Origin of the sequence: Streptomyces sp. NRRL S-920 (genome assembly GCF_000717945.1) — a bacterium.
GTDB lineage: Bacteria > Actinomycetota > Actinomycetes > Streptomycetales > Streptomycetaceae > Streptomyces > Streptomyces alboniger.
Window position 1 is genome coordinate 1 of the sequence record NZ_JODF01000082.1, and the last position, 48,165, is coordinate 48,165.

44 protein-coding genes are annotated in these 48,165 nt (G+C 71.1%); 20 read left to right on the plus strand and 24 right to left on the minus strand.

What is annotated here, in order from left to right:
- Nucleotides 1-438: 438 nt before the first annotated feature.
- The 3 genes from IG54_RS0134000 (at nt 439) to IG54_RS0134010 (ending at nt 5,298) form a co-directional block, all read left to right on the plus strand.
- The gene (locus tag IG54_RS0134000; RefSeq protein WP_420712311.1) at nt 439-1,572 is read left to right on the plus strand and encodes an LCP family protein; all 1,134 of its coding nucleotides are present in this window, start codon (nt 439-441) and stop codon (nt 1,570-1,572) included.
- Between the two features lie 225 nt (nt 1,573-1,797).
- Entirely contained in the window at nt 1,798-3,552 is a 1,755-nt protein-coding gene (locus tag IG54_RS0134005; protein WP_078594837.1) for an LCP family protein, read from the plus strand.
- Nucleotides 3,553-3,651: 99 nt separating this feature from the next.
- A complete protein-coding gene (locus tag IG54_RS0134010; RefSeq protein ID WP_030793858.1) occupies nt 3,652-5,298 on the plus strand; it encodes an LCP family protein in 1,647 nt (548 codons plus the stop codon).
- Between the two features lie 59 nt (nt 5,299-5,357).
- Here IG54_RS0134010 and IG54_RS0134015 read toward each other — a convergent pair whose 3' ends face one another.
- On the minus strand, nt 5,358-6,395 hold the full coding sequence (locus IG54_RS0134015; RefSeq protein WP_030793862.1) for a glycosyltransferase family 2 protein: 1,038 nt from the start codon (nt 6,393-6,395) through the stop codon (nt 5,358-5,360).
- 265 nt (nt 6,396-6,660) lie between these two features.
- Here IG54_RS0134015 and IG54_RS0134020 point away from each other — a divergent pair, with 265 nt between their 5' ends.
- Nucleotides 6,661-8,031: an LCP family protein gene (locus IG54_RS0134020; RefSeq protein WP_030793865.1), complete on the plus strand. Its 1,371-nt coding sequence runs from the start codon at nt 6,661-6,663 to the stop codon at nt 8,029-8,031.
- A gap of 125 nt (nt 8,032-8,156) precedes the next feature.
- Here the strand turns inward: IG54_RS0134020 and IG54_RS0134025 are convergent, their stop codons facing one another.
- Complete coding sequence (locus tag IG54_RS0134025) at nt 8,157-8,699, minus strand: acyl-CoA thioesterase (RefSeq protein ID WP_030793868.1); 543 nt, start codon at nt 8,697-8,699, stop codon at nt 8,157-8,159.
- Nucleotides 8,700-8,828: 129 nt separating this feature from the next.
- On the opposite strand from IG54_RS0134025, the gene IG54_RS0134030 reads away from it, so the two are divergent.
- Together IG54_RS0134030 and IG54_RS0134035 are read left to right on the plus strand one after the other, a co-directional pair.
- Nucleotides 8,829-10,172, plus strand: coding sequence for an LCP family protein (locus IG54_RS0134030; RefSeq protein ID WP_078594841.1), 1,344 nt, complete (start codon nt 8,829-8,831; stop codon nt 10,170-10,172).
- 125 nt (nt 10,173-10,297) lie between these two features.
- Nucleotides 10,298-11,509: a dipeptidase gene (locus IG54_RS0134035; RefSeq protein WP_030793874.1), complete on the plus strand. Its 1,212-nt coding sequence runs from the start codon at nt 10,298-10,300 to the stop codon at nt 11,507-11,509.
- A 17-nt stretch (nt 11,510-11,526) separates the two neighbouring features.
- Here IG54_RS0134035 and IG54_RS0134040 read toward each other — a convergent pair whose 3' ends face one another.
- Nucleotides 11,527-11,958 carry a VOC family protein gene (locus IG54_RS0134040; RefSeq protein WP_051820319.1) on the minus strand — a complete coding sequence of 144 codons (432 nt, stop codon included), beginning with the start codon at nt 11,956-11,958 and terminating at the stop codon, nt 11,527-11,529.
- A 78-nt stretch (nt 11,959-12,036) separates the two neighbouring features.
- The gene (locus tag IG54_RS0134045; protein ID WP_030793878.1) at nt 12,037-12,399 is read right to left on the minus strand and encodes a VOC family protein; all 363 of its coding nucleotides are present in this window, start codon (nt 12,397-12,399) and stop codon (nt 12,037-12,039) included.
- A gap of 91 nt (nt 12,400-12,490) precedes the next feature.
- Between IG54_RS0134045 and IG54_RS0134050 the strand changes: the two genes are divergently transcribed.
- From IG54_RS0134050 to IG54_RS0134060, 3 genes are all read left to right on the plus strand, one after another.
- The gene (locus IG54_RS0134050) at nt 12,491-13,045 is read left to right on the plus strand and encodes a CGNR zinc finger domain-containing protein (protein WP_037898266.1); all 555 of its coding nucleotides are present in this window, start codon (nt 12,491-12,493) and stop codon (nt 13,043-13,045) included.
- Nucleotides 13,046-13,177: 132 nt separating this feature from the next.
- Nucleotides 13,178-14,383 (plus strand): NAD(P)/FAD-dependent oxidoreductase, encoded by a 1,206-nt coding sequence (locus IG54_RS0134055; protein ID WP_030793883.1) that lies wholly within the window; start codon nt 13,178-13,180, stop codon nt 14,381-14,383.
- Between the two features lie 77 nt (nt 14,384-14,460).
- Entirely contained in the window at nt 14,461-15,357 is an 897-nt protein-coding gene (locus IG54_RS0134060) for an RNA polymerase sigma-70 factor (RefSeq protein ID WP_030793885.1), read from the plus strand.
- A 104-nt stretch (nt 15,358-15,461) separates the two neighbouring features.
- Here IG54_RS0134060 and IG54_RS0134065 read toward each other — a convergent pair whose 3' ends face one another.
- Nucleotides 15,462-16,805, minus strand: coding sequence for a UDP-glucose dehydrogenase family protein (locus IG54_RS0134065; protein ID WP_030793888.1), 1,344 nt, complete (start codon nt 16,803-16,805; stop codon nt 15,462-15,464).
- 187 nt (nt 16,806-16,992) lie between these two features.
- Between IG54_RS0134065 and IG54_RS0134070 the strand changes: the two genes are divergently transcribed.
- A complete protein-coding gene (locus tag IG54_RS0134070; protein WP_030793891.1) occupies nt 16,993-18,150 on the plus strand; it encodes an acyl-CoA dehydrogenase in 1,158 nt (385 codons plus the stop codon).
- A gap of 8 nt (nt 18,151-18,158) precedes the next feature.
- On the opposite strand, the gene IG54_RS0134075 is transcribed toward IG54_RS0134070, so the two are convergent.
- Nucleotides 18,159-18,689, minus strand: a complete 531-nt coding sequence (locus IG54_RS0134075; protein ID WP_234336451.1) for a hypothetical protein — start codon at nt 18,687-18,689, stop codon at nt 18,159-18,161.
- A gap of 93 nt (nt 18,690-18,782) precedes the next feature.
- On the minus strand, nt 18,783-19,019 hold the full coding sequence (locus IG54_RS0134080) for a hypothetical protein (RefSeq protein ID WP_030793897.1): 237 nt from the start codon (nt 19,017-19,019) through the stop codon (nt 18,783-18,785).
- A gap of 312 nt (nt 19,020-19,331) precedes the next feature.
- Here IG54_RS0134080 and IG54_RS0134085 point away from each other — a divergent pair, with 312 nt between their 5' ends.
- Genes IG54_RS0134085 through IG54_RS0134095 form a run of 3 tightly spaced genes read left to right on the plus strand, consistent with a single transcriptional unit; the run spans nt 19,332 to nt 20,936 of the window.
- The gene (locus IG54_RS0134085; RefSeq protein WP_030793900.1) at nt 19,332-19,586 is read left to right on the plus strand and encodes a hypothetical protein; all 255 of its coding nucleotides are present in this window, start codon (nt 19,332-19,334) and stop codon (nt 19,584-19,586) included.
- On the plus strand, nt 19,558-20,073 hold the full coding sequence (locus IG54_RS0134090; RefSeq protein ID WP_030793902.1) for a DUF6879 family protein: 516 nt from the start codon (nt 19,558-19,560) through the stop codon (nt 20,071-20,073). The genes IG54_RS0134085 and IG54_RS0134090 overlap by 29 nt, the downstream gene beginning before the upstream one ends.
- A 14-nt stretch (nt 20,074-20,087) precedes the next feature.
- Entirely contained in the window at nt 20,088-20,936 is an 849-nt protein-coding gene (locus IG54_RS0134095; protein ID WP_030793904.1) for a helix-turn-helix domain-containing protein, read from the plus strand.
- Between the two features lie 67 nt (nt 20,937-21,003).
- Here IG54_RS0134095 and IG54_RS0134100 read toward each other — a convergent pair whose 3' ends face one another.
- From IG54_RS0134100 to IG54_RS0134110, 3 genes are read right to left on the minus strand one after another with little or no spacing between them, the layout of a single operon-like run.
- On the minus strand, nt 21,004-22,188 hold the full coding sequence (locus IG54_RS0134100; RefSeq protein ID WP_030793906.1) for a dipeptidase: 1,185 nt from the start codon (nt 22,186-22,188) through the stop codon (nt 21,004-21,006).
- Nucleotides 22,189-22,192: 4 nt separating this feature from the next.
- Nucleotides 22,193-22,726: a 5-(carboxyamino)imidazole ribonucleotide mutase gene (purE, locus tag IG54_RS0134105; protein WP_030793907.1), complete on the minus strand. Its 534-nt coding sequence runs from the start codon at nt 22,724-22,726 to the stop codon at nt 22,193-22,195.
- Nucleotides 22,723-23,841 carry a 5-(carboxyamino)imidazole ribonucleotide synthase gene (locus IG54_RS0134110; protein WP_106977160.1) on the minus strand — a complete coding sequence of 373 codons (1,119 nt, stop codon included), beginning with the start codon at nt 23,839-23,841 and terminating at the stop codon, nt 22,723-22,725. The genes purE and IG54_RS0134110 overlap by 4 nt, the downstream gene beginning before the upstream one ends.
- A 245-nt stretch (nt 23,842-24,086) precedes the next feature.
- Here IG54_RS0134110 and IG54_RS0134115 point away from each other — a divergent pair, with 245 nt between their 5' ends.
- Nucleotides 24,087-24,644, plus strand: coding sequence for a GtrA family protein (locus IG54_RS0134115; RefSeq protein WP_030793912.1), 558 nt, complete (start codon nt 24,087-24,089; stop codon nt 24,642-24,644).
- 27 nt (nt 24,645-24,671) lie between these two features.
- Here IG54_RS0134115 and IG54_RS0134120 read toward each other — a convergent pair whose 3' ends face one another.
- Both IG54_RS0134120 and IG54_RS0134125 read right to left on the minus strand, forming a co-directional pair.
- Nucleotides 24,672-25,943 (minus strand): ATP-binding protein, encoded by a 1,272-nt coding sequence (locus IG54_RS0134120; protein WP_030793915.1) that lies wholly within the window; start codon nt 25,941-25,943, stop codon nt 24,672-24,674.
- Nucleotides 25,944-26,168: 225 nt separating this feature from the next.
- Entirely contained in the window at nt 26,169-26,822 is a 654-nt protein-coding gene (locus tag IG54_RS0134125) for a response regulator transcription factor (protein ID WP_051820321.1), read from the minus strand.
- Between the two features lie 471 nt (nt 26,823-27,293).
- Between IG54_RS0134125 and IG54_RS0134130 the strand changes: the two genes are divergently transcribed.
- Nucleotides 27,294-28,781, plus strand: a complete 1,488-nt coding sequence (locus IG54_RS0134130) for a peptide MFS transporter (RefSeq protein ID WP_030793917.1) — start codon at nt 27,294-27,296, stop codon at nt 28,779-28,781.
- Between the two features lie 113 nt (nt 28,782-28,894).
- Nucleotides 28,895-29,734: an alpha/beta hydrolase family protein gene (locus tag IG54_RS0134135; protein WP_030793918.1), complete on the plus strand. Its 840-nt coding sequence runs from the start codon at nt 28,895-28,897 to the stop codon at nt 29,732-29,734.
- Between the two features lie 296 nt (nt 29,735-30,030).
- Here the strand turns inward: IG54_RS0134135 and IG54_RS0134140 are convergent, their stop codons facing one another.
- The 5 genes from IG54_RS0134140 to IG54_RS0134160 all read right to left on the minus strand — a co-directional run bounded on the left by IG54_RS0134140 (nt 30,031) and on the right by IG54_RS0134160 (nt 34,123).
- Nucleotides 30,031-31,005: a hypothetical protein gene (locus tag IG54_RS0134140; protein ID WP_030793919.1), complete on the minus strand. Its 975-nt coding sequence runs from the start codon at nt 31,003-31,005 to the stop codon at nt 30,031-30,033.
- The gene (locus IG54_RS0134145; RefSeq protein WP_158708980.1) at nt 31,002-31,958 is read right to left on the minus strand and encodes a hypothetical protein; all 957 of its coding nucleotides are present in this window, start codon (nt 31,956-31,958) and stop codon (nt 31,002-31,004) included. Before IG54_RS0134145 ends, IG54_RS0134140 begins: the two co-directional genes overlap by 4 nt.
- A gap of 48 nt (nt 31,959-32,006) precedes the next feature.
- Nucleotides 32,007-32,765 (minus strand): LPXTG cell wall anchor domain-containing protein, encoded by a 759-nt coding sequence (locus IG54_RS0134150; protein WP_030793925.1) that lies wholly within the window; start codon nt 32,763-32,765, stop codon nt 32,007-32,009.
- Between the two features lie 226 nt (nt 32,766-32,991).
- A complete protein-coding gene (locus tag IG54_RS0134155) occupies nt 32,992-33,501 on the minus strand; it encodes an ATP-binding protein (protein WP_030793928.1) in 510 nt (169 codons plus the stop codon).
- A gap of 250 nt (nt 33,502-33,751) precedes the next feature.
- Nucleotides 33,752-34,123, minus strand: a complete 372-nt coding sequence (locus IG54_RS0134160) for an STAS domain-containing protein (RefSeq protein ID WP_030793930.1) — start codon at nt 34,121-34,123, stop codon at nt 33,752-33,754.
- Between the two features lie 239 nt (nt 34,124-34,362).
- On the opposite strand from IG54_RS0134160, the gene IG54_RS0134165 reads away from it, so the two are divergent.
- Nucleotides 34,363-35,328 (plus strand): RNA polymerase sigma factor SigF, encoded by a 966-nt coding sequence (locus IG54_RS0134165; RefSeq protein WP_078594845.1) that lies wholly within the window; start codon nt 34,363-34,365, stop codon nt 35,326-35,328.
- Nucleotides 35,329-35,421: 93 nt separating this feature from the next.
- Here the strand turns inward: IG54_RS0134165 and IG54_RS0134170 are convergent, their stop codons facing one another.
- From IG54_RS0134170 to hutU, 5 genes are all read right to left on the minus strand, one after another.
- Nucleotides 35,422-35,646, minus strand: coding sequence for a hypothetical protein (locus IG54_RS0134170; RefSeq protein WP_158708981.1), 225 nt, complete (start codon nt 35,644-35,646; stop codon nt 35,422-35,424).
- Between the two features lie 93 nt (nt 35,647-35,739).
- Nucleotides 35,740-36,924 (minus strand): imidazolonepropionase, encoded by a 1,185-nt coding sequence (hutI, locus tag IG54_RS0134175; RefSeq protein ID WP_030793936.1) that lies wholly within the window; start codon nt 36,922-36,924, stop codon nt 35,740-35,742.
- A 121-nt stretch (nt 36,925-37,045) separates the two neighbouring features.
- Nucleotides 37,046-38,410 carry a formimidoylglutamate deiminase gene (locus IG54_RS0134180; RefSeq protein ID WP_030793947.1) on the minus strand — a complete coding sequence of 455 codons (1,365 nt, stop codon included), beginning with the start codon at nt 38,408-38,410 and terminating at the stop codon, nt 37,046-37,048.
- The gene (locus IG54_RS0134185) at nt 38,407-39,609 is read right to left on the minus strand and encodes an allantoate amidohydrolase (RefSeq protein WP_078594847.1); all 1,203 of its coding nucleotides are present in this window, start codon (nt 39,607-39,609) and stop codon (nt 38,407-38,409) included. Before IG54_RS0134185 ends, IG54_RS0134180 begins: the two co-directional genes overlap by 4 nt.
- A gap of 65 nt (nt 39,610-39,674) precedes the next feature.
- A complete protein-coding gene (gene hutU, locus IG54_RS0134190) occupies nt 39,675-41,333 on the minus strand; it encodes a urocanate hydratase (RefSeq protein ID WP_030793953.1) in 1,659 nt (552 codons plus the stop codon).
- A 135-nt stretch (nt 41,334-41,468) separates the two neighbouring features.
- Between hutU and IG54_RS0134195 the strand changes: the two genes are divergently transcribed.
- The 3 genes from IG54_RS0134195 (at nt 41,469) to IG54_RS0134205 (ending at nt 45,207) form a co-directional block, all read left to right on the plus strand.
- Nucleotides 41,469-42,869 carry a diaminopimelate decarboxylase gene (locus tag IG54_RS0134195; protein ID WP_030793956.1) on the plus strand — a complete coding sequence of 467 codons (1,401 nt, stop codon included), beginning with the start codon at nt 41,469-41,471 and terminating at the stop codon, nt 42,867-42,869.
- A gap of 104 nt (nt 42,870-42,973) precedes the next feature.
- Nucleotides 42,974-44,341, plus strand: coding sequence for an APC family permease (locus IG54_RS0134200; RefSeq protein WP_030793959.1), 1,368 nt, complete (start codon nt 42,974-42,976; stop codon nt 44,339-44,341).
- Nucleotides 44,342-44,424: 83 nt separating this feature from the next.
- A complete protein-coding gene (locus tag IG54_RS0134205) occupies nt 44,425-45,207 on the plus strand; it encodes a dienelactone hydrolase family protein (protein WP_051820327.1) in 783 nt (260 codons plus the stop codon).
- 229 nt (nt 45,208-45,436) lie between these two features.
- Here IG54_RS0134205 and IG54_RS0134210 read toward each other — a convergent pair whose 3' ends face one another.
- Nucleotides 45,437-46,024, minus strand: coding sequence for a hypothetical protein (locus IG54_RS0134210; RefSeq protein WP_030793965.1), 588 nt, complete (start codon nt 46,022-46,024; stop codon nt 45,437-45,439).
- Between the two features lie 83 nt (nt 46,025-46,107).
- The coding region (locus tag IG54_RS0134215) for an ATP-binding protein (protein WP_051820329.1) at nt 46,108-48,165 on the minus strand (2,058 nt) is incomplete at its 5' end.

Consider the following 48,165-nt stretch of genomic DNA (forward strand, 5'->3'; position numbering starts at 1 on the left):
TGGGGGGGGGCGGGGTCGTTTGTGGCTTGTTCCCTCGCGGTCGCGCGTCGCGTGCGGGTGCGTTGTGGCTTGGCGCGCAGTTCCCCGCGCCCCTGCGGGGCGCTTCCCGCGGCCGTACATCGCGTGCGGCTCCGTCGTGGCTTGGCGCGCAGTTCCCCGCGCCCCTTGCGGCGCGCTTCCCCGGCCGCACGTCGCGTGCGGGTCCGTCCCCTAGGGATACGTCGCCCGTTTGGCCTACGTGTGGCGCTGGTCCAGAGGCCCCTCGTGGCGGGGCGGGCCATGGTCGTAAGGGACGTAGGAAACGCACCGACGCAGCCATGAGGGGTGGACGCTCACGTGACCGAGACCGCTGGGGCGCCTTCCGGGCCGGATGAGGATCCGGGGCCGAAGGGTGCGTACGGGCCCGGGGTGGGCGCGAGCCCCAGTGGGGTGGGTGCCGTGCGTCGCAGGCGGCGGTGGTTGCGCGGGCTGGCGATCGGGATCGCCGTGGTGGTGCTCGCCGCGGGCGGCGCGGGATGGGCCGCGTACCAGAAGCTCAGCGGCAACATCACCAAGGACACCGACGCCGCCGCCGAACTCGCGCGCTACGAGAAGGAGCGGCCCACCCCGCTGGTGCACGACGCGCAGAACATCCTGCTCATCGGCTCCGACACCCGCGCGGGACCGGCCAACCGCAAGTACGGCAGGGACCCCGGCACCCAACGCTCGGACACCACGATCCTGCTGCACCTGGCCGCCGACCGGCAGAGCGCGACCGCCGTGTCGATCCCCCGTGACCTGATGGTGGACATTCCCGGCTGCCGCAGGCCGGACGGCTCGCGGACGCGGGCCCAATTCGCACAGTTCAACTGGGCGTTCGAATTCGGCGGGACGGCCTGCACGATCCGTACCGTCGAGAAACTCACCGGAATCCGCGTCGACCACCACATGGTCGTGGACTTCGCGGGGTTCAAGGACATGGTCGACGCGGTCGACGGGGTGGAGGTGTGCCTCAAGGCCCCGATCGACGACGACGACGCCCACGTACGGCTCGCCCCCGGGCTGCGGACCCTCGACGGCGAACAGGCACTCGGTTACGTACGCGCCCGCAAGAGCCTCGGCAACGGCAGCGATACCGAGCGGATGGACCGCCAGCAGGAGTTCCTCGGCGCGCTCGTCAACAAGGTGCAGAGCAATGACGTCCTGCTGAATCCGGCGAAGCTCTACCCCGTACTGGACGCGGCGACGTCCTCACTGACGACCGACCCCGCCATCGCGAGCCTGCGCGGGCTGTACGAACTGGTGCGCGGCATGCGCAATATCCCCACGGAACGGGTGCAGTTCCTCACCGTCCCCCGGCAGTCGTACACCTACGACGCCAACCGCGACGAGCTGGTCGAACCGGCGGCGGAGCAGCTCTTCACGCGCCTTCGCACCGACAGCCCCGTCGCGGTGGTCCCGGAGAAGCCCCAAAAACCGGCGCCGAGCCAGGAACAGGCGAGCAGCGACGAGAAACCGGACGACCCCTCGCATACGCCGTCACCCGCGCCGACATTCCGGGGCAACACGGCGGCGGAGACCGCCTGCGAGTAAAACGATCTTCAAGGCAAGGCCGCTCTCGACTAAGAAATAGGGCGGATTGCCCAGTTGTAGGGGAGTGGAATTTGTCACCGGCGTCGTCCGGCGCTGAACTGGGCGGATAGTGTGAGCGATCCGGTGCGCCGGGCCCTCTCGGCCACGCACCGCTGGAACGACTGACCGAGCGCCTTCTTGAGGGGGTAAGGCGCCGCGTGGCCCCGACGGAGGACGCAAACAACCGTGGACGCGCAAGGCCGTGGGCGGGCGGAGAACATCGATCCCGCAGACCAGTGGGTGCTCAACCCGGACACCGGTGACTACGAACTGCGACTGAGCCCCTCCGCAGGGCAAGGACAGTCGACCGTGCCGGGACCCCGTAGGGCAGCTCCCCGTCAGGGCGGGCGAGGCCGCCCCGCGCCGGGCCGCGACCGCGAACGCCCGCGCCAGGGCGAGCGCGACGAGCGCCGCGAGGTGCCCGGGCAGCGCAGGCGCCGCGTCAAGGAGCCGGAGCCTGCCGCCGGCGGTGGCAGGCGCAAGCAGCGGCCGAAGAAGTCCAAGGGCAAGAAGATCCTGGTGTGGACCGGCGGCTCGCTGGCGTTCCTGCTGGTCACGGGCTGCGTCGGTGGCTATCTCTACTACCAGCACCTCAACGACAACATCACGTCGATCAACGACGACGGCGCGGGCACCGGCGGCTTCAGCAAGGACCGGGCCATCAACATCCTGGTGGTCGGCACCGACAAGCGCAGCGGCAGCGGCAACAAGGGGTACGGCGACGAGGGCAGCCTCGGCCACGCGGACACCACGATCCTGCTGCACGTCTCCAAGGACCGTACGAACGCGACGGCGTTGAGCATCCCGCGCGACATGATCACGGACATTCCGGACTGCCCCACCACCATGAAGGACGGCAACAAGAAGACCATCCCGGGCTCGACGAACGTCCGCTTCAACGAAAGCCTCGGCCAGAACGAGCGGACGCCGAGCTGCACGATGCGCACGGTCACGAAGATCACCGGGATAAAGCTCGACCACTTCATGGTGGCCGACTTCAACGCGGTCAAGACGCTGTCCAGCGCGGTCGGCGGGGTGGAGGTCTGCCTCGCCAAGGACATCGACGACCCCAAGTCCCATCTGAAGCTGTCCAAGGGCACGCACACGATCGAGGGCGAGAAGGCGCTCGCGTTCGTCCGCACCCGGCACACGGTGGGCAACGGCGGCGACTTGAGCCGCATCGCGCTCCAGCAGCAGTTCCTCAGCGCGCTGATGCGCAAGCTGAAGTCGAGCGACACCCTCACCAACCCGACGAAGATGTTCTCCCTGGCGGAGGCCGGCACCAAGGCGCTCACCGTCGACAGCACGATCGGGAACATCATGAAGCTCCGTGACCTCGGCATGGAGCTGGGCAAGCTCGACATGAAGAACCTGAGCTTCGCCACGCTGCCGGTCAAGGACAACCCCGCCGAGAAGACCCCCGTCACGGTCGTGCCCGACCCGCCCAAGGCGGACCCGCTCTTCGCGATGCTGCGCGCCGATCAGTCGCTGACCGAGGTGAAGAAGAAGCAGAAGCGGGAGAAGGCCGCGGTGGCCGCCCGCCTCAAGGGACCCAAGGCCGACGCCTCCGAGGTGCGGGTCGACATCTACAACGGCAGTGGCAAGACCGGCGCCGCTCAGGCAACTCTCACGTGGCTACAGAACAATGAGGGCGTGCTCAAGTCCACCCAGCTGGGGAACGCGCCCTCGGTCATCAAGAAGACGACGCTGGAGTACGGACCGGCCCAGGCGGACCAGGCCCGTCGGCTCGCCGACATCATGGGGCTGCCCGCCTCCGCCCTGAAACCGGGCAAGAGCGAGAAGAACGCACAGGGACTCCCTGCCATGAAGCTGACGCTCGGCGGCGACTTCGAGGGCGCGGGGGTGCCCATCGCCCCGCCGAAGAAGGCGCCGGAGGGGATCCAGAAGGTCGAAGCCGACAAGACTGTGTGTGCCAAGTGACCTGAAGCGGTCGTTCTGCGTCTAACAATGCGCCAAGGGCAGGACTCCAAGGCGTCGCGGAGCGGCCGCGGTTCGGGAATGGGCGGGGAGGGGCTGGGGATGAGGCAGAACAGCGTGCGTAAGGAGGGGGCGCGACAACGCGCCCCGCACGCAAGTGATCGCGGCTGGGACGACGGCTCGCACGACGACGGCCCGCGCCAGGGCAGACGGCCCCCCGGCCACCGGCGCAAGCGCGGCTCGGGCGGCGGTGGCGGACGGCCGCCGCGCCGCAAGCGCCGCGTCCTGCGCTGGTCGGCGACGATCCTGTCCGTACTGATACTTGGCACGGCCGGCGCCGGATACCTGTACTACCAGCACCTCAACGGCAATCTGGAGACGGACGACCTGAACCTCGGCGAGCACCGGGCCCCCGAGCCCACGCCCAACGCCGCGGGACAGACGCCGCTGAACATCCTGCTCATCGGGTCGGACGCGCGGGACTCCAAGGAGAACCAGAAGCTCGGCGGCGCCAAGAACACCTTCGGCTCGCCGCCGCTCGCGGACGTCCAGATGCTCTTGCACCTCTCGGCCGACCGCTCCAACATGTCGGTCGTCAGCATGCCGCGCGACACGCTGCTCCAGATCCCCAAGTGCACCGATCCGGACGACGGCAAGGTCTACCCCGAGACCGGCCCGCGGTTCATGACGAACGAGTCCCTGGGCCGCGGCGGCCCCGGCTGCACGGTCGCGACCTGGGAGAAGCTCACCAACATCCACATCAACCACTTCATGATGGTCGACTTCTCGGGTGTGGTCTCCATGGCGGACGCCATCGGCGGCGTACCGGTCTGCGTGGACAAGAACATCCACTCGCGCGACAGCCAGGGCCACGGCTCGGGCCTGAAGCTGAAGAAGGGCACCACGGAGGTCAAGGGCGAGCAGGCCCTCCAGTGGCTGCGCACCCGCTACGGCTTCGAGGGCGGCACCGACATCAGCCGCGCCAAGGCGCAGCACATGTATATGAACGCGCTGGTCCGCAAGCTCCGCGAGAACACCGGCCTGACCAGCCCCAACCAGCTGCGCAAGCTCGCCGAGGAGGCGACGGAGGCGCTGAAGGTCGACGACGGCCTCGGCACCATCAAGAAGCTGTACGACCTGGGCAACGAGCTGAAGAAGGTCCCGCCGAGCCGTACGACGATGACGACCATGCCGTTCGAGTACGTGGGCGCCCGCGTCGTCCCCAAGCCCGGCGACGCCGAGCAGCTCTTCCGCCTCGTACGCGACGACATCCCGCTGGACGGAAAGGGCAGGAAGAAGCCCGCCAAGGAGAAGCTCTCCGACGATCCGGCGGCCGCCGACGACCAGATCGCTGTCCAGGTCCAGAACGGCACGCGGACCGCCACGGAACCCCCGACCTCCGGCCGGGCCAACACGGTGGCGCAGCTCCTCACCGGCAAGGGCTTCGCGAAGGCGACGGCGGACACGACGACGGTGCTCACCGAGGGCAAGACCGTCATCCGCTATCCGAGCGCCGAGCTTGAGGGCGATGCCCAGCGGATCGCCAAGGCGCTGAAGCTGCCGCTCAGTTCCGTGAAGAAGTCCACGGACGTCTCCGGGGTGACGCTCGTCGTCGGCGCCGACTGGCGCGAGGGCGACGCCCCGCCGAAGCCGTCGAAGAAGGACGACAGGACGCCGGACTCGGCGGACGCGCTCAGCGGCTCCGACAAGAAGGCCTGCATGAAGGTGGACCCGGACTTCACCTGGTAGCCCCGCCGGCCCCCCGAGGGCGGCCCCCCGCACGCGCGAGGGGGCCGTTCGGGCGTGCTTCAGGCCTGCTGGGTCTCCCCGAGGACCGCCGGGCGGCGCGAGGCGATGACCTTCCTGGCCAGCGAGCGCGGGCTGGTGAGGAAGCCCCAGCCCCACGACATGTGCATGGTCGCCAGCGCCACCGGGATCTGGAGGCGTGCCTTCAGCGGCAGGCCCTTGCCCGCGGGGACGGACCCGGCCGCGATGGCCGCGAGATAGCCGCCGGGGATCACGAAGCCCCACGGCGTGAGCGCCGCGCCGACCACGACGCCGGCCGCGATCGCGCAGAGCGCGGTCGGCGGCGCGAGGTAGCGGAGGTTGATGGAGCCCGCGTGGTAGCGGGCGACGACGTGGCGCCAGCGGCCGTAGTCCTTGTACTGCTTGGCGAGCGCCTTCACGCTCGGCCGCGGGCGGTAGGAGACCAGCAGATCGGGCGAGAACCAGATCAGGCCGCCGGCCTCACGGATGCGGAAGTTCAGCTCCCAGTCCTGGGCGCGGATGAACTCTTCGTTGTAGCCGCCCTGCTGCTCCAGGGCCTCGCGGCGGAAGACGCCGAGATAGACCGTCTCGGCCTGCTGGGCCTCGCCGCCGGTGTGGAAGGCGGCGTTGCCGACGCCGATCTTCGACGTCATGGCGGCGGCGACCGCGTGCTCCCAGTCGTTCTGGCCCTCGGCGTGCATGATGCCGCCCACGTTCATCGCGCCGGTCTCCTCCAGGAGGCGGACCGCGGTGGTGATGTAGCCCGGGGAGAGCGCGGCGTGGCCGTCCACGCGGACCACGATCGGGTGACGGGAGGCCTTGATCGCGGCGTTCAGCGCCGCCGGCGTGCGTCCCGTCGGGTTCGGGACCGTGTGCACCCTCGGGTCTTCCCTGACCAGCTCCGCGGCGATCTCGTCCGTGCGGTCGGTGGAGGGGCCGAGTGCGACGACGACCTCCATCTCACCCGCGTACTCCTGACGCAGGATCGCGTGGACGGCCTCGCGCAGATGCCGCTCCTCGTTGAGGACGGGCATGATCACGGATACGGCGGGCGGCTGCGCCTCAGACTTCGCGTTCATCACGCGTCACGTTACCGCGAATGGGGGACACGGGCGCGCGCCGTCCGGGTCGCTACCCCGGGCCGCATTTCGTATGGGCTTACGTTTCTCGGGTCCCCCAGGCCGCCGCCCACCCCCAGCCACAGCCCGTCTCCGCGGAGGTGTCCCCCACGTGCCCACACCGCCCCGCTACCCCGCGCCCCCGCCGCGCCGCCCGCACCCGCAGGGCCGCAGGCCGCCCGCACGCCGGTCCGCAGGGCGGGGCAAGCGGCGGCCGCGCTGGGCGATGCGGTTGGCGATCACGTGCTCCGTGACGGTGCTCGCGGCGGCCGGGATCGGGCACACCGTGGTGACCAGCCTCGACACCGGTATCAAGCGGGTCGACGCCTTCAAGGACATGAAGAACCGGCCGGCGTCGGGCAACGGCATGAACGTCCTGCTCGTCGGCACCGACGGCCGCGACAAGATCACCCCCGAGGACAAGCAGAAGTACCGCCTCGGCGGCGCGCCCTGCCACTGCACGGACACGATCATGATCGTGCACATCTCGGAGGACAGGGACCGCGCCAGCGTCGTGAGCCTGCCGCGGGACTCGTACGCCGATCTGCCCGCGCACACCGACCAGACCAGCGGCAAGCAGCACCGGGCGCACCCCAACAAGATCAACGCGGCGTACGCGGAGGGCGGGCCGAACCTCACGGTCCGGACCGTCGAGCACATGACGAAGGTCAAGATCGACCACTATCTGGAGGTCGACTTCACCAGCTTCATCAAGACCGTCGACGTGCTCGGCGGCGTCGAGATCTGCACGGCCAAGCCGCTGAGGGACTCGCACACGGGCCTCAACCTGGCGGTCGGCACGCACGCCATGAACGGCGGCGAGGCGCTTCAGTACGTACGTTCGCGGTACGTCGACGGGGCGTCCGACCTCGGCCGGATGCAGCGCCAGCAGCGGTTCCTCGCGGCGCTCATCGCGAAGGCGACCAGCAGTGGAGTCCTGCTGAACCCGGTCAAGTTCCGCGATGTGACGCTGACGCTGCTCGGCTCGGTCCGGGCGGACAAGGGTTTCGGGACGAGCGACATGCTGGACCTCGGGCGGGCGATGCGGGGCTTCTCGCCGTCGTCGTCGGAGTTCACGACCGTGCCGCTGAGCGAGACGGGCCAGGTCCTGCCGGGCATCGGCTCGACGTTGAAGTGGCATCCGGAGAAGTCCGCGAAGCTCTTCAAGGCCCTGCGCGAGGACCGGCCGCTGGCGTCGCACCGCGTCAAGTCCAAGTACACGCTGGTGGACGTGTCGCCGCAGCAGATCCGGGTGCAGGTGGAGAACGGCACGGGGGCGCCGGGGCTCGGCAAGCGCGTGGACGCGGAGCTGCGGGCCACCGGGTTCCGCACGACGGGGCTGCCGACGGACGTGCCGAACGCCCAGCGGGCCCCGGCGCCCCGGACCGTCGTCGCCTACGACCCGCGCTGGGACCGCTCCGCGACCTCCCTCGCGACGGCCCTGCCGGGCTGCGAGATGCGCAAGGTCGACCGGCTCGGGCCGACGCTGAAGGTCGTCGCGGGGGCAGACTTCAAGGCGGTGCGGCCGGTGCGGGCGGAGGACGAGCTGCAAGGGGAGTTCGGAGCGGTTACGGGGGACCAGGTGGTCTGTCCGTAGCGGCCGGACTCCGGCCGCGATCCCGATCAGGCGCCCGCACGGATGCGGGCGCCTGTTCGCCCGTGCTCGACAGACCCGCCGCGTCAGCCCTCAGCCGCCAGCCCTCAGCCCTCAGCTCTGAGCCCTCAGTCCTCGCTCGGCTGCTGCGCCCGCAGCTCCTTGATGGCTCGGCGCCGGGCCAGTCGATGCGTACGGCGGATCTGCGCTTCCTTGAACCGCCGCTCGTTCCGTTCCGAGTCCGGGATGACCGGCGGGACCGTGCGCGGCTTGCCGTCCGCGTCGACGGCCGCGAAGACGAGGTAGGCCGAGCCGACCTGCTGGGCGGGCGTCGACTCGTTCCAGCGCTCGGCCATCACGCGGACGCCGATCTCCATGGACGTACGGCCCGTCCAGTTGCACTGCGCGTGCACGTGCACGAGATCGCCGACGCGGACCGGCTCCAGGAACACCATCTCGTCCATGGACGCCGTGACCGCAGGACCGCCCGAGTGCCGCCCCGCCACGGCCCCGGCCGCGTCGTCCACCAGCTTCATGACCACACCGCCGTGCACCGTCCCGAGAAGGTTGGTGTCACCCGCGGTCATGATGGTGCTCAACGTGGTGCGCGAGGCCGCGGTCGGCTTGCCGGGAAGCTCGTTCCCGGTCCCTATGGGGGCGTGATCTGTCATGCCCTCCACCTTATGTCGGACCTTTGAGCGAGCCCTCCCCGGCCGTTTTGCATCAGCTCTGCAACAGCCCTGGCCCGAATTCCCGACCGCCCTGTATGCCGCCCCGTCCGGCATAGCACACTGGGCCACATGAGCGATTGGCCAGACGATCAGGCGGGCGGCCGTGGTTACGGCCGCGGCAGCGGGGACTCCCAGCCCGACGGCGCCCGCGTGATGCGGCACGTCCAGCGCGGGGGGCCCGCCCGCCCCGCGGGACCGCCGCCGGGCAACGTCCCGCAGCAGCCTTCGTACGACGACGGGTACGACGAGGGCTACGGGAACGGGCAGCCGTACGGCGACGCCCGCGACGAGGTCTTCGAGCCGCGCACCCCGCGCCGGGACGCGTACGGCCAGAGCTACGACAGCGGCTACAACACCGGCCAGGTCTACGGCCAGCCCGCCGGCGGTGGCGGCCAGGGCGGCGCGGGCCGGCCGCCGCGCGCCGGACGCCCCGCGCCGGACTGGCGGCGCCGCATCAAGATCGGCTCGATCACCCTGGTGAGCGTGCTGCTCGTGACGACGGTGGCGACGTACTTCTGGGCGGACGGCAAGCTCAAGCGCGAGGTCGACCTTTCCAAGGTCATCGAGCGGCCCGAGGGCGGCGCGGGCACGAACTACCTGATCGTCGGCTCGGACAGCCGCGAGGGCATGTCCGACGAGGAGAAGAAGAAGCTCCACACGGGCTCCGCCGAGGGCAAGCGCACCGACTCGATGATGATCCTGCACGTCGCGGACGACGGCGGGAACACGATGATCTCGCTGCCCCGCGACTCGAACGTGACGATCCCGTCCTTCAAGGGCGCCGAGTCCGGCAAGCTCTACCCGAACCAGGGCCGCCAGGTGAAGCTGAACGCCGCGTACGCGGAGGACGGCCCCGAGCTGCTCGTGCGGACCGTCGAGTACAACACCGGCCTGCGCATCGACCACTACGCCGAGATCGGCTTCGGCGGCTTCGCGAAGATCGTGGACGCGGTCGGCGGCGTGGAGATGGACATCCCCAAGGCCTTCAAGGACAAGTACTCGGGCGCCGACTTCAAGGCCGGCAAGCAGACGCTCGACGGGCAGGACGCCCTCGCCTTCGTCCGCACCCGGCACGCGTTCAGCAGCGACCTGGACCGCACGAAGAACCAGCAGAAGTTCCTCGCGTCCCTCGCCAACCAGGCGGCGACGCCCGGCACGGTCATGAACCCGTTCAAGCTCTACCCGACGATGGGCGCGGGCCTGGACACCCTGGTCGTCGACAAGGACATGGGCCTGACGGACGTGGCGTCCATGTTCTGGGCGATGAAGGGCGTCACGGGCGGCGACGGCAAGTCCATGAACGTCCCGATCGCCGGTATGGCGGGCGGCAACGTCCTGTGGGACAAGGCCAAGGTCAAGCAGCTCGTCAAGCAGCTCAACAGCGACGAGAAGGTGACGGTCGAGGGCGGCTGAGCGGGCCCCTGGGAGGGCGTGCGGCGCATCGCCGTACCCCGAACGGCCCGCCTGACGCGAACCCACGGCTCCGGCATGCCACGGTGGTGCGAACTGCCGCCACCGCCGATGTCCGGAGCCCTGCCATGGCAGACCTACAGGACGAGATCAACGCCACCGCCGAAGCGGGGAAGCTCGATCAGCCCCCCGCCCCGCCCGATCCGCATGCCGAGCCGGTCAATGAACGGGGGGTCGGGCTCGCCCCCGACGCCCAGTCCGATCCCGCGTCGGAGCTTGAGTCGGGTCCCGACTCGGAGCTTGAGTCGGGTCCCGCCTCGGTACTGGCCGACGACGACCCGCTCGCGCGGGCCCGTGCCGTGCTCGCCGCGCATCCCGTCGCCGACGGGTACAGCGGTCTGCCGGGAGCGCTGCGCGACCTGCCCTGGTACGACTTCGAGACGGGCGACAGCGGCCTGGAGAGCGACCTGCCGAGGCTGCGCGCGGGGCGGGTCGGGGCGCAGTTCTGGTCCGTACACGTGCCCGAGTGGCTCAGCGCCGACCGGGTCGTACGGGCGACCCTGGAACAGATCGACCTCGTCAAGCACGTCGTCGGCGCCCACTCCGAGGGGCTGCGGCTGGCCCGTGACGCCTCGGAGGCCACCGACGCCCGCAACTGCGGCCGCATCGCCACCCTGATCGGCCCCGCCCGCGGCGCCGCGCTCGGCGACTCGCTCGGCACGCTGCGCGCGCTGCACAGCCTGGGCGTGTGCGCGGTCACCCTCTGCGGCACGTCCTGGGCGGGTTCGGCCGGGCTGAGCGCGTTCGGCGAGGAGGTCGTGCGGGAGATGAACCGGCTCGGCATCCTCGCGGACCTGTCCGGCGCCTCCGAGGCGACGGTGCGACGAGTGCTCGCCATCTCCAAGGCGCCGGTGATCTTCACCCGCTCCGGGGCGCGCGCCGTGCACGACCACCCGGACAACCTCTCGGACGAGGTGCTCGGCGAGGTGGGTGCCGCCAAGGGCCTGTGCATGGTGCCGCTGGCCGCGGAGCGGACCGGTCCGTCGGTGCGCGATGTGGCGGACCACGTCGAGCATGTGCGCCGCGTCGCGGGGCCGGAGTGCGTCGGCCTCTCGGGGACGTACGACACCCCTGACGTGCACCCGGAAGGGCTCGTCGACACGTCCTGCTATCCGCGGCTGATCGCCGAACTCATCGAACGCGACTGGTCCGAGGCCGACTTGGCGCTGCTCACCTGGGGCAACGTCCAACGCGCCCTGCGCGGCGCCGACTTCACGGCACGGGCCGCGCGGGAGCGCAGGACGGCGTCGACGGCGACCATAGAGCACCTGGACGGCTGACCCTCGGCCGCCTTCGGTCAGGGGATCTTGCAGAGGCAGAACGGGTGCCCGACCGGGTCGGCGTACACGCGGAAGTCGCGCTTGCCCCCGTCGTCGTCCAGGTCGAGGGGGCGCGCGCCGAGTGCGAGCACCTTCTCCTGGGCGGCGTCGATCTCCTCGTCGGTGCGGCCGGCGTCGAGGTCCAGGTGGACCTGCTGGGCGTTGAGGTCGCCGCGCGGCCACTCGGGCGGACGCAGGTCGGGCACCCGCTGGAAGGAGACCTTGACGCGGCCGGGGGCCACCAGGTCGACCCAGTCGCCGTCGCCCTCGATGGTGCCGCCGATGACCGCGGCGTAGAACTCCGCGAGTGCGCGGGGGTCCGGGCAGTCGAAGACGACGTTGTGCAGGTGTGCGATGGGGGCGGTGGGAGTGGTGGGGGCGGTGGGAGCGGCGTCGTTGCGGTCGGTCATGACTCCTCCTTCTCGTCCTTCTCAGCAGTGCGGCCCTGGCTCAGCAGCGCTGATCCTGCTCAGCAGTGCGGATCCGTCTCAGCAGGCACAGAGGCAGAACGGGTGCCCCGCCGGATCGGCGTAAACCCGCCAGTTGCGGTCGCGGTCCGTGGCGTCCAGGACCGTGGCGCCGAGCGCCAGGGCCTGCTTCTCCGCGGCGTCCATGTCTTCCACTGTGAGATCCAGGTGGAACTGTTGCGACCCGTCGGGCGCGGGCCACTTCGGCGGTACGAACCCGGGGGCCTCCTGGAAGGCCAGCGGCGGGCCGCCGTGGCCCGCGAGGTCGACCCAGCCCTCGTCGGCGGGGGTGGGGGTGCCGCCGATGATCGCGGCGTAGAACTCCGCGAGGGCAAGCGGGTCGGGGCAGTCCAGGACGACGGCACCGAGCTTGGCGAAGGCCATGTTTCCTCCAGGTCCGCTACGGATTACCGCATGAAGACTTCAGACGGTAACGGTTACTTCATACTCCCCCAGAAGGGGTAACGTCGCAACCATGAACGACAGAGCACCCGCGCCGGGAGGGCTCGCGCTGATCCAGGAGCTGGTGAACTCACTGGATCTGGAGTCGGGCGCCGACCGCCTGGACACCGAGGAGGGGCGAAGCGCCTTCGGTCTCGCCCCGGGCGACGTGGCCGCGGCGCGTGAGCTGCGGGAGTCCCTGCGGGCGGCCTGCCTCGCGCACGCCGGGCACCCGGCACACGCCCCGGTGCGGGAGCTGAGCGAACTCCTCGCGGCGGGGCCGCTGTTGGTGAAGGTGGACGGCGCGTCCGGCGCGGCGTCGCTCGCCCCCGCGGACGGTTCGGCGCTCACCGCGCGGGTGGCCTCGGCGATCGCCGAGGCGCTCGTCTCCGGTACGTGGCTGCGACTCAAGGCGTGCGAGGCGGTGACCTGCCGCTGGGCCTACTACGACCGCAGCCCGGCCGGGCGCGGCCGGTGGTGCGACATGGGGGTGTGCGGGGCCCGCGCCAAGATGCGGGCGTACCGCGCGCGGAAGTCGGCGTCGCCTCCGCCGGACAGGCCCGCCCAGGGATCCGCCCGCCCCGACTAGGGATCCGCCCGCCCCAAAAGTGACCTGCGCCACAAACTGTCACAGCGGTGAGGCGCCCGGTGTCTTGATGCCGAATCCCCTTCGAGGGGGCTTCGGACGGACTTCAAGCGGACTCCAAGCGGAGGAGACACCATGGCTGAGAACACCGATGTGGTCGTGATCGGCGGCGGTTACGCCGGCGTGATGGCGGCCAATCGTCTGACGCTGCGCGACGACGTGACCGTGACGCTGATCAACGCGCGCCCCGACTTCGTCCACCGGATCCGCCTGCACCAGCTGGTGGGCGGGACCGGCGACGCGGTCGTCGGCTTCCGCGAGGTCCTGAGCGAGCGTGTCCGGCTGACCGTCGACTCCGTGGCGCGGATCGACCCGGCGGGCCGCAGCGTGGAGCTGGCCTCGGGCGGCACGGTCGGCTACGACTACCTGATCTACGCGGTGGGCAGCGGCAGCGCGGACCCCGGCGTGCCCGGAGCCGCCGAGTTCGCCCACCCCCTCGCGGACCTGGAGGAGGCGGAGCGGCTGCGGCCGGTGCTCGACAACGCGCCCGCGACGGCCCCGGTGACGGTCGTAGGAGCCGGTCCGACCGGCATCGAGACCGCCGCCGAGCTGGCGGAGGCGGGCCGCGCCGTGACCCTGGTCTGCGGCGGCGTACTCGGCCCGTACCTGCACACCAAGGGCCGCCGGTCGGTGGCCACGCGGCTGGCGCGGCTCGGGGTGACCGTGCTCGACGGTTCCGGTACGAAGGTGACGGCGGTGACCCGCGACGCCGTACGGCTCGCCGACGGCCGCGAGCTGCCGAGCCGCGTCACCGTCTGGACCGTCGGTTTCGGCGTGCCGGACCTGGCCGCCCGCAGCGGGCTGAGCACCGACGCCCTGGGCCGCCTGCTGACGGACGAGACGCTGACCAGCGTGGACGACGAGCGCGTCGTAGCGGCCGGGGATTCGGCGGCGCCCTCGGGCCTGCCGCTGCGGATGAGCTGCCAGGCCGCGATGCCGCTGGGCGCGCGGGCCGCCGACACGGTGCTCAGCCGGATCGCGGGTGAGCGGCCCGCGGACCTCAAGCAGTCGCTCGTCGCCCAGTGCATCAGCCTGGGCCGCAACGACGGCATCTTCCAGTTCGCCAACAGGTCCGACGTGGCGGTGGGGTTCCACATCGACGGCGGCCTCGGCGCGAAGGTCAAGGAGGCCGTGTGCAAGGGCGTCCTCAAGCACCTGGCCGACGAGGCGGGCAAGCCCGGTAACTACCGCCTGCACCGCGTCCCGGGAGACACCAGGCGCCGCCAGCTGCTCCGGGCCGGACACCGCGAGGCATCGAAGCCCGCTGAGCGGACGGCCTGACCGGACACCGACAGGTGGGGCAAGATCAGACGGCTGCCGAAGAATCAGACGGCTGCCGAAGAAAAGGACGTCGAGACATGAGCGACCGCCCCGCCGACCCCGCGACCGAGACATTCGTCGCCCACCGCAACCTCCTCTTCACCGTCGCCTACGAGATGCTCGGCTCGGCGGCCGACGCGGAGGACGTCCTCCAGGAGACCTGGCTGCGGTGGGTCGGGGTCGATCAGCAGCAGGTGGACGACGAGCGCGCCTACCTGGTCCGGATCACGACCCGACAGGCGCTCAACCGGCTGCGCACCATGAAGCGCCGCAAGGAGGCGTACGTCGGGCAGTGGCTGCCCGAGCCGCTGCTCACCGCGCCGGACGTGGCCGAGGACGTCCTGCTGGCGGAGAGCGTGTCGATGGCGATGATGCTCGTCCTCGAAACGCTGTCGCCGACCGAGCGCGCCGTCTTCGTGCTGCGCGAGGCGTTCGACATCGGCTACGAGGAGATCGCGGCGGCCGTCGACAAGAGCCCGGCCGCGGTCCGCCAGATCGCGCACCGCGCCCGCCGGCACGTCGACGCCCGCCGCCCGCGCCAGAAGGTTTCCCCGCGCCGGGCCCAGGCGGCCCTCGAGGCGTTCCAGCGTGCGCTGGACACCAGGGACATGCAGGGCCTCCTCGACGTACTGGCACCGGAGGTCGTCCTCGTGAGCGACGGCGGCGGCATCAAGCGGGCCGCGCTGCGGCCTATCGCGGGCGCCGACAAGGTGGCGCGCTTCTACCTCGGCGGTAGCGCCCGGGTCGGGGCCGTGGTCACCACCGAGCCCACCCTGGTCAACGGCGCTCCGGCGCTCCTCGTACGCCTGGACGGCGAACTCGACGGCGTCCTGGCGGTGCGCGTGGAGGACGCGCGCATCACTGGCCTCTACTACGTACGCAACCCGGAGAAACTGTCGCGGGTGGCGTCGCAGACGCGGCTGACGCGGGGATAACGCGGGGCAAACGGGCGGGTGGGTGGGAAGCACCCGCCGCGAAGCGGGCGGACCAGGGGGTAGCGCAGGTCGACCGCTCAAGGCAGGCGGAACAGAACCCCCTGCTAGGCCGCAGGCCTGCCCATCGCCCGGTAGGTCCAGCCCGCCGCCCGCCACACCTCGGGGTCGAGCGCGTTGCGGCCGTCCAGGATGACCGGCGCCGCCGCCACGGAGGCGAGCCGCGCCGGGTCCAGCTCGCGGAATTCGCGCCACTCCGTGAGGTGCAGTACGACGTCCGCGCCGCGTACCGCGTCCTGTGCCGTGTCCGCGTACGCCAGCGTGGGGAAGAGCCGGCGCGCGTTCACCATGCCCTTGGGGTCGTAGACCGTCACCTGCCCGCCCTGGAGGTGGATCTGCCCGGCGACGTTGAGGGCGGGGGAATCACGGACGTCGTCGGAGTCCGGCTTGAACGTGGCGCCGAGCACCGCGACCCGCTTGCCGAGGAAGGACCCGCCGCCCAGCGCCTCGCGCGCCATCTCGACCATCTGGCCGCGCCGCCGCATGTTGATGGAGTCGATCTCGCGCAGGAAGGTCAGCGCCTGGTCCGCGCCGAGTTCACCGGCCCGCGCCATGAAGGCGCGGATGTCCTTCGGCAGACAGCCGCCGCCGAAGCCGATCCCGGCCCGCAGGAACTTCTTGCCGATCCGGTCGTCGTGCCCGAGCGCCTCCGCCAGCTTCACGACGTCACCGCCCGCGGCTTCGCACACCTCCGCCATGGCGTTGATGAAGGAGATCTTCGTGGCGAGGAAGGAGTTGGCGGAGGTCTTGACCAGTTCCGCCGTGGGGAAGTCCGTGACGACGAAGGGCGAGCCCTCCGCGACCGGCGTCGCGTACACCTCGCGCAGCAGCTTCTCGGCGCGCTCGCCGCGTACGCCGACCACGATCCGGTCGGGGTGCAGCGTGTCCTGGACGGCGAAGCCCTCCCGGAGGAACTCCGGGTTCCACGCCAGTTCGACCTCGCCGCCCGCGGGGGCCAGCTCCAGGATGCGGGCGGCGAGCCGGTCCGCGCTGCCGACCGGCACGGTGGACTTGCCGACGACGAGGGCGGCCTTGTTCAGGTGCTTGGCCAGCGACTCCACGGCCGCGTCGACGTACGACATGTCGCACGCGTACTCACCGTGCTTCTGCGGGGTGTTCACGCAGACGAAGTGGACGTCGCCGAATTCGGCGACCTCCGCCCAGTCCATGGTGAAGCGCAGCCGCCCGCTGGAGCCCTCGATGCCCGCGACGTGCTTGCGGAGCAGCTCCTCAAGGCCGGGCTCGTACATGGGGACCTCGCCCCGCTGAAGCATGTCGATCTTCTCGGGGACGACGTCGAGACCGAGGACCTCGAAGCCGAGTTCGGCCATGGCCGCGGCGTGCGTGGCGCCGAGATAGCCGGTGCCGATCACGGTGATCTTGAGGGCCATGCGGTGCTCCAGAGGGTCTGCGAGGGCTTGTCGCTACGGTGCGCTGACCGAGCATAGTCGGGCGTGTCGGGGCCTCTCACCGGGCACGATTGCCGCTGTCGCCAAGCTCACGTATCCCCCGCACCGGGGGCGGCACTAAAATTTGGGTTACTTAACGGTAATTAGCATCCTTGGAGCGTGAGAGACCTTGGCCGGATCGGCTGATTTCGACCTGTACCGCCCGTCCGAGGAGCACGACATGCTCCGGGACGCGATCCGCTCGCTGGCCGAGGCCAAGATCGGACCGTTCGCCGCCGAGGTGGACGAGGAGGCCCGCTTCCCGCAGGAGGCCCACGACGCGCTCGTCGCGAACGACCTGCACGCCGTGCACGTTCCGGAGAGCTACGGCGGCGCGGGCGCCGACGCCCTGGCGACCGTCATCGTGATCGAGGAGGTGGCGCGCGTCTGCGCCAGCTCCTCCCTCATCCCCGCCGTGAACAAGCTCGGCTCGCTGCCCGTCATCCTCTCCGGCTCCGAGGAGCTGAAGAAGAAGTACATGACGCCGCTCGCCCAGGGCGAGGGCATGTTCTCGTACTGCCTGAGCGAGCCGGACGCGGGCTCGGACGCGGCCGGCATGAAGACGAAGGCCGTCCGCGACGGCGACTTCTGGGTCCTCAACGGCGTGAAGCGCTGGATCACCAACGCGGGCGTCTCCGAGTACTACACGGTCATGGCCGTCACCGACCCGACCAAGCGGTCGAAGGGCATCAGCGCCTTCGTCGTCGAGAAGTCCGACGAGGGCGTCTCCTTCGGCGCCCCCGAGAAGAAGCTCGGCATCAAGGGCTCCCCCACCCGCGAGGTCTACCTCGACAACGTCCGCATCCCCGCCGACCGCATGATCGGCGAGGAGGGCACGGGCTTCGCGACCGCCATGAAGACCCTGGACCACACCCGCATCACCATCGCGGCCCAGGCCCTCGGCATCGCGCAGGGCGCCCTCGACTACGCCAAGGGCTACGTCCAGGAGCGCAAGCAGTTCGGCAAGCCGATCGCCGACTTCCAGGGCGTGCAGTTCATGCTCGCCGACATGGCGATGAAGATCGAGGCCGCCCGCCAGCTGACGTACGCGGCGGCGGCGAAGTCGGAGCGCGGCGACAAGGACCTGACCTTCCAGGGCGCGGCGGCGAAGTGCTTCGCGTCGGACGTCGCGATGGAGGTCACCACGGACGCCGTCCAGCTCCTCGGCGGCTATGGCTACACCCGTGACTACCCGGTCGAGCGCATGATGCGCGACGCGAAGATCACGCAGATCTACGAGGGCACGAACCAGGTCCAGCGGATCGTCATGGCGCGGAACCTCCCCTAGCAGGGTTTTCACGGCCCGCCTCTCACCTGCATAGACGTAACGGCCCCCGGCACTCTGCCGGGGGCCGTTCGCAAACAGACAGTCGGACAGACAAGGTCCGGTGCGGCACGGTTCGGGGAGCACGTCACCAGGGCTACAGACAGAAACGCGGGCCTCTCCAGGTAGAAGCCGTGGGACACGTCTCCACCCCAACCCAGCCGATCAGCTGCGGAGTTGACCAGGAGCGCCAGCCGCGTACTGTCGCGGTCCGACTCGGAGGCGAACCGGGGCGCGTACTCGGCGAGCCGTTCCCCGAGCCATTCCGCCGCTTCCTTCGGCTCCTCCCAGGTGCCTTGGACCAGCCTCTCCGGCTTGATCAGCCAGTGCGCCGTTTCCAGCGGCGGCAGGTCCGCGGTCGGGAACTCCGCCTTCACTTCCTTGTATCGCTGCAACAGCTCCGGCTTGTCGTCCGGAGGGGGATCAGGATGCGGAGGCCGCCTCAGCGCCTCGTCATCGAACCGTTGCTTGGAGCCGGTCCACAGATAGCCGTGGTGGTGCAACTGTCGTCCCGTCCAGTGCAGGAAGAGGAGGAGCCCCCGACCGGCCCTGCCCCTCGGGGGTGAGCCCGGGCCGGGGGCTCTCAGGGATGGCCGTCAGGCGGACAGGCCGAAGCGGGCCGGATCGATACCGGCCGCGTCCAGTTCCTCGGTGGTGAAGCGCAACGGCTCCGCGCTGGCGCGCTTGCTGTCGCCGAGCGCCCACGCGTCGGGGCCGATCTTCGCCAGCGTGGCGCAGGCCTCACCATCGGGATGCGTGTTGCCCCCGCACGCCTTGTAGAACGTGGTGCCGTCGAGGGGGAGGCTGTACAGGTCGGTTCCGTTTTCGGGCATGGTGTGCCTTCCTGTGTGGTCGGTGCAAGGGCGGACGGAGAGCCGGTACTGATCCGTTTTCGACACGTACAAGTCACCCGGGCCCCAGCAGACCGCCCGAAGCGGTTGGCAGTTGACGGATGGACCCGAGCCCCGCGCCCGGCGTATCAGCACGTACTCATCGTTCTCGGCGGGCGAGACCCTATCCACAAACTTGCATGAGCTTGCACAGCAATAAGCGTGGCCAGCAGCTGTATTGACGGTGTCTCTGCTGGTCGGCGATGCTCGTGCAAATCCGAGCAAGCCCCCGCCCCCTAGACCAGGGAGCCAACCATGGCTGCGAAGTTCGTCGGCATCGACCCTGACACTGACCGGGACCACTGCCCCACTGTGTGGGCGGACGAGGAAGCGCAGGAAATCTTGTTGCAGGGGTGGAAGCCGACCCCGGAGACGCAGGCGGAATGCCAGGGCACCAGTCCCGCGAATGGTCCGGTGCCCGACAGCGAGGCCATCGTCAGGATTCCGGCCCGGATGATTCCGATGATCAGGGAGGCATGTGATGTCGTCGAGCGTGCCCAGCTTCGCTGAGCTGCTTGGCCAGTGCGAGCGGTCCGCCGTTCATCTGGAGCTGCGCGACTCGTACGCCATCACGGACCGGTTTGAGGCGTGGAAGCGTGGTGAGCGGATCCGTTGGGAGGATCGCGAGTCCTGGTGGCACCCCTATGACCAGATGATCGCTGACGCTGTGACCAGAGGCGTCGTGATCCGAAGGGCGCGGGTGATCTCCGAGCCGGTATCGGAGTACATCCGCTGGGAGCACTACGTCACCCACGCCAACGTCACCGCAGGTGAGCAAGTGCGATGGCTGCCACGGCGACGGGCCACGACCATCGCCCTGCCGGGGAATGACTTCTGGCTGTTCGATGACACCCTGCTCCGGGTGCACCACTTCTCGGGGGATGGCGCGGTGGTGGAGGACGAGATCACGGGCGACCCGGAAGCCGTGAAACTGTGCTCCGCCGCGTTCGAAGCGGTCTGGGAGCGAGCGATCCCGCATCACCAGTACAAGGTCTGACGAAAGCCGGCTCCATGCCCTCGCACCCCTCTTCACGCGTTCAGAAGGCCCGCGAAGCCTTGGCCGGCCGACTGCGTGAGATCCGGAAGGACGCGGGGATCAGCGGGCGTGAGCTGGCTGTCAGGTGCGGCTGGTCGGAGTCGAAGTCGTCCCGGATCGAGAACGCCAAGACGCCTCCGTCCGACGCCGACATCCGAGCGTGGTGCCGAGCCTGCGCCGCTGAGGAACAAGCCCCCGACCTGATCGCGGCCAACAGGCAGTCTGCTGAAGCACATGTGGAATGGAAGCGGCTCCAGCGAACGGGGCTCCGGAGACTCCAAGAGAGCACCGGCGACCTGTACCAGCAAACCAAGGTCTTCCGCGTCTACGTATCCGACGTGATTCCCGGATTCCTTCAGACTCCGGGATACGCCTCTGTGTTGCTTTCCTCCATCGCGGATTTCCGTGCGACACCGGATGACGTGAGCGACGCCGTGGCAGCTCGGATACGGCGTAACGAGGTGTTGCGCAAGGGCGGACGCCGGTTCTCCTTCGTGTTGGAGGAGTCAGTGTTGCGATACCGGTTGTGCGGTGCCGACACCATGGCGGCGCAGCTTGGCCACCTGCTCGGGGTCATGGAACTTCAGAATGTCGCAGTGGGCATCGTCCCGTTCTCGGAACAGCGGGTCATCTGGCCCATGCCGACCTTCACGATCTTCGACGACCAGAGGGTGCACGCTGACACGCTGGATGCCGCCTCCACCCTCACACAGCCAAGTCAGGTCGAGATGTACGCCCGCGCCTTTGAACGTCTCTCTCAGCAGACAGCACGAGGAGCGGCGGCTCGCTCCCTCATCGCGGGCGCGGTGGCATCCCTGGGCTGAGCAGTGAGGGCGCCGCCCAGGTCGGGCGGCGCCCCATCGGCGTATCCGCGAGCGAGCGCCCGCCGCCTCAGCCGTCCAGTTGGGCCAGCGTCGCGATGGACGGGCCCCTGCGGGACTGCACGTCCCTTGCCACGGCCTCGGCCGCGCCCAGTACCCGTACCGCGTTCTGCCACGTGAGCTTGGCCAGGTCGGGCTTCGACCAGCCGCGGTCGAGCAGTTCCGCGATGAGGTTCGGGTAGCCCGCCACGTCTTCCAGGCCGTCCGGGGTGAACGCCGTGCCGTCGTAGTCGCCGCCGATGCCGATGTGGTCGATGCCCGCCACCTCGCGCATGTGGTCGAGGTGGTCGGCGACCGTGGCCGCCGTCGCGTGGGGGCGGGGCGTCGACTCCTCGAAGGCCGCGTGGACCCGCATCGCCTCGGGCGTCGTGTCGAGGTGGTGGAAGCCGTGCGCGCGCATGTTCTCGTCGGCGGCCACCGTCCAGTCGACCGCCGCCTGGAGCACGAACTTCGGTACGAACGTCACCATCGCCACGCCGCCGTTGGCGGGCAGCTTCGCCAGGACGTCGTCGGGGATGTTGCGCGGGTGGTCGCACACCGCCCGCGCCGACGAGTGCGAGAAGATTACCGGGGCCACCGAGGTGGCCAGTGCCGCCCGCATCGTCGTCGCCGCCACGTGGGAGAGGTCGACCAGCATGCCGGTGCGGTTCATCTCGCGTACGACCTCGTGGCCGAAGGGCGACAGACCGCCGACGCCCGGCTCGTCCGTCGCCGAGTCCGCCCACGCGATGTTGTCGTTGTGCGTGAGCGTCATATAGCGCACGCCCAGCGCGTGCAACGCCCGCAGCGTGGCGAGGGAGTTGTTGATCGAATGACCGCCCTCAGCGCCCATCAGGGACGCAATACGGCCCTCGGAGCGCGCCTTCTCCATGTCCGCCGCGGTCAGCGCGCGAGCCAGGTCCGCCGGGTGGCGCGCCAGCAACCGCTCGACGCAGTCGATCTGTTCGAGCGTCGCGCTGACCGCCGCGTCGCCCGCCAGATCCGTGCGCACGTACACCGACCAGAACTGCGCGCCGACACCGCCCGCCCGGAGCCGGGCGATGTCCGTGTGCAGGCTGCCCGTCCGGTCCGCCGCGATGTCGAGGCGGTCGAGGTCGTAGTCCGCCTTCTCCCGCAGGGCCCACGGCAGGTCGTTGTGGCCGTCGACGACGGGGAAGTCGGCGAGCAGAGCACGTGCTTCGTCGAGGGAAGTCATGCGATCACTTTCCCGAACCGAAGCCGAATCCGGAACCCGCTCCCTCGACCTTGGTGCGCAGCCGCTTGCCCTTCTCCGTCGCCTGGTCGTTCAGATCCTGCTGGAACTCCCGCATACGGGACAGGAGTTCGGCGTCGTGCGAGGCCAGGATCCGCGCCGCCAGCAGACCCGCGTTGCGCGCGCCGCCGACCGAGACGGTCGCCACCGGGACGCCCGCGGGCATCTGCACGATGGACAGCAGGGAGTCCATGCCGTCCAGGTACTTCAGCGGTACGGGGACACCGATCACCGGCAGCGGGGTCACCGAGGCCAGCATGCCCGGCAGGTGGGCCGCGCCGCCCGCGCCCGCGATGATCGCCTTCAGGCCGCGGTCCGCCGCCTGCTCGCCGTACGCGATCATCTCGTGCGGCATGCGGTGCGCGGAGACGACGTCGACCTCGTAGGGGATCTCGAACTCGTCGAGGGCCTTCGCGGCGGCCTCCATGACGGGCCAGTCCGAGTCGGAGCCCATGACGATGCCAATAACGGGGGAGGTCATTCGGTGATCGTTCCTCTGAGGTAGCCGGCTGCGTGGCGGGCGCGGTCGAGGACCTCGTCCAGGTCGTCGCCGTAGGTGTTGACGTGCCCGACCTTGCGGCCCGGCTTCACGTCCTTGCCGTACATATGGATCTTGAGCTGCGGGTCACGCGCCATGCAGTGCAGATACGCGGCGTACATGTCGGGGTAGTCACCGCCCAGCACGTTGGCCATCACGGTCCACTTGGCGCGCGGGCGGGGGTCGCCGAGCGGCAGGTCGAGCACGGCCCGCACGTGATTGGCGAACTGCGAGGTGATCGCGCCGTCCTGCGTCCAGTGGCCCGAGTTGTGCGGGCGCATCGCCAGTTCGTTGACGAGGATGCGGCCGTCGGGCGTCTCGAAGAGTTCGACGGCGAGGTGGCCGACCACGCCCAGCTCCTTGGCGACGCGCAGCGCCAGCTCCTGCGCCTCGCCCGCGAGGGCCTCGTCCAGGCCGGGCGCCGGGGCGATCACCGTGTCGCACACGCCGTCGACCTGCTGGGATTCGACGACGGGGTAGGCGACGGCCTGGCCGTGCGGCGAGCGGACGACGTTCGCCGCCAGTTCGCGTACGAAGTCGACCTTCTCCTCGGCGAGCACCGGGACACCGGCCCGGAAGGGATCCTCGGCGTCCTCGACGGAACGTACGAACCACACCCCCTTCCCGTCATAGCCGCCACGCACCGTCTTCAGAATGACCGGAAACCCGTCGCCCTCGGCCGCGAAGGCGGCCACGTCGGCCGGGTCCCTCACGATCCGGTGGCGCGGGCACGGCACGCCGATCGCCGTGAGCTTCTCGCGCATCACGCCCTTGTCCTGGGCGTGCACCAACGCGTCGGGCCCCGGACGGACGGGGATGCCGTCCGCCTCCAGGGCCCTGAGGTGCTCGGTGGGTACGTGTTCGTGATCGAAGGTGATCACATCGCAGCCCCGCGCGAAGTCACGCAGCGTGTCCAGGTCGCGGTAGTCGCCGATGACGACATCGCCGACGACCTGCGCCGCGGAATCCTGCGGGGTGTCACTGAGGAGCTTGAATTTCAGGCCGAGGGGGATACCCGCCTCGTGGGTCATGCGGGCGAGCTGACCGCCGCCGACCATGCCGACTACCGGGAACGTCACGCCTCCAGGGTATCGGCCGCTCCCGGCCACCCGGGCACGGCCGGATCCCGTCGCCCCCGTTCCCCTTCCGTCACTGCGGCGCCGCGGTGTCCGGACGCCCGCGAGCGCCCGAACGGACCGCTGGTTAGCATGGCTGGGTCGACACGACCGAAACACCAATCCGTCGGCACGTACACGACCGGCCGCGCGGCCGGTGCGAATCGACGGGGGCTGGGGCGACCACCATGACGGAACGGGGTGCGCTGCGGGCGCGTCTGGATCGGCTCGCGCGCGAGGTCGCCAAGTTCGGGGCCGTCGGAGCGGTCGGGACGCTGGTGAACTTCGGCGTCTTCAACCTCGTACGCCACTTCACGGATCTGCACGTCGTGCGCGCGAGCGTGATCGCCACGCTGGTCGCGATCGTCTTCAACTACGTGGGGTTCCGCTACTTCACGTACAAGGACCGTGACAAGACCAGGCGCACCCGGGAACTCACCCTGTTCCTGCTGTTCAGCGCGGTCGGCCTGGTGATCGAGAACGGCGTGCTCTACGCGGCGACGTACTGGTTCGGCTGGGACGGCAGGCTCCAGGCCAACTTCTTCAAGTTCCTCGGCATGGGCATCGCCACGCTCTTCCGCTTCTGGTCGTACCGCACCTGGGTGTTCAAGGCGCTGCCCGCGGGTGAGGGCGTGGGCGTGGCCCCTGCGGAATCGTTCCTGGCGAAGCCCTCGCTCGACGAGTCGCTCGATGAGTCACTGGGTGAGTCGGACGAGCGCCGGCCCGCGGTGCGCCGCGCGAGCTGACGCTTACGGGCTTACGGGCTCGCCGGCTCATCGGACCGTTTTCTCCGCGGCCGTCTCGTTCTTCGAGAGCGGGGTGCGGGACAGGAAGAGGCCGAAGATCGGCGGCTTCGTCTGGAGCATCTCCAGGCGCCCGCCGTCGGCCTCGGCCAGGTCCCGGGCGACCGCGAGGCCGATACCCGTCGAGTTGCGGCCGCTGATGGTCCGCTCGAAGATGCGCGCCCCGAGGTCGGGCGGAACGCCGGGGCCCTCGTCCGTGACCTCGATGACCGCCTGGTTGCCGGTGACGCGGGTACGCAGCGCGACCGTGCCGCCACCGTGCATCAGCGAGTTCTCGATCAGCGCCGCGAGGACCTGCGCCACCGCGCCCGGCGTGCCCACCGCCTCCAGGTGCCGCTTGCCGGAGCTGACGATGGCGCGGCCCGCGCTGCGGTAGGCGGGGCGCCACTCCTCCAGCTGCTGCTTGATGACCTCGTCCAGGTCGAAGGCGACGGCGGATCCGGTGCGCGGGTCGCGCGAGTTGGTGAGCAGCCGCTCCACGACATCGGTGAGCCGCTCCACCTGCGCCAGCGCGATGGTCGCCTCCTCCTTCACCGTGTCCAGGTCGTCGGTGACGGTGATCTCCTCCAGTCGCATGGACAGGGCGGTCAGCGGGGTGCGCAGCTGGTGGGAGGCGTCGGCGGCCAGGCGCCGCTCGGCGGTCAGCATGCGGCCGATGCGGTCGGCGGAGGCGTCCAGGACGTCGGCGACGCGGTCCAGCTCCGGTACGCCGTAGCGCTTGTGGCGGGGCCGGGAGTCGCCGGAGCCGAGGCGTTCCGCGGTCTCGGCGAGGTCGGTGAGGGGCGAGGCGAGGCGGTTGGCCTGGCGCACCGCGAGGAGCACCGCGGCGACGATGGCGAGCAGGGCCACGGCGGCGATGATCAGCAGGGTCCGCCCGACTTCCCTGGTGACGGCGGCGCGCGGCTCCTGGACGGTGACCCGCTCGCCCTGCTCGCCGGGGCTGGTGGCGCTGATCACGTCGCCGGTGGGGCGCTTGCCGATCTCGATGGGCGCGCGGCCGGGGATGTCGATACGGGCGTAGCGCGCGGTGGCGACCTGGTCGCGCAGGATGGCGCCGCTGATGTGCTCCTGGCTGATCAGGCGGCTGTCGACGATGCTGGCGAGGCGCATGGCCTCGGAGTCGACGCGTTCCTGGGCGCTGCTGCTGATGGTCCTCGTCTCTACGATGACGAGGCTCACCCCGAAGACGGCGATCACTACGAGGACGACGGCGAGGGTGCTGTTGATCAGGCGGCGGCGCATCTACTCAGTGTCGCGGATGAAAGCGCCCCGAAGGGGCGCGGGGAACGGCGCGCGCAACCAAAGAACTACCCGCAGACGCGTCTGCCCACGGCGGTTCAACGGCGGGTGCGGCCCCGTCGTGGCTGATCGCGCAGTTCCCCGCGCCCCTTACGGGGCGCCCCTCACGCCGCTCAGAACAGCGCGGCCAGCCGGCCACGACCCGCAGACGCGTCTGCCCACGGCGGTTCAACGGCGGGTGCGGCCCCGTCGTGGCTGATCGCGCAGTTCCCCGCGCCCCTTACGGGGCAGCCAGGAGATGTGCATGTCCAGCGTCTTGGTGGACGACCACCACGTCGTGTCCCAGACCTCCCGCATCAGCTGGTCGCGCGTGACGACCCGGCCCGCGTCGCGCACGAGGACCCGTAGAAGGTCGAACTCCTTCGCGGTGAGCTGGAGTTCGTCGTCGCCCATCCAGGCGCGGTGCGACTCGACGTCGATCCGCACGCCGTGCGTGGACGGCGCCTCCTTGTGCTCGGTGGCGCCGCGCCGCAGCAGGGCCCGGACCCGGGCGAGCAGTTCGGCGAGGCGGAAGGGCTTGGTCACGTAGTCGTCCGCGCCCGCGTCCAGGCCGACGACCGTGTCCACCTCGTCGGCCCGCGCGGTCAGGATGAGGATCGGCACCGTGAGCCCGTCGGCGCGCAGCCGGCGGGCGACCTCCAGGCCGTCCATGCCGGGGAGCCCCAGGTCGAGTACGACCAGATCGACACCGCCCTGGAGTCCGGCGTCGAGAGCGGTCGGGCCGTCCTCACGCACTTCGACCTCGTAACCCTCCCTGCGCAGGGCGCGGGCCAGCGGCTCCGAGATGGACGCGTCGTCCTCGGCGAGCAGTACACGGGTCATGGAGTGATGGTAGTCCGCAGTGGACAACAGTCGTGCGGTGCTCGCACAGTGGGGGGCGAGACCTTCGGCTATGGGATTCGATCTTCATAAACACCTTTGTTTATGCGTCGTTGGTTGCATGGAAACCTGTGATCCATCTCTCAAGTCCTTCCATATGCATCCCTGCCGTGTCGTATGGTGACCCAACGCCTGATGCACTATTCAAGGACCTTTGGCCCGCTGTGCGCGCCTTAGGTCTCTTTTATGTGCAGGCCGGCTTCGGCCAGCCTTGAATCGAATGACCTGTGGTCGGGCCCTGCGCGCGAGGATGCGCCCAGGGTGTGGATCCCGGAGTTCGCCTTCCCTCTCCCCCTCACCGGGGGTGGACCTCCCCCGGGCGTGGGGCAGGGGCGGGCGGGACCGGTGCCGACCGCCCCCCACCGGGCGCGCTCACGCTCCTGCCGCGCGTCCCGAACCCACGAGGATCGACCCATGGCGTCCAGCCTGACGAAGGACTCCGCCAGTACCCCTGGCTCCGAGAAGACCTTCTTCGGCCACCCCCGCGGACTGGCCACACTGTTCATGACCGAGATGTGGGAGCGGTTCTCCTACTACGGCATGCGCGCCCTTCTCCCGCTCTACCTGGTGGCCCCCGGCGGGCTGAACCTGGACGCGGGCACGGCGATCGCCATCTACTCCGTCTACATGTCGACGGTGTACCTGCTCGCCCTGCCGGGCGGCTGGTTCGGCGACCGGGTCTGGGGCCCGCGCAAGACGACGGCCATCGCGGCCTGCGTGATCGTGCTCGGCCACCTGATCCTGGCGCTGCCCGCGGACGCGACCTTCTATCTCGGTCTGCTGTTCGTCGCCATCGGGTCCGGCCTGCTGAAGGCCAACATCTCGACGATGGTCGGCCACCTCTACAACGGCCCCGCCGACCCGCGCCGTGACGGCGGCTTCACGCTGTTCTACATCGGCATCAACATCGGCGCCTTCGTCGCCCCGCTGACCATCGGCACCGTCGGCCAGAAGGTCGACTGGCACCTCGGCTTCGCGCTCGCCGCGCTCGGCATGGCGTTCGGTCTGATCCAGTTCCTGGTCGGCAGCCGCCACCTCGCGGAGAAGTCCAGCTTCGTCCCGAAGCCGCTGAGCGCCGCGGAGCGTGCCTCCACGCTGAAGAAGTCCATGCTGTGGCTGCTCGTCGCCGTGGTCTTCTACGCGATCGTCGTGGGCACCGGCACGTACACGCTGACCTGGGCGACCGTGCCGCTGCTGCTCATCGGTCTGGCCGTGCCGATCATCGTGCTCGCCCGCATCAAGCGGGACAAGGAGCTGACGGCCACCGAGCAGTCCAAGGTCTCCGGCTACATCTGGTTCTTCGTCGCCGCCGCCGTCTTCTGGATGATCTACGACCAGGGCGCGTCGACCGTGGCCCTCTTCGCGGAGAAGCACGCGGACACCAGCGTCTTCGGCTGGGAGTTCCCGGTCTCCTGGTTCCAGTCGGTCAACCCGGTCCTCGTCATGGCGCTGGCCCCGGTCGCCGCCTGGCTGTGGCTCTACCTGAACCGCAAGAACAAGGAGCCGAACACCGTCGTCAAGTTCGGCGCGGGCCTGGCCCTGACCGGTATCTCCTTCTTCGTCTTCCTGCTGCCGCTGACGATGGCCGGCGACGGCAAGGTCAGCCCCTGGTGGCTCGTCCTGATCTACTTCTGCCAGACCGTCGGCGAGCTGTGCATCTCCCCGGTCGGCCTGTCGGTCACGACCAAGATGGCCCCGGCGAAGTACGGCTCCCAGATGATGGGCGTCTGGTTCCTCGCGGTGACCGCGGGTGACGCGGTGGCGGGTCTGCTCTCCACGTACGGCGTCGACCTGAACAAGACCGGCGTCGTGGCCGTGGAGGCCGCGCTCGCGGTCCTGGCCGGCTTCGCGGTCTTCATGTACCGCAAGAACGTCAAGCAGCTCATGGGCGACGTCCACTGACGCACCCCGGTTGGGCATCGCCCTAACCGAACGCAGGGCCGCCGCACCACCCGGTGCGGTGGCCCTGCGTGTTTATGCGGGTGCCGGGCGCCCCGCGGGTGAACCATCAGCCCATGCGCCGCACCTTGCTCTCCCTCGCCCTCTGCGGGGCGCTCATGTCGTCCAGCGCCGCCACCGTCGAGGCCGCGCCCCGGCCGCCGGACGGGCAGGTCTTCTCGTACGGCGCCCACGCGCGCCAGAACATCACCGTGTACGGGCCCCGGTCCGCGCACCGGCCCGCTCTGGTGATCCTGCACGGCGGTTCGTGGGCCAGGGACACCGACTGGAGCGGCCGGGCGCGGTGGTTCGCGGCCCGTGGCTTCACCGTGTACGACACCGATTACCGGCTGACCTCCGACGCGGCCTGGCCCGCGCAGCGCGACGACGTGCTGGCCGCGCTGCGGTGGGTCCGGCACCGGGAGGGCGGCGAGCGGCCGCTCGTACTCGGCTCGTCGGCGGGCGGGCACCTGGCCGTGCAGGCCGGGACCTACGGGGCGGGGCGCTCGCGGGCGCGGGCGGTCGTGGCGCTGTCCCCCGTGGCCTCGCCGTACCGTGCGTGGGCGGACGGCGGGGCGCCCGGCGCGTCCACCGAGCGGCGGTCCCTGCGCGGGGCCGCCGAGCGGCTCGCGGGGTGCTCGCCGGACCTCGGCGGGCTGCGCTGCTGGGCGCGGTGGGACGATCTGGCGGCCGCGTCGCACGCCTCCGGCGCGAAGGACTCCCCGCTTCTGCTGATCCACTCCGTGGGTGACTTCGTGGCGCCGGCGCACTCGGCCGAGCTGGCGTCGGCGCAGCGCCGGGCGGGCCTGACCGACGTCAGCACCCGCACGGTCCGGGGCGCGGCCCACGGCGGACCTCTCCTCAACACCCCGAACACGGAACGGACGACCCTCGCCTGGCTGCGGGCACACTCATAACGCCCTCGCGACAGCGCCCCGCTAGGGGCGCGGGGAACGCCGCGAGCAACCCAAAACAACCCGCACCCACCGAGCCCCCCGACGGCCACAGACGCGACCGCGGCCCGCCACCAGCCGATCGCGCAGTTCCCCGCGCCCCCTACGGGGCCACAACCCACACCCCGCTAGGGGCGCGAGGAACGCCGCGAGCAACGCAACACAAACCGCGCCCGCCGAACCCTCCGACGGCCACCGACGCGACCGCGGGCCGCCGCCAACTGAGCGCGCAGTTCCCCGCGCCCCTGACGGGGCGCCTCCTAGGGGCGCCTCCCCGCGGCGGGCCCCCCGGGGTCCGCGTCGGGGGTGAACCACGGCAGGGCCGTCGTCGGCTCGGCGCGTGGGGCCGGCCGGCCGCCTCTATGGCGCCCGCGCCGGCGCCTCGGGCGGAGACGGTCGATCACGGCCATGCCGGCGCGGAAGACAGCGGCGGGCACCACGAGGCAGAGCAGGAGCCAGAAGACGGTGACTCCCCAGGGCCGGCCCACCTCCCACGGCTGCTCGGCCAGCACCTTCCCGCCGGACTTCAGCGAGACCAGATAGTCGCCGTGCGCCCCCGCCGCCAGCTCCACCGGCAGCTTGACCCGCGCCTTCTCGCCGGGCGCGATGGTGCCCCGCCACTGCTGCTCCTCCCACTGCGGCGCGAACACGCCATGGGAGGTGCCGACCTGGAAGACCGGGTCCTTGACCGGCTCCGAGCCGACATTGCCGACGGTGAAGGCCAGCGTGCGCCGCGGCGGGGACCCGAACCAGGTCAAGACGCCGCTGGAGCCTTCGAGGCCGGTGTCAGTGAGGATCGAAAGACTGCCGTCCTCGGCCCGCGAGGGCAGGGGCTCCACGGCGTGGCCCGCGACCTTGAACTCCGCGTCGGCCCGCGCCTTCTCCCCCTTCACCGTGGCGACATGGACGACGCAGGGGCAGGGCTTGGGCGGCTCGGCGACCGGAAGCTTCTTGCGGAAGGCGCCGTCCTCGTCCGTAGTGACCGCACGGCCCTCGGAGTTGGCGCAGGAGTTGGTGCCGCCGACGACGCCCCTGCCGGGCGCGGACTGGCCGCAGATCAACATCATGAGCAGGGCGTTCGGCCGCCACCCGGTACCCGTGACGGTGACAGAACCCCCTTGGCCCGCCTGCGACTTGGAGAGTCGTACGGTCGGCTTGTCCGCAGCCGACGCGGGCACCTGCGGCAGCAGAAGGAGGAGGAGGAAGACGAAAAGGAGGATCCGCTTGCCGTTCACCGCTTCTCTCCCCTCCCCCGACCCGCCTCCGCCAACTCCCGCCCCGTGTACGGCTCCTGCCCCTGCCCACCGGCCGGTTCCGGCACCTCGGGGTCACGTCTGCGTCCGCGTACGAGATGAAAGGCCCCGCCCGCCACGACGAGCAGCCCCGCTCCCCCGCCCGCCACCGCACCCCACGGCACGAAACGGGCCGACGCCGTGGCGCTGTCGCGGGCGCCGCCCGGTGCCGTCACCGTCAATCGCACGGACGCCGCGTCCAGAGCGGGCGCGTCCGGCCAGGGCTCGGTCAGGGAGACACGGCGGCCGGGCAGCAGTTCGACCGGCAGCGTGCGGGCCGGGCGGTCGACGAGCGTGCCGAAGACGCCCTCGGCGTGCACCGCGAGCTTCGGAGCCAGCACCGTGTTACCGCGGTTGACCAGCTCGTACGTAATGCGCCTGCCACCCTTGTCGGCCTCGCTGACCTTGACGTGCTCGATGGTGAGCGCGGCGAGCGTCGGCCCCTCGACCCGTAGGTGCAGCCGCACCCTCTCCGTACGTCCGCCGGCGCTCGCGACGATCGTCCCGGGGTGGTCGCCCGGCACCGCGCCCGGCGGGACCGTCACGGTGAACGGCACCTCGGCGCGGGTGCGCGGCGGCACCTCCACCCGCCGTTCCGCGAACCGGATCCACCCCCCGGAGCCACCGCCGCCCGCGTCCGCGCCCCGCAGCGACACCGTGCGGGGCCTCGGCGCCGGATTGGTGACCGCCACCGTGTCGTGGAGCACCGCGCCCGGGGCGCCCTCGGCATAGAAGGAGGGCCGCCCGTCCTTCGCGGGGCGCGTCCCCTCCCCGGCGGAGGGCGCGACGGACCAGGCCGGGGAACCGGCGCCGTCCGCGTACGCGGGACTCGCGACCGCCAACAAGCCGAGGACGGCGGCACACAGCACGGCGGCGCGCGCGGAGGACGACCTCAACGACCACCTCGACGGCATCGGCGACATCGGCGACATCGGCATCGCGGGCTACCGCGAGCGCGCCGCCTGGTTCCTGCGGGTCAGCCAGAGCGCGCCCGCCGCGCCCGCGAGCAGCACGGTGCCGCCGAGGGTGCCGAGCGCGATCGCGGAGTCGGCGGGCCCGGTCTGCGGGAGTTCGGCGCCACCGGACGCGGCCGTGTCGGAACCGCCGGACGTACCGCCGGACCCGGCGTCGGAGCCACCCGAATCACCGGAACCACCCGAACCGCCCGTACTGCCCGAACCGCCCGTTCCGCCCGAGCCCTTGACGTCCAGCTCCAGGGACGGCTTCGGGTTGTTGGACGGCGTACACGTGGTGGTCGTACCGAGCGCCTTGATCGTGAGGACCCCGGCGGTGAAGGTGACCTTGCCGCTCTTCCTGGGTGTGTACGTCCCCGACAGATCACTGATCTTGATGGGGGTGTTGGCGGGAATCGCCTCCGAGTTCGACGCCCCGGAGACCGGCACGGTGCCGCTCTCGGCGCCGCCCAGCTTGATCACCGCACTTGGCTTCATCGCGCCCTTGCCGAGTTCCACGGGGCTGGAGGAGACGCCCTTCTGGAAGGACATCGTCAGCTTGTAGCCGCCGCCGCTCCTGACGCTCTTGATGTCGATCGGCGACACGGCGCTCTTGTCCCCGATCGGCGTCTTGCACTTGTAGTCGACGTCCTGGACGGTGGCCTGCGCGGCAGGGGCGGCCATCAGCACCGCTGAGCCGCCGGCCAGGGCGGTGGCAAGCGCGAGTGCGGCCGATTTCTTGTACGACACCTCGTGATCCCCTCATGCCGGTCGTCGTGGCGTGCCGCGGTGCGGAGTAACGCTGGATTACTGACGGCACATCAGATTGGGCGCTCAAGGTACGCCCGGGGCCTTGCCGAGGGAAGACAAAAGACGCGCCGGATCGCGATGATCCGGCGCGTGCGTGAGCCGTGGGCGCAAGCCGCGGGTAACGGCCCGCCACAGGTAACGGCCGCGGAGCTAGGCGGGCGCGGAGCTAGGCGGGCGCGCCCAGTTCCGCCCAGACCGTCTTGCCCGTGGCATCGGGGTGGCGGACGACGCCCCAGTCGAGGCAGAGCCGCTGGACGATGAACATGCCGTGCCCGCCCGGGCGCCCGGCGCGGTGCGGGGTCCGTGGCGCGGGCTGTCCCGCCCCCTTGTCGGAGACCTCGATGCGCAGCACCTTGCCGTCGCAGGAGAGCCACAGCTCGTCCGGGCCCTCGGCGTGCAGGCAGGCGTTCGTGACGAGTTCGGAGACGACGAGCAGGACGTCCTCGGCGGCGGCCCGCCGGTCGGCGCCCTCCGCGGGCAGCCAGCCCCACGCGTGCAGCGCTTCGCGCGTGTAGTCCCGGGCGAGGGGGACGATGCCGCTCGCGCCGTTCAGGCTCAGCCTGCGGACCTGGCGAGCCGCGGACTCCCCGGAGCCCCGGCCCGCGGGAGCGTCCGCGACGGCGGCCTCGGACTCCGGACCACGGTCGCCCGGCGAACAAGGCCGGGTGGTGCTCATCAGCGCTTCACCTCACCGACAAGAGGACTGAGCACTCTGGACGCGCAGAGGACTCTGGACAAGTGGAGGACTCGGGACGAGTAGGGGACATCGGCTACTTGCCGTTCTGACAGAGGACGGATCCAGGTCTCTCCTGCCCGGACGAAGCGTGAGAACACCCACTTGTTCGGCCCGACCCGTGTGACGCTGGTAACGCCTTGATCACACAGAGACAACTGACGCGTAACTCTCGCGTTGCACCGTCATGGGCTCAGTCCGCCAGCAGGGCAGCTTCGAGGGTCTCGTGAACAGTGAAGACGGCCTCCGCACCGGTGATCTCGAACACCCGGGCCACCACCGGCAGCATCCCGGCCAGATGGACTCCGCCACCCGCGGCCTCGGCCTTGAGCCGGGCCCCGAGCAGCACGTTGAGCCCCGTGGAATCACAGAACTCAAGACGCGAGCAATCGACGACGAGCCGTGCGTAGCCGTCCGCGAGACAGCTTTCCAGCGGTTCGCGCAGGAGATCGGCGGTGTGGTGATCCAGCTCACCCGCCGGAGTCACGACGGCACTCGAGTCCGCCTTCCGCACTTCGACCAGGAGTCGGCCCCTGTGCGCACTGCCGACCGTGCCGCGGTCCATGCCGTCACTCTCTTCCGACCGTCGTGACTTGTTGATGACGCCTCCGAACATTACGCCCTCTGAACGCTTCGGGGTACCCGAACATCCCCCCGAAATCGGACATTTACCCGCACAACGCACTTGCAAGCGGTGCGCGGAAGCGGGTAGGGGTAGAAGAGACACCAATCGACACGGACGGCTTTGGAGGCGCCGCACACCGCAGTGCACGTATTGGCATCGGCAGCCATATGCCGAGAACGATGGAGGACACCATGTCACCCCGGCTCGACGAATCGCATACTGACCAGGCGACGTCGACACTCCCGCCGCACCGCTCCGCCACGATCCCGGGCCCGTCCCACGAGCCCCGGCCCGCCCCGAACGCCCTCAAGGCATCCGAAGGCCTCGACGCCCTGGAAGGGCTCGACGACCTTCCCGAGATCCCGCCGTACGCCGAGGTGGGGGCACTGGACGCGCGGGCCCTTTCCAAGACTCTCTTCGGCCGCCTCGAATCGCTCGAGGAAGGCACGCACGAGTACGCGTACGTCCGCAACACCCTGGTCGAGCTGAACCTCGCCCTGGTGAAGTTCGCGGCCTCCCGGTTCCGCTCCCGCAGCGAGCCGATGGAGGACATCATCCAGGTCGGCACGATCGGCCTCATCAAGGCGATCGACCGCTTCGAGCTGAGCCGCGGCGTCGAGTTCCCCACGTTCGCGATGCCGACGATCGTCGGTGAGATCAAGCGCTTCTTCCGCGACACGAGCTGGTCGGTGCGCGTACCCCGCCGCCTTCAGGAGCTTCGCCTCGACCTCGCCAAGGCGGGCGACGAGCTGGCCCAGAAGTTCGACCGCGCCCCCACGGTGGGTGAACTCGCCGAGCGCCTGGGCATCTCGAACGACGAGGTCGTCGAGGGCATGGCCGCGTCCAACGCCTACACGGCCAGCTCGCTGGACGCCCAGCCCGAGGAGGACGACTCCGAAGGCGCGCTCGCGGACCGCATCGGTTACGAGGACCACGGGCTCGAAGGCATCGAGTACGTCGAGTCCCTCAAGCCGCTGATCGCCGAACTGCCGCAGCGCGACCGCAAGATCCTCTCCCTCCGCTTCGTCGCCAACATGACGCAGTCGGAGATCGGCGAGGAGCTGGGCATCTCGCAGATGCACGTCTCGCGACTTCTGTCGCGCACTCTCGTCAAGCTCCGTAAGGGACTGACGGTCGAGGAGTGACCCGGCGCGGCGCCGCCGCGCGCTCGAACGGCCCTGTGGGGCCCGCCTCTTGACGGGGGCGGGCCCCACAGCCGTTCTCCGCCCGCAGGGTGCTCAGCGGTTCGGCGGCTTGACCCAGCCCTTCTTGACCAACTGGTTACAGTGCCACCGGCCATAGCGCGGGCTCTCACCCTTGGCCTTTGTCGCCTTGAGGCAGTCCGCGTAGGGGAAAGGGGGCCCCTGAACGGGGGCGGCGGGGGCGGCCTGGGCGGTCGCCGCCGACAGGCCGAGCCCGCCGGCGGCCACGGCCAGGGCGATGGCCATGCTCATTCGACGCACAGATCTCTCCACTTCTCGCGTCTTCTCGCGTCTTCGCGTGCCGAGGCGGAACGCTCCGGCGACCGCTCAACGAGAGAGGCAGCCAGCGGGAAATCACCCATCCGCTGTAACTCGACGGCTGCCCCGCTGCCACACCTCGGCGACCAGCGGCACCCCCGGCCGGTACGCCAGGTGGACATGGCTCGGGGCGTCGAGGAGGGCCAGGTCCGCTCGGGCGCCCTCGCGCAGTACGCCGATGTCCTCGCGGCGCAGAGCCTTCGCACCGCCCGCCGTCGCCGACCAGATCGCCTCGTCGGGGGTCATGCCCATGTCCCGTACCGCCAGGGCGATGCAGAAGGGGACCGAGGACGTGAAGGACGAGCCCGGGTTGCAGTCCGTGGAGAGGGCGACCGTCGCGCCCGCGTCCAGGAGGCGGCGGGCGTCCGGCCACTGGGCCCGGGTGGAGAACTCCGCGCCCGGCAGGAGCGTCGCCACCGTGTTGCCCTGGGCCAGGGCGTCCACGTCCGCGTCCGTCAGGTGCGTGCAGTGGTCGGCGCTCGCCGCGTCCAGTTCCACCGCCAGCTGGACTCCGGGGCCGTACGAGAGCTGGTTCGCGTGGATGCGGGGGTGCAGGCCCTTCGCCTTGCCCGCCGTCAGGATCGCGCGGGCCTGGTCGCCGTCGAACGCCCCCTTCTCGCAGAAGACGTCGATCCAGCGGGCGTGCGGGGCGCAGGCGTCCAGCATGGGGCCCGTGACCAGGTCCACGTACGCCGCCGGGTCCTCCGCGAAGTCCGGGGAGACGATGTGGGCGCCCAGGAAGGTGACCTCGTCCGTGTGCCGCGCCGCGATCCGCAGCGCGCGGGCCTCGTCCTCCGTCGTCAGGCCGTAGCCCGACTTCGTCTCGAAGGTCGTCGTGCCCTGGCGGAGGGCCTCGCGGAGGTAGCGGGTGAGGTTCGCCTCCAGGTCCTCGTCCGTCGCCGCGCGGGTCGCCGCGACCGTGGTGCGGATTCCTCCCGCGGAGTACGCGCGGCCCGACATACGGGCGTTGAACTCCTGGGTGCGGTCGCCCGCGAAGACCAGGTGGGAGTGGGAGTCCACGAAGCCGGGGATGGCGGCGCGGCCTTGCGCGTCGTGCGTCTCGTCCGCCGCCGGGGCCTTCGCCGCCGGGCCCACCCAGGCGATGTGCTCGCCCTCCAGGACCACGGCCGCGTTCGTCAGGAGGCCGAGGGGCGTTCCGTCGCCCTGCGCCGGGTCGTTGGTGACGAGACTCGCGAGGTTGGTGATGAGGGTGGTGGTCATGGCGTCTCCGGGAGTGGGGGGGAAATTCAGCCCCTGGGGGTCCCCCCGGACGGAGTCTGGGGGAGTTTGAGGAGCGGGGTCCGGGGCGGAGCCCCGGGCAGAGGACCGGCTCGGGGACGGCTCAGTCCCGTAGCACCGCGATGGCCTCCGTGAGAGCCGATGGCACGTCGGGGACCAGCGCGTGCGCCCCGTCCCGTACGACCACCCGGCCCCCGGCCACGACATGGCGGACGTCCGCCGCCGTCGCCGCGAACACCGCCGTCTCCGCGCCCAGGCGGGGGACGGGGCCCGCCGTGCGGACCGAGTCCAGGGTGATCGTGGTGAGGTCGGCGAGCGCGCCGGTCTCGATCGTGCCCGCGTCCGGCCAGCCCAGTGCCGCGTGGCCGTCCGCCGTGGCCGCGCGCAGCAGTGCCGCCGCCGTCCAGTGGCCGCGTGTGTGCGAGCGCAGGCGTTCGTTCAGTTCCATCGCCCGCGCCTCCTCGAGGATGTCGATCACCGCGTGGCTGTCGCTGCCCAGGGAGAGGGGGCTGCCCGCCCGCTGGAGTGCGACGGCGGGGCCGATGCCGTCCGCCAGGTCCCGTTCCGTCGTCGGGCACATGCACGTGCCCGCGGTGGTGCGGCCGAGCAGGCCGATGTCCTCCTCCGTGAGGTGCGTGTTGTGGACGCCGGTCGTGCGCGCGCCGAGCACGCCCCGGTCGTGGAGCAACTGCGTGGGCGTACAGCCGTGTACCGCCTGGCACGCGTCGTTCTCCGCCGTCTGTTCGGAGAGGTGTACGTGGAGGGGGGCCCGGCGTTCGGACGCCCACTGGGCCACCACGCCCAGCTGCGCGGCGGGGACCGCCCGTACGGAGTGGACGGCCGCGCCGACGCGGGCGTGGGGCCGCTCCTTGAGGGACGAGGCCCGTTCCGCCCACGCCTGTGCCGTGCCGTCGGAGAAGCGGAGCTGGTGGCGGTTCGGCGGCTCGCCCCGCGTCTCGGAGAGCAGGCCCGAGGCCACGTACGCCGTGTCCAGGAGCGTGATGCGCACGCCCGCGTCCGACGCGGCCTGGATCAGTGCCTCGCCCATCGCGTTGGGATCGGCGTACGGGGTGCCGCCGGGCCCGTGGTGGAGGTAGTGGAACTCGCCCACCGTCGTGATGCCCGCCAGCGCCATCTCGGCGTACACCGCGCGGGCCAGCGCGTGGTACGTCTCGGGGGTCAGGCGGTCCGCGACGCCGTACATGACCTCCCGCCACGTCCAGAACGTGCCCGAGCCGACCTGGACGGTGCCGCGCAGGGCACGGTGGAAGGCGTGCGAGTGGGCGTTGGCGAGGCCGGGGACCGTCAGGCCGCGCAAGGCCGTCGCGCCGGGCGGGGGTGTTTCGGTGCCGGTGCGCACGGCCGTGATCCGGTCACCCGTCACCTCCACCGCCACGCCGGGCTCGACGTGCGTGCCGAGCCAGGCGTGTTCCAGCCAGTACGTCTGCGCCTTCGCGTCCGTCGTCACGTGCACGCCAGCCCTTCCAGTACGTCGGCGAGTGCGGTCACCCCGGCCAGGCAGTCGTCCTCGGCGGCGTACTCGGCCGGGGAGTGCGAGACGCCCGTGGGGTTGCGTACGAACAGCATGGCGGTCGGGACCGAGCCGGACAGGATTCCGGCGTCGTGTCCCGCGCCCGTGCCGAGGACGGGGACCGGCCTGTCGGAGTCCCCGCGCAGGATCGTGCTCAGCTCGTCGCGCAGCGCGTGCCCGAACTCGACGACGGGCGTGAAGGACTCGCGTACGACGTCGAGGTCGACGCCGTGCCGCTCCGCGTACTCGCGGGCGGCCTTCTCGACGCCGGTGACGACCGTGTCGAGGGTCGACTGGTCGGCGGCGCGGGAGTCGAGCCAGCCGCGCACGAGGGACGGGATGGCGTTGACGCCGTTCGGCTCGACGGAGATCTTGCCGAACGTGGCGACCGCGCCCGCCAGTTCGGCTTCGCGGCGGGCGGCGAGGACCGTCTCCGCGTACGTGAGCATCGGGTCCCTGCGGTCCGCCAGGCGGGTCGTGCCCGCGTGGTTGGCCTCGCCCCGGAAGTCGAAGCGCCAGCGGCCGTGCGGCCAGATGGCGGACGCGATGCCGACGGGGTCGCCCGACAGGTCCAGGGCGCGGCCCTGCTCCACGTGCAGCTCGACGAACGCGCCGATGCGCGCGAGGCGTTCGGGGTCGGGGCCGATGCTGTACGGGTCGTAGCCCGCCGCCTCCATCGCCTGCGGGAGCGTGACGCCGTCGCCGTCGCGGAGCTTGTGCGCGGCCTCGATGGTGAGCTGCCCGGCGGTGAGCCTCGATCCCACGCAGGCCAGGCCGAAGCGGGCGCCCTCCTCGTCGCCGAAGTTGACGATGGCGAGGGGCCTGGTGAACTGCGCGTTCCGGGCGCGGAGTTCGTCCAGGGCGGCGAAGGAGGAGACGACGCCGAGGGGGCCGTCGAAGGCGCCGCCGTCGGGCACGGAGTCCAGGTGTGAGCCGGTGACGACGGCGTTCCCCCGGGCCGGGTCGCCCAGCCAGGCCCACTGGTTGCCGTTGCGGTCCAGTTCGTAGGTGAGGCCTCTGGTCTCCGCCTGGGCCTTGAACCAGGCGCGGCAGTCGGCGTCGGCGGGCGTCCAGGCGTGGCGGCGGTAGCCGCCCGAGCCGGCGTCGCGGCCGATGGAACTCAGCTCCCGCCACATTTCCTGGAAGGACACGGGGCTCCGCCCCGGACCCCGCTCCTCAATCGTCGGAGGGGCTGAATTACTCACTCCCCCTCCCGCATGGGAACCCGCACGCCCCGCTCGTCCGCCACGCGCTCCGCGATGTCGTACCCGGCGTCCACATGCCGGATGACGCCCATCCCTGGGTCGTTGGTGAGAACGCGCCGGATCTTCTCTCCGGCGAGCTTCGTGCCGTCGGCCACCGAGACCTGTCCCGCGTGGATGGAGCGGCCCATGCCGACGCCGCCGCCGTGGTGCAGGGAGACCCAGCTGGCGCCCGAGGCCACGTTCACCATCGCGTTCAGGAGCGGCCAGTCGGCGATCGCGTCGGAGCCGTCGAGCATGGACTCCGTCTCGCGGTACGGGGAGGCGACGGAACCGCAGTCGAGGTGGTCGCGGCCGATCGCGAGGGGGGCCTGGAGTTCGCCGGACGCGACCATGTCGTTGAAGCGCTCGCCCGCCTTGTCCCGCTCGCCGTAGCCGAGCCAGCAGATGCGGGCGGGCAGGCCCTGGAAGTGGACGCGCTCCCCGGCCATCTTGATCCAGCGGTGGAGCGATTCGTTCTCCGGGAAGAGGTCGAGGATCGCCTTGTCCGTCTTGTGGATGTCGGAGGCCTCGCCGGACAGGGCCGCCCAGCGGAAGGGGCCCTTGCCCTCGCAGAAGAGCGGGCGGATGTAGGCGGGGACGAAGCCGGGGAAGGCGAAGGCGCGGTCGTAGCCCGCGAGCTGGGCCTCGCCGCGGATGGAGTTGCCGTAGTCGAAGACCTCGGCGCCCGCGTCCATGAAGCCGACCATGGCCTCGACGTGCTTGGCCATCGACTCGCGCGCGCGGGTCGTGAAGCCCGCCGGGTCCTTCGTCGCGTACGACTGCATCTCGTCGAAGTCGACACCGGTCGGCAGGTACGCGAGCGGATCGTGGGCGGACGTCTGGTCCGTGACGATGTCGATGGGGGCGGACTCGGCGAGCATGCGCGGCAGCAGGTCCGCGGCGTTGCCGAGGAGGCCGATGGAGAGGGGGCGACGGGTGTCGCGGGCCTCGACCGCGAGCTGGAGCGCGTGCTCCAGGGAGTCGGCCCTCACGTCGAGGTACTTGTGCTCGATGCGGCGCTCGATCGCGCGCGGGTCGCAGTCGACGCAGATCGCGACGCCGTCGTTCATCGTCACGGCGAGCGGCTGGGCGCCGCCCATGCCGCCGAGTCCCGCCGTGAGGGTGATCGTCCCGGCGAGCGTGCCGCCGAACTTCTTGGCGGCGACGGCGGCGAACGTCTCGTACGTGCCCTGGAGGATGCCCTGCGTACCGATGTAGATCCACGAACCGGCCGTCATCTGGCCGTACATGGTCAGGCCCAGCTGCTCCAGGCGGCGGAACTCCTCCCAGTTCGCCCAGTCGCCGACGAGGTTGGAGTTGGCGATCAGGACGCGCGGCGCCCACTCGTGCGTCTGCATCACGCCGACGGGGCGGCCGGACTGGACGAGCATCGTCTCGTCCTGCTTCAGGGTCTTCAGCGTGCGCACCATGGCGTCGAAGGAGCGCCAGTCGCGGGCCGCCTTGCCCGTGCCGCCGTAGACGACGAGCTTGTCGGGGTGCTCGGCGACCTCGGGGTCCAGGTTGTTCTGGAGCATCCGGAGGGCGGCTTCCTGCTGCCATCCGAGGGCGCTGAGTTCCGTGCCGCGCGGTGCCCGTACGGGGCGGGGTCCGGACATGGGGCGGTGCCTCCTCGAAGCCGTGCGTCGTACGTCTGTTATTCACATCCTGGAGTTATGAATAGAGCTAGTCAATAGCGAACGAATGCGCGAGTACGCCAGCGGGGGCCCGGCCCGGGTGATTGGCTGGATCACATGGCCCACGACGAGGACGACCAGCGGACGGACCCGGACGATCAGCGGACGCAGGTACTCCCCAGGGGCGCGGCCGCCCCCGCCGCCCGCCGTGACCGGGCCGTGCGGGCCGCCGTCGAACAGGGCGTCGTCGGTCCCGCCGCCCCCCTCGCGGGCCTCCTCGACATCGCCGGCATCCGCGCGAGCGCCGCGGCCCTGCGGGACGCCTTCGAGACGGTCACCCCGCCCGGCACCCCCGTCCTGCACGCCTTCGCCGTGAAGGCCACCCCGCTCGTCCCGGTCCTGCGGCTGCTGCGCTCCGCGGGCATCGGCGCCGAGGTGGCGAGCCCCGGCGAGCTGGCACTGGCGCGGGCCGCCGGTGTCGCGCCCGCCGACACGGTCCTCGACTCCCCCGCCAAGACACCCGCCGAACTGCGCCAGGCCCTCGCGCTCGGCATCGCCGTCAACGCCGACAACCCGCAGGAGCTGGCCCGCATCGACTCCCTGGTCGAGTCGGCGCCGACCGGCTCCCCCGTCGGGCTGCGCGTGAACCCGCAGATCGGCGGCGGCGCGATCGGCGCCCTCTCGACGGCGACGCCCACCTCCAAGTTCGGCATCCCGCTGCGCGACGAGGGCGCCAGGCAGTGGGTGATCCGGGCCTGCCTCGACCGGCCGTGGCTGACCCGCCTGCACGCGCACTCCGGTTCGCAGGGCATGCCGCTGGAGATGATGGTGCGCGGCGTCGGAGCGACGTACGAACTGGCCGAGGAGATCAACGAACGCGCCGGGCGGCGCCAGATCGACACCATCGACATCGGCGGCGGCCTGCCCGTCAACTTCGGCTCGGACGAGGAGAATCCGACCCACGCGCAGTACGCGCGGCGTCTGAAGGCGCGGGTGCCGGGGCTGCTCGACGGGCGGTACGGCCTGGTGACCGAGTTCGGCCGCTCGCTGCTCGCCAAGCACGGCACGGTCCTCGCCCGCGTCGAGTACGCGAAGAAGGCGGGCGGCAGGCCCGTCGCGGTGACGCACGCGGGCGTCCAGGTGGCGACGCGGACGGTGTACGCGCCGCTGTCGTGGCCGCTGCGGATCGCCGCGTACGACGCGAAGGGGCGGCCCAGGAGCGGGCCCGCCGTCGGCCAGGACATCGCGGGCCCGGCCTGCTTCGCGGGCGACCTGCTCGCCGAGAACCGTCCGCTGCCGCTGCTCGAACAGGGCGACTATGTGGCCGCGTTGGACACGGGCGCCTACTACTTCACGGCCCACTACTCGTACAACAGCCTCGCCAGGCCCGGCATCTACGGCTTCACGACACACGCCGACGAGGTGCGGTTCGCCGCCGCGCGGGAGCCGCAGACGGTCGACGAGATCGTGGCGGAGGCGGGCGGGGGCGCCGAGCGGGACGCGCTGCGGTATCTGTAGCGGCCTGTGCCGCCCCCAGGCTCTGAGGTTGCTCAACTCGCGCATAGTGACGTGGCTCACGGGCAGACCCTTTTTCCCAGGCCACGTTCTCGGGGGAGGCACCTGTGACGACATCCGGCACGCCCACCGCCGCACCACAGCCGGCGGAGGAACCCGCGCTGCACCGGGCCATCGGCCCCAAGCTGCTGATCCTCTTCGTGATCGGCGACATCCTCGGCACGGGCATCTACGCCACCACCGGCAAGGTCGCGGGAAAGGTCGGCGGCGCGCTCTGGCTGCCGTTCGCGATCGGGTTCGTCGTGGCGATCCTGACCGCGGCCTCGTACGTCGAACTGGTCGGGAAGTACCCGAAGGCCGCCGGGGCCGCGCTCTACACCCAGAAGGCGTTCAAGACGCCGTTCCTCACCTTCATCATCGCCTTCATGGTGATGTGCTCGGGGCTCTCGTCCGCGAGCGCCGCGGCCCGCGCCTTCAGCGGTGACTACCTCGCCGAGCTGACGGGCGACGCGCTGCCGCCGACGCTGATCGCGATCACGTTCATCGTGCTGCTGGCGGCGCTGAACATGCGGGGCGTCTCCGAGTCCGTGAAGACCAACGTGGTCCTGACCCTCGTCGAACTGACCGGCCTCGCGATCATCCTGGGCATCGGCGCGTACGCCGTACTGTCCGGGGACGGCTCGCCCTCGCGCCTGACCGAGTTCGAGGCCGGGGGCGGCACCGCGTACGCCCTGATGACCGGGGTGCTCGGCGCGACCGCGCTCGGCTTCTTCGCCTTCGTCGGCTTCGAGGACTCGGTGAACATGGCCGAGGAGACCAAGGACCCGGTGCGCACCTTCCCCCGCGCGATCTTCATCGGGGTCGCGGTGACGGGCACGATCTACGTCCTGGTGGCGCTGGTCTCCTCGCTCCTGGTCGACTCCGACACGCTGGCCGGTTCGAGCGGCCCCCTGCTGGAGGTCGTGAAGGCGGGCGGCGTCGACTTCCCGCACAAACTCTTCGCGCTGATCGCCCTGTTCGCGGTCACCAACTCGGCGCTGATCAACATCATGATGGCCTCCCGCCTCTGCTACGGCATGGCCAACGAACGCATCCTGCCGCGGGCCATGGGCCGCGTACTCTCCAAGCGCCGCACCCCGGTCGTCGGCATCGTCTTCGTCTCCGTGCTGGCGATCGGCCTGGTCTCGACGGGCGAGATCGAGGGGCTCGGCGATACGACGGCGTTCCTGCTGCTGTGCGTGTTCGCGGTGGTCAACGTGGCGGTGCTCGTCCTGCGCAAGGACCGCGTCGGCCACGCGCACTTCCGTACCCCCACCGCCTTGCCGGTCCTCGGCGCGATCACGGCCCTGATCCTCGCGAGCCCGCTGGCGGACCGCTCGGCGGAGGTCTACATCCGTGCGGGTGTTCTGATCGCGATCGGGGTCGTGCTGTGGGTGGTCAACAGGGCGGTGATGAGGGGCCGGGAAGAGGAGTGAGCTGCGCTCCGCTCTGCTCGTTCCGCTCTGCTGAGGGCTAATACCGGCGCGCCCGAAGTCGGCGATCACTACGGTCCGTTCACATGACGCATACGACGCACGGGACGACAACGAAGACGACCGCAGACCTCGAGACGAACACGACGATCACGACGCGCACGGTCGAGTACCCGGCCGACGGCCTGACGATGGTCGGGCACCTCGCGCTCCCGGCCGGTACCGACCGCAGGCCCGCGGTCCTGATCGGGCCGGAGGGCCCGGGCCTGAACGACTTCCAGCGCCGCCGGGCCGACGCCCTCGCCGAACTGGGTTACGTGGCACTGGCCTTCGACATCAACGGCGGGCGCTGGTTCACCGACCCCCAGGAGATGCTGGCGCACACGACGCCGCTGCTCGCCGACCCCGACCGGATGCGGGGCATCGGCCACGCGGCGCTCGACGTGCTGCTCGCGGAACCGCGTACCGACCCCGACAGGATCGCCGGCATCGGCTACGGCACCGGGGGCGCGATCGTGCTGGAACTCGGGCGGGCCGGCGTCGACCTGCGCGCCATCGGGACGGTCAACGCGCTCCTCACGGGCCGGCCGGGCGAGGCGGCGCGCATTCGCTGCCCGGTGTGGGCCGGGGTCGGCTCGGAGGACCCGATCATGCCGCCCGCGCAACGGGAGGCGTTCGCCGCCGAGATGCAGGCCGCGGGCGTGGACTGGCGCCTCGTGGTCTACGGCGGCGCCCTGCACGCGTTCCACCACCCGCGAATCGACCACGAACAAACGGTCCTCCCCGGCATCGGCCCCCACCCCCTGCACGCGCAACGAGCCTGGCAGGACATCGTCGGCCTGCTCGCGGAGTGCGTACCGGTGACGTGACGGTGTCCGCGAGGCAGCGGCGCTTCAGGAGCGGGGGGCGGGCCCGGCGGTCGCGCGGCCGCGGAGGCGGCGCGGCGGGGTCGGCCAGCTCGCCGGGTAGCCGACCGCCACGGACTGGGTGCCGGGGGCCACCGGGCACGACTGTGCCCACCTGGCCACCGAATGCCCGCCCGCCACGGGCTGATCCGCTCGGCAACCGCCGTTCAGGAGCGAGGCGCGGGCCCGGTGGTCACGCCGGGGCGGGAGTCGTGCGGCGGCGGGCGCCGCCCGGGGCCGCGTCGCCCGCTGCCGGGCCCGTCGTGCGGTACGCCTTGGCCGTCCTGCCCGCGGGGGCGCCCGCGCCGCGGTTCAGCCAGTCGACGCGTACCCACAGCAGTACGTCGCCGTCCTCCTCGCGGCGGCCGAGCCAGGCCGCCTTCGCCCATAGGCCCGCGCCCGCACCCGCCAGGACCGCCCCGCCCGCCACGGGGACGGCGAAGCCGCTGGTGAGGGCGGCAAGGAAGGCCGCGGCGAGCCACCAGCGGTGGCCCCGGCGCCAGTTGCGTACGGCCACGGAGCGGCTCTGGAGCACGTCGTACTTACCGGCGCGGGTCGCCTCGCGGGCCAGAGCGAGGTAGCGCTTCCTGCGGGCGTACGCGACGACGGCAGCGGTCACGAGGAACAGCGCGGCCCCTGCGAGCGCGCCGATACGGCGGCCCGTGAACCCGTCCGGCAACGCACCGACACCGGCGGCCGCCACCCCCAGCCACCACAGGGGCGCGGCCCCGGCCCGCACCACCACCGGCACCCTCGCCAGCCCATGTCCACCGCGTCCCACGTCGCCTCCCGCTCCCGTGCCTCCTGCCGTGCTGCTTCGGCGCAGGAGGTTAGCGCCGGAATCTGAGGAGAGGGTGAGAATCGTCAGGCCTCCAGTGAGCGCGCGAGGCGGAACTGCCGCTCGGCCTCGGCCGCGTCGCCCGCTGCCGCGTACGTACGTCCGAGGCGGCGCCGCACCTCCATCTCCAGGGGCCTGCTGGTGTGCTCGGTGAGCGTGGCAAGGGCCTCCTGTTGGAGGGTGATGGCGAGCGGCAGGTCCCCGTGACCGTGTTCCGCGGCGCCGAGCAGGGACAGGCTCGTCGCGCGCAGTTGCAGGTCGCCGACCTCCTGGGCCAGTTCCACCGCCCGCCGGGCCAGGTCCTTGACCTCGGTGTGCCGGCCGAGTGCCAGGTGGGCCTCGGCGGTGAAGCACAGGGTCTTGCTGATCATTCTGGGGCGGCCGATCTTCTCGGCGAAGGTGAGGGAGGTGGCGTAGTACGTGAGGGCCTCCTCGTGCCGGCCCTGCTGGTCGCGGAGGGCGCCGAGGTTGCAGGTCGACATCCCGGCCAGCCAGTCGTCGTCGAGCCGGGCCGCCATGCCGATGACCTCGCTCAGATGGGCGACCGCTGCCGGGAAGCGGCCCAGCGCGCGCTCCGCGGCGCCCATGACGGCGATCGCCCGGGCCTGTTCACGCAGATCGCCCCGGTGGCGGGCGAGGCGCAGCGCGTCGGTGCACCAGGCGTGCGCCTGCTTGAAGCGTCCCTGGTAGATGTCCGCGATGGCCAGGCAGTTGCGCAGGGAGGACGGCATCCGCCGGTCGTCGGCCAGGTCGGCGCCGGGCAGCGCGAGTTCCAGGGCGGAGCGGCACTCGTGGTAGCGGCCCTGGCGGACCAGCGGGTCGACCAGGGACTCGGCGACCCAGCAGGCGTGGTCGTGCTGCCCGGCGGCCGCCGCGAAGGCGACCACGTCGAGCAGTTGGGCGCCCGCGGCCTCCAGCCACGCGTCGGCCTCCCGCCAGTCCGAGAAGGGGGAGCGGGAGACGTCGGGGCCGGTCGGGAAGCCCTCGGGGCCCCAGTCGCTGGCGATGCGACCGGCGGCCGTGTAGAGGTGCAGTACGGCGGCGCGGTCCGCGGCGGCCTCCCCGGGCACGGCGGCGGCGAGGCGGCGCGTGTGGTCGCGTACGAGATCGTGCAGCCGGTAGCGGCTGGGCCGGGGCTGCTGCAACAGGCTCGCGTCGACCAGGCGTTCCAGGAGATCCTCGGCGTCCTGGAACGAGCGGCCCAGCATCACGGCGGGGGTGAGCCCGTCGAACTCGGCGGTCGGCGACTGCCCCAACGCCCTGAAGCCGCGCCGGAGTTCGGGAGCGAGCAGGTCGTAGGACATCCGGAAGGCGGCTTCCACGCTGCGGTCCTCGGCCCGCAGCTCGCCCAGGCGGCGGTCGCCGTCCGACATCCGGCCGACCAGGTGGGCCAGCGTCCAGGACGGGCGGTTCTGCAACCGGGCCCCGGCGATACGCAGCGCCAGCGGGAGGCCGCCGCACCGGCGGGCGAGTTCCCGCGCGGCCTCCGGTTCCTGCTCGGCGCGCGGCTCGCCGAGGAGGCGCGCGAGCAGGGTGACCGCCTCGCCCGTGTCCAGCGGCTCCACGGTGAGCCGCCGGTCGGCGTCGAGACCGGGCAGGCGCTGGCGCCCGGCCACAAGGACCCGGCTGCCCGGGCCGGCGGGCAGCAAGGGGCGTACTTGTTCCGCGCTGAGGGCGTCGTCCACGACCAGCAGCAGCCGCAGGGAACTGGTGGCCGCGCGCCAGGCAGCCACCAAGTCGTGCAGCTCATCGGGGAGTTCGTCGCCGACGCCGTTGACGGCACGGAGCAGCCGGTGCAGCGCGCGCTGCGGGCGCAGGCTCTCGTGGGGCGCGCCGTGCGTGTGCAGGTCCACGAAGAGGCAGCCGTCCGGGTACTGGTCGTGCAGCATCCAGGCGGCACGGACCAGCAACGCGGTCTTGCCGACGCCCGCGGTGCCGTCGACGGCGGCCACGGAGACGGAGCCGGGGGCGGCGGGCGCGGTGAGCAGATCGAGTTCCCGCTCCCGCCCGATGAGGCAGGCGGTGTCACCGGGGAGTTCGTTGCGGCGGGGGCGGGTGGGGGGTGTGGGCGGGGAGCTTTCGGG

Bases quoted from the DNA above. Each gene is read 5' to 3' on its own strand.
- IG54_RS0134085 (WP_030793900.1), top strand. From the start codon at position 19,332: ATGGCTGCGAAGTTCGTCGGCATCGACCCTGACACTGACCGGGACCAC.
- hutU (WP_030793953.1), bottom strand. From the start codon at position 41,333: ATGTCCGGACCCCGCCCCGTACGGGCACCGCGCGGCACGGAACTCAGC.
- IG54_RS0134090 (WP_030793902.1), top strand. From the start codon at position 19,558: ATGTCGTCGAGCGTGCCCAGCTTCGCTGAGCTGCTTGGCCAGTGCGAG.
- hutI (WP_030793936.1), bottom strand. From the start codon at position 36,924: ATGACCACCACCCTCATCACCAACCTCGCGAGTCTCGTCACCAACGAC.
- IG54_RS0134015 (WP_030793862.1), bottom strand. From the start codon at position 6,395: ATGAACGCGAAGTCTGAGGCGCAGCCGCCCGCCGTATCCGTGATCATG.
- IG54_RS0134155 (WP_030793928.1), bottom strand. From the start codon at position 33,501: ATGAGCACCACCCGGCCTTGTTCGCCGGGCGACCGTGGTCCGGAGTCC.
- IG54_RS0134125 (WP_051820321.1), bottom strand. From the start codon at position 26,822: ATGACCCGTGTACTGCTCGCCGAGGACGACGCGTCCATCTCGGAGCCG.
- IG54_RS0134165 (WP_078594845.1), top strand. From the start codon at position 34,363: ATGGAGGACACCATGTCACCCCGGCTCGACGAATCGCATACTGACCAG.
- IG54_RS0134050 (WP_037898266.1), top strand. From the start codon at position 12,491: ATGAACGACAGAGCACCCGCGCCGGGAGGGCTCGCGCTGATCCAGGAG.
- IG54_RS0134110 (WP_106977160.1), bottom strand. From the start codon at position 23,841: ATGGTCGGCGGCGGTCAGCTCGCCCGCATGACCCACGAGGCGGGTATC.
- IG54_RS0134115 (WP_030793912.1), top strand. From the start codon at position 24,087: ATGACGGAACGGGGTGCGCTGCGGGCGCGTCTGGATCGGCTCGCGCGC.
- IG54_RS0134035 (WP_030793874.1), top strand. From the start codon at position 10,298: ATGGCAGACCTACAGGACGAGATCAACGCCACCGCCGAAGCGGGGAAG.
- IG54_RS0134020 (WP_030793865.1), top strand. From the start codon at position 6,661: ATGCGGTTGGCGATCACGTGCTCCGTGACGGTGCTCGCGGCGGCCGGG.
- IG54_RS0134100 (WP_030793906.1), bottom strand. From the start codon at position 22,188: ATGACTTCCCTCGACGAAGCACGTGCTCTGCTCGCCGACTTCCCCGTC.
- IG54_RS0134055 (WP_030793883.1), top strand. From the start codon at position 13,178: ATGGCTGAGAACACCGATGTGGTCGTGATCGGCGGCGGTTACGCCGGC.
- IG54_RS0134030 (WP_078594841.1), top strand. From the start codon at position 8,829: ATGAGCGATTGGCCAGACGATCAGGCGGGCGGCCGTGGTTACGGCCGC.
- IG54_RS0134160 (WP_030793930.1), bottom strand. From the start codon at position 34,123: ATGGACCGCGGCACGGTCGGCAGTGCGCACAGGGGCCGACTCCTGGTC.
- IG54_RS0134080 (WP_030793897.1), bottom strand. From the start codon at position 19,019: ATGCCCGAAAACGGAACCGACCTGTACAGCCTCCCCCTCGACGGCACC.
- IG54_RS0134040 (WP_051820319.1), bottom strand. From the start codon at position 11,958: ATGACCGACCGCAACGACGCCGCTCCCACCGCCCCCACCACTCCCACC.
- IG54_RS0134185 (WP_078594847.1), bottom strand. From the start codon at position 39,609: ATGTGGCGGGAGCTGAGTTCCATCGGCCGCGACGCCGGCTCGGGCGGC.
- IG54_RS0134135 (WP_030793918.1), top strand. From the start codon at position 28,895: ATGCGCCGCACCTTGCTCTCCCTCGCCCTCTGCGGGGCGCTCATGTCG.
- IG54_RS0134060 (WP_030793885.1), top strand. From the start codon at position 14,461: ATGAGCGACCGCCCCGCCGACCCCGCGACCGAGACATTCGTCGCCCAC.
- purE (WP_030793907.1), bottom strand. From the start codon at position 22,726: ATGACCTCCCCCGTTATTGGCATCGTCATGGGCTCCGACTCGGACTGG.
- IG54_RS0134130 (WP_030793917.1), top strand. From the start codon at position 27,294: ATGGCGTCCAGCCTGACGAAGGACTCCGCCAGTACCCCTGGCTCCGAG.
- IG54_RS0134095 (WP_030793904.1), top strand. From the start codon at position 20,088: ATGCCCTCGCACCCCTCTTCACGCGTTCAGAAGGCCCGCGAAGCCTTG.
- IG54_RS0134205 (WP_051820327.1), top strand. From the start codon at position 44,425: ATGACGCATACGACGCACGGGACGACAACGAAGACGACCGCAGACCTC.
- IG54_RS0134025 (WP_030793868.1), bottom strand. From the start codon at position 8,699: ATGACAGATCACGCCCCCATAGGGACCGGGAACGAGCTTCCCGGCAAG.
- IG54_RS0134120 (WP_030793915.1), bottom strand. From the start codon at position 25,943: ATGCGCCGCCGCCTGATCAACAGCACCCTCGCCGTCGTCCTCGTAGTG.
- IG54_RS0134045 (WP_030793878.1), bottom strand. From the start codon at position 12,399: ATGGCCTTCGCCAAGCTCGGTGCCGTCGTCCTGGACTGCCCCGACCCG.
- IG54_RS0134065 (WP_030793888.1), bottom strand. From the start codon at position 16,805: ATGGCCCTCAAGATCACCGTGATCGGCACCGGCTATCTCGGCGCCACG.
- IG54_RS0134010 (WP_030793858.1), top strand. From the start codon at position 3,652: ATGAGGCAGAACAGCGTGCGTAAGGAGGGGGCGCGACAACGCGCCCCG.
- IG54_RS0134195 (WP_030793956.1), top strand. From the start codon at position 41,469: ATGGCCCACGACGAGGACGACCAGCGGACGGACCCGGACGATCAGCGG.